Annotated in this window: 53 protein-coding genes (1 of these 53 cut by a window edge); 37 read left to right on the top strand and 16 right to left on the bottom strand. The window is 72.5% G+C overall.

Translation table 11 applies throughout. From position 1 onward, the window contains the following. The 4 genes in view from BLR90_RS01615 to BLR90_RS01630 are tightly spaced (at most 60 nt apart) and all read left to right on the top strand, a layout consistent with a single transcriptional unit that may run on beyond the window. On the top strand, positions 1–1,327 hold the 3' portion of the coding sequence (locus tag BLR90_RS01615) for an APC family permease (RefSeq protein WP_245715097.1). 131 nt of this gene lie to the left of the window's left edge; the window shows 1,327 of its 1,458 coding nt (coding positions 132–1,458); its start codon lies off the left edge, out of view; it ends in the stop codon at positions 1,325–1,327. A 60-nt stretch (positions 1,328–1,387) separates the two neighbouring features. Further along, positions 1,388–2,740, top strand: coding sequence for a class II 3-deoxy-7-phosphoheptulonate synthase (locus tag BLR90_RS01620; protein ID WP_091021952.1), 1,353 nt, complete (start codon positions 1,388–1,390; stop codon positions 2,738–2,740). Between the two features lie 40 nt (positions 2,741–2,780). Further along, positions 2,781–3,359, top strand: coding sequence for a plastocyanin/azurin family copper-binding protein (locus BLR90_RS01625; RefSeq protein WP_091021954.1), 579 nt, complete (start codon positions 2,781–2,783; stop codon positions 3,357–3,359). Continuing rightward, positions 3,356–4,351, top strand: a complete 996-nt coding sequence (locus BLR90_RS01630) for a threonine aldolase family protein (RefSeq protein WP_091021956.1) — start codon at positions 3,356–3,358, stop codon at positions 4,349–4,351. The genes BLR90_RS01625 and BLR90_RS01630 overlap by 4 nt, the downstream gene beginning before the upstream one ends. Before the next feature lie 67 nt (positions 4,352–4,418). Here the strand turns inward: BLR90_RS01630 and BLR90_RS01635 are convergent, their stop codons facing one another. The 4 genes from BLR90_RS01635 to BLR90_RS01650 all read right to left on the bottom strand — a co-directional run bounded on the left by BLR90_RS01635 (position 4,419) and on the right by BLR90_RS01650 (position 8,497). Further along, positions 4,419–5,369: an NADase-type glycan-binding domain-containing protein gene (locus tag BLR90_RS01635; protein ID WP_143016072.1), complete on the bottom strand. Its 951-nt coding sequence runs from the start codon at positions 5,367–5,369 to the stop codon at positions 4,419–4,421. Between the two features lie 100 nt (positions 5,370–5,469). Then, on the bottom strand, positions 5,470–6,519 hold the full coding sequence (gene aroF, locus BLR90_RS01640; RefSeq protein ID WP_091021960.1) for a 3-deoxy-7-phosphoheptulonate synthase: 1,050 nt from the start codon (positions 6,517–6,519) through the stop codon (positions 5,470–5,472). A 188-nt stretch (positions 6,520–6,707) separates the two neighbouring features. Further along, a complete protein-coding gene (locus tag BLR90_RS01645) occupies positions 6,708–7,613 on the bottom strand; it encodes a DMT family transporter (protein WP_245715098.1) in 906 nt (301 codons plus the stop codon). After that, positions 7,610–8,497, bottom strand: coding sequence for a deoxyribonuclease IV (locus BLR90_RS01650; protein ID WP_091021962.1), 888 nt, complete (start codon positions 8,495–8,497; stop codon positions 7,610–7,612). Before BLR90_RS01650 ends, BLR90_RS01645 begins: the two co-directional genes overlap by 4 nt. Positions 8,498–8,556: 59 nt before the next feature. Between BLR90_RS01650 and BLR90_RS01655 the strand changes: the two genes are divergently transcribed. Then, on the top strand, positions 8,557–9,702 hold the full coding sequence (locus tag BLR90_RS01655; RefSeq protein WP_091021963.1) for an SGNH/GDSL hydrolase family protein: 1,146 nt from the start codon (positions 8,557–8,559) through the stop codon (positions 9,700–9,702). Positions 9,703–9,744: 42 nt separating this feature from the next. Here BLR90_RS01655 and BLR90_RS01660 read toward each other — a convergent pair whose 3' ends face one another. From BLR90_RS01660 to pknB, 3 genes are all read right to left on the bottom strand, one after another. Further along, a complete protein-coding gene (locus tag BLR90_RS01660; protein ID WP_091021965.1) occupies positions 9,745–10,395 on the bottom strand; it encodes a hypothetical protein in 651 nt (216 codons plus the stop codon). After that, entirely contained in the window at positions 10,392–10,889 is a 498-nt protein-coding gene (locus tag BLR90_RS01665) for a SigE family RNA polymerase sigma factor (RefSeq protein WP_091021967.1), read from the bottom strand. Before BLR90_RS01665 ends, BLR90_RS01660 begins: the two co-directional genes overlap by 4 nt. Before the next feature lie 83 nt (positions 10,890–10,972). Then, a complete protein-coding gene (gene pknB / locus BLR90_RS01670) occupies positions 10,973–13,012 on the bottom strand; it encodes a Stk1 family PASTA domain-containing Ser/Thr kinase (protein ID WP_245715099.1) in 2,040 nt (679 codons plus the stop codon). A 126-nt stretch (positions 13,013–13,138) separates the two neighbouring features. Between pknB and BLR90_RS01675 the strand changes: the two genes are divergently transcribed. The 3 genes from BLR90_RS01675 to BLR90_RS01685 are packed head-to-tail and all read left to right on the top strand — an operon-like array spanning position 13,139 to position 14,407. Next, entirely contained in the window at positions 13,139–13,513 is a 375-nt protein-coding gene (locus tag BLR90_RS01675; RefSeq protein WP_091021969.1) for an Rv2175c family DNA-binding protein, read from the top strand. A gap of 16 nt (positions 13,514–13,529) precedes the next feature. Next, on the top strand, positions 13,530–13,973 hold the full coding sequence (locus BLR90_RS01680) for a guanyl-specific ribonuclease (RefSeq protein ID WP_245715100.1): 444 nt from the start codon (positions 13,530–13,532) through the stop codon (positions 13,971–13,973). Then, entirely contained in the window at positions 13,970–14,407 is a 438-nt protein-coding gene (locus BLR90_RS01685) for a barstar family protein (protein WP_091021971.1), read from the top strand. Before BLR90_RS01680 ends, BLR90_RS01685 begins: the two co-directional genes overlap by 4 nt. Positions 14,408–14,418: 11 nt before the next feature. Here BLR90_RS01685 and BLR90_RS01690 read toward each other — a convergent pair whose 3' ends face one another. After that, a complete protein-coding gene (locus tag BLR90_RS01690) occupies positions 14,419–15,507 on the bottom strand; it encodes a polyprenyl synthetase family protein (protein WP_245715101.1) in 1,089 nt (362 codons plus the stop codon). A gap of 70 nt (positions 15,508–15,577) precedes the next feature. Between BLR90_RS01690 and metF the strand changes: the two genes are divergently transcribed. Next, positions 15,578–16,468 carry a methylenetetrahydrofolate reductase [NAD(P)H] gene (metF, locus tag BLR90_RS01695; RefSeq protein WP_091021975.1) on the top strand — a complete coding sequence of 297 codons (891 nt, stop codon included), beginning with the start codon at positions 15,578–15,580 and terminating at the stop codon, positions 16,466–16,468. Positions 16,469–16,493: 25 nt separating this feature from the next. Next, the gene (locus BLR90_RS01700) at positions 16,494–17,093 is read left to right on the top strand and encodes an SIMPL domain-containing protein (protein WP_091021977.1); all 600 of its coding nucleotides are present in this window, start codon (positions 16,494–16,496) and stop codon (positions 17,091–17,093) included. Between the two features lies 1 nt (position 17,094). Here the strand turns inward: BLR90_RS01700 and BLR90_RS01705 are convergent, their stop codons facing one another. The 5 genes from BLR90_RS01705 to BLR90_RS01725 all read right to left on the bottom strand — a co-directional run bounded on the left by BLR90_RS01705 (position 17,095) and on the right by BLR90_RS01725 (position 21,473). Continuing rightward, complete coding sequence (locus BLR90_RS01705) at positions 17,095–18,474, bottom strand: phytoene desaturase family protein (protein ID WP_143016073.1); 1,380 nt, start codon at positions 18,472–18,474, stop codon at positions 17,095–17,097. Further along, on the bottom strand, positions 18,407–19,822 hold the full coding sequence (locus BLR90_RS01710; protein ID WP_091021979.1) for a hypothetical protein: 1,416 nt from the start codon (positions 19,820–19,822) through the stop codon (positions 18,407–18,409). The genes BLR90_RS01705 and BLR90_RS01710 overlap by 68 nt, the downstream gene beginning before the upstream one ends. 172 nt (positions 19,823–19,994) lie before the next feature. Beyond that, positions 19,995–20,603, bottom strand: coding sequence for a DUF4126 domain-containing protein (locus BLR90_RS01715; RefSeq protein ID WP_091021981.1), 609 nt, complete (start codon positions 20,601–20,603; stop codon positions 19,995–19,997). Positions 20,604–20,635: 32 nt separating this feature from the next. Continuing rightward, positions 20,636–20,995, bottom strand: coding sequence for an ArsC/Spx/MgsR family protein (locus tag BLR90_RS01720; RefSeq protein WP_245715102.1), 360 nt, complete (start codon positions 20,993–20,995; stop codon positions 20,636–20,638). 1 nt (position 20,996) lies between these two features. Then, positions 20,997–21,473, bottom strand: coding sequence for a YbaK/EbsC family protein (locus BLR90_RS01725; RefSeq protein WP_091021983.1), 477 nt, complete (start codon positions 21,471–21,473; stop codon positions 20,997–20,999). A 55-nt stretch (positions 21,474–21,528) separates the two neighbouring features. Between BLR90_RS01725 and BLR90_RS01730 the strand changes: the two genes are divergently transcribed. The 8 genes from BLR90_RS01730 to BLR90_RS01765 all read left to right on the top strand — a co-directional run bounded on the left by BLR90_RS01730 (position 21,529) and on the right by BLR90_RS01765 (position 30,613). Then, positions 21,529–21,969: a hypothetical protein gene (locus BLR90_RS01730; protein WP_091021985.1), complete on the top strand. Its 441-nt coding sequence runs from the start codon at positions 21,529–21,531 to the stop codon at positions 21,967–21,969. A 165-nt stretch (positions 21,970–22,134) separates the two neighbouring features. Continuing rightward, positions 22,135–22,455, top strand: coding sequence for a DUF6504 family protein (locus tag BLR90_RS01735; RefSeq protein WP_091021987.1), 321 nt, complete (start codon positions 22,135–22,137; stop codon positions 22,453–22,455). A gap of 1 nt (position 22,456) precedes the next feature. Beyond that, positions 22,457–22,927, top strand: coding sequence for an SAV_6107 family HEPN domain-containing protein (locus tag BLR90_RS01740; protein ID WP_170254217.1), 471 nt, complete (start codon positions 22,457–22,459; stop codon positions 22,925–22,927). An 8-nt stretch (positions 22,928–22,935) separates the two neighbouring features. After that, positions 22,936–24,132, top strand: a complete 1,197-nt coding sequence (locus BLR90_RS01745) for an endonuclease (RefSeq protein ID WP_245715103.1) — start codon at positions 22,936–22,938, stop codon at positions 24,130–24,132. 94 nt (positions 24,133–24,226) lie between these two features. Beyond that, positions 24,227–27,982, top strand: coding sequence for a DNA polymerase III subunit alpha (locus BLR90_RS01750; RefSeq protein ID WP_091021990.1), 3,756 nt, complete (start codon positions 24,227–24,229; stop codon positions 27,980–27,982). Between the two features lie 28 nt (positions 27,983–28,010). Further along, positions 28,011–28,721 carry a methyltransferase domain-containing protein gene (locus BLR90_RS01755; RefSeq protein WP_091021992.1) on the top strand — a complete coding sequence of 237 codons (711 nt, stop codon included), beginning with the start codon at positions 28,011–28,013 and terminating at the stop codon, positions 28,719–28,721. A 141-nt stretch (positions 28,722–28,862) separates the two neighbouring features. Beyond that, on the top strand, positions 28,863–30,056 hold the full coding sequence (dinB, locus tag BLR90_RS01760) for a DNA polymerase IV (protein WP_245715104.1): 1,194 nt from the start codon (positions 28,863–28,865) through the stop codon (positions 30,054–30,056). A 116-nt stretch (positions 30,057–30,172) separates the two neighbouring features. Further along, on the top strand, positions 30,173–30,613 hold the full coding sequence (locus tag BLR90_RS01765; RefSeq protein WP_091021994.1) for a DUF3040 domain-containing protein: 441 nt from the start codon (positions 30,173–30,175) through the stop codon (positions 30,611–30,613). 121 nt (positions 30,614–30,734) lie between these two features. On the opposite strand, the gene BLR90_RS01770 is transcribed toward BLR90_RS01765, so the two are convergent. The 3 genes from BLR90_RS01770 to BLR90_RS01780 are packed head-to-tail and all read right to left on the bottom strand — an operon-like array spanning position 30,735 to position 35,432. Next, complete coding sequence (locus tag BLR90_RS01770; RefSeq protein WP_143016074.1) at positions 30,735–33,119, bottom strand: transglutaminase TgpA family protein; 2,385 nt, start codon at positions 33,117–33,119, stop codon at positions 30,735–30,737. Next, positions 33,116–34,402, bottom strand: a complete 1,287-nt coding sequence (locus BLR90_RS01775; protein ID WP_091021997.1) for a DUF58 domain-containing protein — start codon at positions 34,400–34,402, stop codon at positions 33,116–33,118. Before BLR90_RS01775 ends, BLR90_RS01770 begins: the two co-directional genes overlap by 4 nt. Then, a complete protein-coding gene (locus BLR90_RS01780; protein ID WP_091021998.1) occupies positions 34,395–35,432 on the bottom strand; it encodes an AAA family ATPase in 1,038 nt (345 codons plus the stop codon). Before BLR90_RS01780 ends, BLR90_RS01775 begins: the two co-directional genes overlap by 8 nt. A gap of 381 nt (positions 35,433–35,813) precedes the next feature. Between BLR90_RS01780 and mraZ the strand changes: the two genes are divergently transcribed. The 19 genes from mraZ (at position 35,814) to BLR90_RS01870 (ending at position 54,693) form a co-directional block, all read left to right on the top strand. After that, positions 35,814–36,239, top strand: a complete 426-nt coding sequence (mraZ, locus tag BLR90_RS01785) for a division/cell wall cluster transcriptional repressor MraZ (protein ID WP_091022000.1) — start codon at positions 35,814–35,816, stop codon at positions 36,237–36,239. Positions 36,240–36,444: 205 nt separating this feature from the next. Continuing rightward, positions 36,445–36,591, top strand: coding sequence for a hypothetical protein (locus BLR90_RS20835; protein ID WP_170254216.1), 147 nt, complete (start codon positions 36,445–36,447; stop codon positions 36,589–36,591). Next, positions 36,591–37,568, top strand: a complete 978-nt coding sequence (gene rsmH, locus BLR90_RS01790; protein WP_091022002.1) for a 16S rRNA (cytosine(1402)-N(4))-methyltransferase RsmH — start codon at positions 36,591–36,593, stop codon at positions 37,566–37,568. Before BLR90_RS20835 ends, rsmH begins: the two co-directional genes overlap by 1 nt. After that, the gene (gene ftsL, locus BLR90_RS01795) at positions 37,569–38,198 is read left to right on the top strand and encodes a cell division protein FtsL (RefSeq protein WP_091022004.1); all 630 of its coding nucleotides are present in this window, start codon (positions 37,569–37,571) and stop codon (positions 38,196–38,198) included. 26 nt (positions 38,199–38,224) lie between these two features. Continuing rightward, positions 38,225–40,093, top strand: a complete 1,869-nt coding sequence (locus BLR90_RS01800; protein ID WP_245715105.1) for a peptidoglycan D,D-transpeptidase FtsI family protein — start codon at positions 38,225–38,227, stop codon at positions 40,091–40,093. 17 nt (positions 40,094–40,110) lie between these two features. Next, complete coding sequence (locus BLR90_RS01805) at positions 40,111–41,622, top strand: UDP-N-acetylmuramoyl-L-alanyl-D-glutamate--2,6-diaminopimelate ligase (protein ID WP_245715106.1); 1,512 nt, start codon at positions 40,111–40,113, stop codon at positions 41,620–41,622. After that, the gene (locus tag BLR90_RS01810; RefSeq protein ID WP_091022010.1) at positions 41,619–42,998 is read left to right on the top strand and encodes a UDP-N-acetylmuramoyl-tripeptide--D-alanyl-D-alanine ligase; all 1,380 of its coding nucleotides are present in this window, start codon (positions 41,619–41,621) and stop codon (positions 42,996–42,998) included. The genes BLR90_RS01805 and BLR90_RS01810 overlap by 4 nt, the downstream gene beginning before the upstream one ends. After that, positions 42,995–44,065 (top strand): phospho-N-acetylmuramoyl-pentapeptide-transferase, encoded by a 1,071-nt coding sequence (mraY, locus tag BLR90_RS01815; protein WP_091022011.1) that lies wholly within the window; start codon positions 42,995–42,997, stop codon positions 44,063–44,065. The genes BLR90_RS01810 and mraY overlap by 4 nt, the downstream gene beginning before the upstream one ends. Beyond that, complete coding sequence (murD, locus tag BLR90_RS01820) at positions 44,047–45,543, top strand: UDP-N-acetylmuramoyl-L-alanine--D-glutamate ligase (protein WP_091022013.1); 1,497 nt, start codon at positions 44,047–44,049, stop codon at positions 45,541–45,543. Before mraY ends, murD begins: the two co-directional genes overlap by 19 nt. An 18-nt stretch (positions 45,544–45,561) precedes the next feature. Next, entirely contained in the window at positions 45,562–46,803 is a 1,242-nt protein-coding gene (gene ftsW, locus BLR90_RS01825) for a putative lipid II flippase FtsW (protein ID WP_091022014.1), read from the top strand. 13 nt (positions 46,804–46,816) lie between these two features. Then, a complete protein-coding gene (gene murG / locus BLR90_RS01830) occupies positions 46,817–47,896 on the top strand; it encodes an undecaprenyldiphospho-muramoylpentapeptide beta-N-acetylglucosaminyltransferase (protein ID WP_091022016.1) in 1,080 nt (359 codons plus the stop codon). After that, positions 47,893–49,308 (top strand): UDP-N-acetylmuramate--L-alanine ligase, encoded by a 1,416-nt coding sequence (gene murC / locus BLR90_RS01835; RefSeq protein WP_091022018.1) that lies wholly within the window; start codon positions 47,893–47,895, stop codon positions 49,306–49,308. The genes murG and murC overlap by 4 nt, the downstream gene beginning before the upstream one ends. Continuing rightward, the gene (locus BLR90_RS01840; RefSeq protein ID WP_091022020.1) at positions 49,301–50,053 is read left to right on the top strand and encodes a cell division protein FtsQ/DivIB; all 753 of its coding nucleotides are present in this window, start codon (positions 49,301–49,303) and stop codon (positions 50,051–50,053) included. The genes murC and BLR90_RS01840 overlap by 8 nt, the downstream gene beginning before the upstream one ends. Positions 50,054–50,394: 341 nt before the next feature. Continuing rightward, complete coding sequence (gene ftsZ / locus BLR90_RS01845; protein WP_091022022.1) at positions 50,395–51,606, top strand: cell division protein FtsZ; 1,212 nt, start codon at positions 50,395–50,397, stop codon at positions 51,604–51,606. 3 nt (positions 51,607–51,609) lie between these two features. After that, positions 51,610–52,296, top strand: a complete 687-nt coding sequence (locus tag BLR90_RS01850) for a purine nucleoside phosphorylase YfiH/LACC1 family protein (protein ID WP_091022023.1) — start codon at positions 51,610–51,612, stop codon at positions 52,294–52,296. After that, complete coding sequence (locus BLR90_RS01855; RefSeq protein WP_091022025.1) at positions 52,293–52,991, top strand: YggS family pyridoxal phosphate-dependent enzyme; 699 nt, start codon at positions 52,293–52,295, stop codon at positions 52,989–52,991. The genes BLR90_RS01850 and BLR90_RS01855 overlap by 4 nt, the downstream gene beginning before the upstream one ends. Before the next feature lie 60 nt (positions 52,992–53,051). Beyond that, positions 53,052–53,552: a cell division protein SepF gene (locus tag BLR90_RS01860; protein ID WP_091022027.1), complete on the top strand. Its 501-nt coding sequence runs from the start codon at positions 53,052–53,054 to the stop codon at positions 53,550–53,552. 6 nt (positions 53,553–53,558) lie between these two features. Continuing rightward, a complete protein-coding gene (locus BLR90_RS01865) occupies positions 53,559–53,852 on the top strand; it encodes a YggT family protein (protein WP_091022029.1) in 294 nt (97 codons plus the stop codon). 103 nt (positions 53,853–53,955) lie between these two features. Continuing rightward, positions 53,956–54,693 carry a DivIVA domain-containing protein gene (locus BLR90_RS01870; RefSeq protein ID WP_245715108.1) on the top strand — a complete coding sequence of 246 codons (738 nt, stop codon included), beginning with the start codon at positions 53,956–53,958 and terminating at the stop codon, positions 54,691–54,693. Positions 54,694–54,979: the final 286 nt, after the last annotated feature.

Consider the following 54,979-nt stretch of genomic DNA (forward strand, 5'->3'; position numbering starts at 1 on the left):
CGGGGAGATGGCGTTGGAGGTCGGCGGCATCGTCTGGGTGCCGTTCCTGGTCGCGTTCTTCGTGGCCACGCTCACGGCGCTGTCCTACCTCGAGCTGGTCACGAAGTACCCCCAGGCGGCCGGCGCCGCGCTCTACACGCACAAGGCGTTCGGCATCCACTTCATCACGTTCATCGTGGCGTTCGCCGTCGTCTGCTCGGGCATCACCAGCGCCTCGACCTCGGCGAACCTGCTCGCGACCAACCTGCTGGCCGGGATCAACGGTGTGGGCGGCGACGTCGCCGACGGCAACACCGCGGTGACGGTCGTCGCCATGGCGTTCATGCTCCTGCTCGCGGCGATCAACCTGCGCGGGGTCGGCGAGAGCGTGAAGTTCAACGTGATCCTCACCCTCGTCGAGATGCTCGCCCTCGCGATCGTCATCGTGATCGGCGTCGTCGTCATCGCGCGGGGCGACGGCGACATCGGGCGGATCGCGACCTTCGAGTCCGGCGGTGACCGTGGGCTGTTCCTGGCCGTGACCGTGGCGACGGCGATCGCGTTCTTCGCGATGGTCGGCTTCGAGGACTCCGTCAACATGGTCGAGGAGACCCAGGACCCGCAGCGGATCTTCCCGCGGGTGATGCTCACCGGGCTCGGCATCGCCGTGATCGTCTACATCCTGGTGGCCATCTCGGTCATCGCGGTCATCCCGCAGACGGACATCGAGTCGGTGGTCGCCGAGGAGGGCAAGGTCCTGCTCAACGTGGTCTCCACCGGGGCCCCGGACATCCCGATCGACAAGATCTTCCCGTTCCTCACCGTCTTTGCGGTCGCCAACACCGCACTGATCAACATGCTGATGGCCAGCCGGCTGCTCTACGGGCTCGCCCACCAGGACGTGCTTCCGCGCACGCTGGGCAAGGTCCTGCCCGAACGCCGTACGCCGTACGCCGGCATCGCCTTCTCCACGCTGCTGGCGATCGGGCTGATCTTCGTGGTGACCTTCCTGGCCGACACCTCGGTGATCAAGGCCCTGTCCGGCACCACCGCCCTGCTGCTGCTCTGCGTGTTCGCGGTCGTCAACATCGCCTGCGTCGTCCTGCGCCGCGAGCCGTCGCCGGACGACGGCTTCCAGGCGCCGTCGTGGTCGCCCTATGTCGCCGGGGCGGCGTGCCTGTTCCTCGTCGGGCCCTGGGCGCGCGACCGCGACGACTGGGTGCAGTACTCCGTGGCCGCCGGCATGCTCGGTCTGGGCATCGTGCTGTGGGCGCTGACCTGGATGACCAACCGCGGCGTCCGCGCGAAGAAGACCGGCTTCCGCGACATCGAGCACCTCGAGGACTGAGGCGGTCCGCCGCCGCCCGACGAATCGGTGGCGGTGGCGCTGCCCGCGTAGGCTTGGCCGGTGAGCACCGTTCCCGACCTCGCCGCCCTGCACGCCCTCGGGCCGGCCCAGCAGCCGACGTACGGCGACCCCGCCGCGGTCGACGCCGCCGTCGCCCGGCTCCGCACCATGCCGCCGCTGGTCTTCGCCGGCGAGTGCGACGAGCTCAAGGCCAAGATCGCCGCGGTCGCCCGCGGTGAGGCGTTCCTGCTCCAGGGCGGCGACTGCGCCGAGACCCTGGCCGGGGTCACGGCCGACAACGTGCGCAACAAGCTCCGGGTCCTGCTGCAGATGGCCGTGGTGCTGACCTACGCCGCCTCCGTGCCCGTCGTGAAGCTCGGCCGTCTGGCCGGCCAGTACGCCAAGCCCCGCAGCTCCGATCTCGAGACCCGCGACGGAGTGACCCTCCCGGCCTACCGCGGCGACGCCGTCAACGGCTACGACTTCACGCCCGAGTCGCGGGTCCACGACCCGCAGCGCCTGGTCGATGTCTACAACGCGTCGGCCGCGACGCTCAACCTGGTCCGAGCCTTCGTCACCGGCGGCTACGCCGACCTGCGCCAGGTCCACACCTGGAACACCGACTTCGTGCGCGACTCGGTCGCCGGCCAGCGCTACGAGAAGCTGGCCCACGAGATCGACCGGGCGATGGCGTTCATGGAGGCGATTGGCGCCGACCCCGACGAGTTCCACCGGGTCGACTTCCACTCCTCCCACGAGGCGCTGGTGCTCGAGTACGAACACTCGATGACCCGCATCGACTCCCGCACCGAGCTGCCCTACGACGTCTCGGCCCACTTCGTGTGGATCGGCGAGCGCACCCGCCAGCTCGACAACGCCCACGTCGAGCTGCTGCGCCACATCCGCAACCCGATCGGCGTCAAGCTCGGCCCGACGACCACGCCCGACGACGCGCTGGCGCTCGCCGAGCGGCTCAACCCCGACAACGAGGCCGGCCGGCTCACGTTCATCACGCGCTTCGGTGCGGGCAAGATCCGCGACGGGCTGCCCGAGCTGGTCGAGAAGGTCACGGCGTCCGGGATCAACGTGGCCTGGGTCTGCGACCCCATGCACGGCAACACCTTCGAGGCGAGCTCGGGCTACAAGACCCGCCGCTTCGGCGACGTGATCGACGAGGTGCAGGGCTTCTTCGACGTGCACCACGCGCTCGGCACCTGGCCCGGTGGCGTCCACGTCGAGCTGACCGGTGACGACGTCACCGAGTGCGTCGGCGGCGGCGAGGAGCTGCTCGAGGCCGACCTCGGCGGCCGCTACGAGTCGGTGTGCGACCCGCGGCTCAACCGGGTCCAGTCGCTCGAGCTCGCGTTCCTGGTGGCGGAGATGCTGCGCCGCGAGAAGCCCGCCCAGCCCTAAGACGTTCCCGCTCTCCCGTCGAGGGTCTAGCGTGCGGAGGATGACCATCCGCATCGCTGCTCGGGCCGTCGTCGGACTGCTGATCGCCAGCGGTCTCGTGGCCTTGCCCGCCACCCCGGCGGTCGCCGCCGGGCCCACCGTGTCCGTCGCGGACATGCGGTTCACCCCCGCCACCCTGAAGACCGGGCTCGGCAGCACCGTCACCTGGACCTTCCCCGACCCGATGGCCCACACCACGACCTCTGACCAGGGCTTCTGGGACAGCGGGACGAAGTCCGGTGGCGAGACCTTTGCCCACACGTTCGGCTCGGCGGGCACCTTCGGCTACCGGTGCACGCTCCACCCGTCGATGACCGGCAAGGTGCGAGTGCCAGTGCGCCGCACCGGGTCCGCCACGTCGGGCTGGACGCTGCGGTGGGCGACCGCCGCCGGCGCCGGAGGCACGACGTACGACGTGCAGGTGCGGCAGGGCAGCGGGCCGTGGCGGGCGCTGCGCACCGACACGACCACGCCGAGCACGGCGTTCAAGAGGCAGGGCTCCTGGTCGGTGCGCGCGCGCACGTCCGGGGGATCCGGCACCTCGGGCTGGTCTCCCCCCGTGGTAGTCAAGACCCTGTGATCGACCTCCGCAGCGACACCGTCACCCGTCCCACCGAGGCGATGCGGGCCGCGATGGCCCGCGCCGAGGTCGGCGACGACGTCTATGGCGAGGACCCCACGGTCGCCGCGCTCCAGGACCGCGTCGCCGAGCTGTTCGGGCATGAGGCCGCGCTGTTCATGCCGACCGGCTCCATGGCCAACGTGCTGGCGGTGCGCTCGGTCGTGGCGCCCGGCCAGGAGGTGCTCTGCGAGGCGAGCGCCCACATCGCCCGCGCCGAGCTCGGTGCGCACGGCGCCTACAGCGGCGTCACGATGCGCACCTGGATCCACCCGCGCGGCCAGGTCGACCTCGCCATGATCCAGGGCATCTTCGCCCCCGAGATGGGCCCGTTCTTCGTGCGCACCGCGGCGATCTCGGTCGAGAACACCCACAACTTCGCCGGGGGAGCGGTGCTGCCGCTCGCCGACCTGCGCGACCTGCGCGACTACGCCACCGGCGTCGGCGCGGCGATCCACCTCGACGGCGCCCGCATCTGGAACGCGCACGTCGCGACCGGCACCCCGTTGGCGGAGTACGGCGCGGTCGCCGACGTCATGGCCGTGTGCCTGTCGAAGGGGCTGGGCGCCCCGGTCGGCTCGCTGCTGGTCGGCAGCCGCGACACCGTCGACGAGGCGCGCGTCTGGCGCAAGCGGATGGGCGGCGGCATGCGCCAGGTCGGCATCCTCGCCGCGGCCGGTCTGCACGCCCTCGACCACCACGTCGAGCGGCTCGCCGACGACCACGCCCACGCCCGCCTGCTGGCCGAGGCGTGCGGCGTCGACCCCGCGGGCGTCGACACCAACATCGTCGTCGTGCCCCGGGGCGACGCGGCCGAGTTCGTGGCGCGTGCGGCCGACGAGGGCGTGCGGGTCGCCACGGTCGGCCCGACCGTCGTACGGCTGGTCACGCATCTCGACATCACCCGCGACGACGCAGAGCGTGCTGCCAAGGTCCTCGCGGGGCTGGTCTGAGCGCGTCGAGTGCCGCGTGCGGCCGCAATTTCGGCCCCGAGGACCGGCCTGCCGCGTCACTCGACGATCAAGCAGGCGTGCCCACCAGGGACAGGTCGCTGATCGCCGTGTAGTCGCGTGCCGAGCGTCCGGTGCCTGGCGCGGAGACGCTGACCAGCCGGAGCGTGACGGTCGACGTGGTGACCTCACCGACGTCCACGACCTGGAGGGCGCGGACCTCCTCCAGCGACTGGGTGACCACCGTGCCGTCGTCGAAGGTCCACTCGACGGCGAGGACTCGGCGGTTGCCGCGGTACCAGTTGAGGACGGTCCCGTCGTCGTCGGAGGTCTTCGCGTAGCCGTTGACGATGCCGACCTCGGTCAGCGTCGTCGGCTCGGCGAGCGTGACCGTGATCGTCGACCCGGAGCCGTCACCCGGCATCCGCCAGCAGGTGGTGGACACCCCGTCGAGCATGTTGCGTGCCTCGTAGCGCACCAGGTTGCCGTCGACGTCGGTGTTGGGCGGTGCCGTGCGAGGGACCGTCGCGGTCGCGGTGGTCGCGACGTCGGTGGGCTCCCCGGGAGTCTCGGTCGGGGTGGGCGTCGGGGTCTCGCTCGGGGGAGGGCTGGTGCTCGGGCTGGCGGGCTCGGTCGGCTCGGAGGCCGACTCGGTCGCCGAGGGCGTGTCCGAGCCGGAAGGCTCGTCGGCCTCGGGCTCGTCGTCGCTTCCGTTGACCAGCAGCACGGTGCCGACCACCGCCACCAGCACCAGCACCAGCGCCACCGCGCCGGCGAGCCAGGGCAGCCAGGCCGGGCGGGCGTCGCCACGGTGGTTGCCGGTCGGGGGCGGGGGCGGCGGCGCGTAGCCGGGTGAGTACGCCGGTGGGTAGGCCGGCGGGGCGCCGGCGCCCACCTCGTCGGCGTACAGCGGGAAGCGGGGCTCGGGCGGAGGCGGCGGCGGTGGGAGCGGCGTGACGGGGGCGGACACGGTGGGTCCGGCCGGGTCCAGGACGGCCGGCCGCTCGGCCGTGTCGCCCATCGGCGGGCCCTCGGACACGAGGTGGCCGCAGTTGACGCAGAAACGTCCGACACCGAGCGCGTGCCCACACTTCACGCAGGTCCTCACGAGCCCACCCTAATCAGGCAGTCCGGATGCGCTCCCCGGCGTCCACCCGGCCCACGACCGGAGGGAGACGTCGTACGGCGGTCGCGAGCTCGCGCAGGTCGTTGCCCAGCAGCGCCTGGGGACCGTCGCAGAGCGCCGTCTCGGGGGTGGGGTGGACGTCGACGATGATCCCGTCAGCTCCCACCGCGATGGCCGCCCGTGAGAGCGGCACCACCAGGTCCTTGCGGCCGGCCGCGTGCGACGGGTCCACGATGATCGGCAGGTGGCTGGTCGCCTGGACGACCGGCACCGCCGAGATGTCGAGGGTGTTGCGGGTCGACGGCTCGAAGGTGCGGATGCCGCGCTCGCACAGCACGACGTCGAGGTTGCCGCGCTGTGCGATGTACTCCGCCGCCATCAGCCACTCCTCGATGGTCGCGGTCATCCCGCGCTTGAGCAGCACCGGCTTGCCGGCGTCGCCGACGGCCTGGAGCAGCCCGAAGTTGGCCATGTTGCGGGTGCCGACCTGGAGCATGTCGGCGTGCTCGGCCACCACCGGGACGTCGCGGGCGTCGACCACCTCGGTCACGATCGGCAGCCCGGTTGCCGCACGCACGTCGGCGAGGATCCGGAGGCCGGCCAGGCCCAGGCCCTGGAAGGCGTACGGCGAGGTGCGCGGCTTGAAGGCACCGCCACGCAGGATCGTGGCGCCGGCGGAGCGGGCCATGTGCGCGGCGGCGAGGGTCTGCTCGGGGGTCTCGACGGCGCAGGGGCCGGCCATGAAGGTGAACGTGTCGGGGCCGATCGGCACCTGCGCACCCTGCGGCCCGACCCAGACGGTCGACCGCTCCGCGTGGTGCTGGCGGCTGACCAGCTTGTAGGGGTCGCTGATCCGGTGCACGTCGGCGACGCCCGGCAACGTGCGCAGGTTGAGGTGGTGGAAGGACTCGATGTCACCGACCAGGCCGATGATGGTGCGGACGACGCCCTTGGACACGAAGGCCTCGCCTCCGACGGCCTCGACCTTCTCGACGACGTGCGCGACGTCCTCGTCGGTGGCGTCCGGGGACATGACGACGACCATGGGGTTCCTCTTCTCTGTTGCGGCCCGCTCCCGGAACGCGAAAACGCCCCGGTCGTCGGCCGGGGCGTTGGTGGGTGTGCGGCGCGTCTAGACGCCCCGCACGGGCAAGCCCGGCAGGTGTCCAAAGAAGTACGAGTGCGTCACGCGGGAGACTCTAGCCAGCGCGCCGGAGCCGTCCGGGCGGGTGCTCACACCGCGAGATGCTGCACCTCGCCCTCGACCTTGCGGCGGGGCCCGATCTCGACGACCAGCATCGCGGCCAGCACCATCAGCCCGCCCGTGACCATGCGCAGCGCCAGCGACTCACCGCCCAGCAGCACCGCGAAGAACACGGCGAAGACCGGCTCCATGCTCATGATGATCGCGCAGCGGGTCGGCGCGAGATGGGCCTGCGCCCAGGTCTGCCCGACCAGCGCCAGCGCCCCGGCGAAGACCGCCATGTAGACGACCGAGAGCCAGTCGCCGGTGGTCGCGGGCAGCACGATCCCGTCGGGGGCGGTGGCGAGCAGGCAGATCACCGCGATCACGATCAGCTGCACGATCGACATGCCGAGCGCTTCGTCGGGCTTCGACCACGCACCCAGGCCCACGATGTGCAGCGCGTAGAGCAGCGCGGCCACGAGCGTGATGCCCTCACCGAAGCCGATCGCGAACCCGTCGAGTGTCAGCACGCCCAGGCCGGCCGTGGCCAGCAGGACGGCGGCCCAGGTCGCGGCGGTGATCCGGGTGCGGAGCAGCACGGCCGCGAAGAGCGGTGTGGCGACGACGTACATGCCGGTGATGAAGCCCGACACGCTGGCCGCGGTGTGCGCCAGGCCCGCGGTCTGCAGGATCTGCGCCACGCCGTACAGCCCACCGAGCACCACCGCGTGCCGCCGCGACTCGCGGCTCAGGCGGGCCACCGCCCGCGGGGCGACCGCGATGATGGCGACGCTCGCGATCGCGAAGCGGACGGCGAGGAAGTCGAGAGTCGGCACCCGGTCGAGCAGGTCCTTGATCAGGAAGAACGTCGAGCCCCAGCACGCGGTCATCGCCAGCAGGGCGGCCGTGGCGAGGAGCGTCGTACGGCGGGAACCGGCTACCTGAGCAGTCACCCGCGCACCAGGGCGCGGGAGCGGAGCTCCTTGAGCAGCGGGATGTCGCGGTTGTCGGCCGTGCGGGAGTCGGGCGTCTCGAGGACGAACGGCACGCCGGCGGTGGCCGGGTGGGCGAAGAGCTCCTCGAACGCCCCGGTGCCGATGTGGCCCTCGCCGATGCGCTGGTGCCGGTCCTTGAACGCGCCGCGCACGTCCATCGAGTCGTTGGCGTGGACCAGCCGGAGCCGGCCCTCCCCGCCGATCTCGACGATCCGGTCGACGGTGGCGGTGGTGCCGCCCGGCTCGTCGAGGGGCGCGCCCGCCGCGAACACGTGGCAGGTGTCGAGGCAGATTCCAGCCTTCGGGTGGTGGTCGAGTGCTGCGAGGTAGGCGGTGAGGTCCTCGACGCCCGCGCACAGCGAGCGCCCCTGCCCGGCCGTCGGCTCGAGCAGCAGCCACGGCGCGGCCTCGTCGGCCACCGCGTCGAGGATCGGCAGCAGCGCCTCGCGGACCTGGCGCAGCGCGGCCGCGTGCCGGGTGCCGTCCGGGTCGCCGGTGGGATCGACGTACGAACCGGTGTGGACGACCACGCCCTCCGCCCCGATCTCGGCGGCCCGCTTGAGGTTGTGCGCGACCAGGGCGACCGAGCGGGCGTAGGTCGCCGGGGTGGGGGAGCCGAGGTTGACGAGGTACGGCGTGTGGATGAAGGTGCGCATCCCGCGGCGGGCGGTCTCGGCGCGGAAGCGGGCGTCCTCGGCCGGGTCGCCGGGCGAGAGCGCCCAGCCGCGCGGGTTGCCCACGAAGACCTGGATCGTCTCGCAGCCCAGCTCGTCCGCGGACGCGAGCGCCCCGCTGGACAGGCCCTTGCCGACCAGCACGTGGGTGCCGATCGGGTTGCGCATGCGGCAACGCTATCCGGCCTCGATTTGGCCCCGGGACCCCGCCCGCAGGAACCTGACACGTGCCCTTCCCCTTTGCCGAGATCCTGCGTGGAGCCGTCGAGCTCGAGCAGACCGCGCGCGGCTTCCTCCCGCACCGGCTGCCCGCCCGCGCCCGCGCGCTGCTGGCCGACCCGCAGCTGTCCGTGACCGAGAGCCAGCCGTCGGGGGTACGGCTCGCCTTCCGCACCGGCGCCACCGAGATCGAGCTGGACGTCGCACCGACGAAGCGGGCCTACGTCGGCGCCCCGCCCCGCCCCGACGGGGTCTACGACCTGGTCGTGGACGGCGACGTCGTGGCACAGGCCACCGCCCCCGGCGGCGACGTGAGAACCGTCGACATGGCCACCGGCTCGGTCGAGCACGTCTCTGGCGGTGTGGTGACCGTGCGCTTCGACGGGCTCGCTGACCGGCTCAAGGACGTCGAGATCTGGCTGCCCTGGAACGAGACGACCGAGCTCGTCGACCTCCGCGCCGACGCGCCCGTCGAGCCCCTGGCCGCCTCGGGTCGACCGGTGTGGGTGCACCATGGCAGCTCGATCAGCCACGGCTCCGACGCCGCCAGCCCCACCGCGACCTGGCCCGCCCTCGCCGCCCGGCTCGGCGGCCGCGAGCTGGTCAACCTCGGCTTCGCCGGCAGCGCCCTGCTCGACCAGCTCACTGCGCGCACCATCCGCGACACCTCCGCCGACCTGATCAGCGTCAAGATCGGCATCAACATCGTCAACACCGACGCCATGCGGCTGCGCGCCTTCACGTCGGCGGTGCACGGCTTCCTCGACACCATCCGCGACGGCCACCCCACCACGCCGCTCCTCGTCGTCAGCCCGGTCCTGTGCCCTCTCCACGAGGAGACGCCCGGCCCGCTCGAGATGGACCTCAGTGCTCTCGCCTCCGGCCGGCCCCGCTTCCGCGCCACCGGCGACCCCGCCGAGGTGGGCGCGGGCAAGCTCACGCTGTCGGTCATCCGGGAGGCCCTGACTCGGATCGTCGCCCAGCGCGCCGACCCGAACCTCTCGCTCCTCGACGGCCGCGAGCTCTACGGCGAGGACGACTTCGTGGTGCTGCCGCTCCCCGACGGCCTCCACCCCGATGCCGCCACCCACCAGCTGATGGGTGAGCGGTTCGCTTCCGTTGCGTTCGGTCCGGGCGGTCCGCTCGCCGGGTGAGCCCGGGTGACGGCGTGTGGTGTCGAGGGGTCCCGTCCCCGCTCAACGCGTCGCGTCGCGCCAGCTGTCCGCGGTCTCTTCGTCGTAGTACCGGGTGAACCCGCAGGTCCATGCGATCGCGTCGTCGAAGGTCGTGCCACCCCAGCGGTGCTCGCCGCTGACGAGCAGCCGGTCTCCCAGCACATAGCCAGGGGCGGACTCGGAGCTTTCGTCGCGAGTGCTGTCGCCGGGTGGGGTCATGTCGATGGTGACGGTCGTGCCGGACCCTCCGGCGAACCATTCGTGTACGTCAAAGGTCACGCCGACGTAGCCGCCTCCACTCCCCGGACGGTCACTGCGTGCGGGACCGACGGAGACTGCGGTGCCGTCGAACGCGATCGCACGATCGGCCAGAGTCTTCGGTGAGTACTCGAAGGCACAGGAGGTGAGACCGGAGTCTCCCACTGGCCCGGTCGGTCCCGACGAGGGAGGGCGGGTCTGCGGGACCCGGTCGGGTAGGTCTTCGGAGCCGCCGAGCACGGCGACCCCGGCCACCGACGCCGCCACCAGCAGCCCGGCGCCCCAGGCGACTCGGACCTGGCGTTGGCGGCGTACCCGTCGTTGAGCATGCTCGGCCAGGGCCACTGCGACCGGAGCCGCCGCGGCGTCCTCGTCGAAGAGTCGCCTCAGTTCCAGCTCCAGCTGTTCGGTCATGATGTCTCCTTCAAGGTTTCCAGTACGCCGCCGCTTCTGAGGGCGGCCAAGGCTCGGGAGATGGTGGCGCGCACCCCGCTCGCGCTGACCTCCATGAGGTCGGCGACGGCGTTGTCGTCCAGGTCCGCGTAGTAGCGCAGGACCAGGGCCGTGCGTGCGCGGGGCGTGAGGGTCGCCAGGGCCACGCGCAGCTCGTCCCTGGACACCACGTCATCGGCGGGGTCGGCGTCAGGCGTGCGTGGCTCCCACGTGGCAAGGTCGGTGGGACGCTCGGTCGAGGAGCGACGGCGGTGCCAGTCGAGGTGAGCGTTCACCAGCATGCGCCGGACGTAGGCGTCCGGGTTGTGGGCCGCCTGCACCTTGCGCCAGTGGCGGTAGGCGTCGGCCAGGACCGTCTGGGTCAGGTCCTCGGCCCGGTGCGGGTCACGGGTCAGCACAAAGGCAAGGCGGAGCAGGGGCTGGCCCTGCTCGCTGGCGTACTCCTCGAACCTCATGGGTGACCTTTCGACGGCGCCTCACCTACTCAGACGTATCGAGGACCCGGATCCGCTGCATCCAGAACGAACTCGCGAACGCGTCAGACGAGGAACAACGTGATCGTGCTGCCCAGGGGGATCATCTCGCCGGCGGCGGGGTCCGTGGACAGGACGTAGCCGAGGCCGATGTAGCTGCCGCTCTCCTCGGTCTTGACCTCGAAGCCCAGGGCCTCGAGCTCGGCGGTCGCGGCGCCGACGCCGGAGGCGGTCACGCTCGGGACCTCGACCAGCTCGGGTCCGAGGGACACCACGAAGCTGACGGTCTCGCCGCGGAAGAGCGTGCCGCGGCGCGGCTCCTGGCTGATCACGTCGCCCTCGGGGACGGTGTCGTCGTACTCCTCGGAGGTGACGGTGGCGACCAGGCCGCGCTCCTCGAGCGCTTCGCGGGCGTCGTCGTAGTCGTCGCCGACCCAGTCGCCGACCTTGATCGGCTGGCGGCCCAGGCTGACGACGAGGTCGACGGAGGCGCCGGGGCGCAGCGTCGTGCCCGACTCGGGGATGCTGCGGATCACGGTGCCGGCGGGGACGGTCTCGGAGTACTTCTCGATCGTCTCGTCGAAGCTGAGCTTGACCTCGAGCAGCGCGTCCTGGGCCTGGTCCTCGGTGAGGCCCTTGACCTTGGGTACGTCGTAGCGCTCCTTGCCGAGCGACAAGGTGAGGGTGACGGTGCCTTCCTGGAGGATCCGGGAGCCGGCCTCGGGGTCGGTCTCGATGACCCGACCGGCGGGCACTGTCTCGGAGTACGCCGCGTCGGCGTAGTCGATGCTCAGGCCGGCGTCGTCGAGCTTGGACTCGGCCGCGCTCTGGGTCATGCCGACGACGCCGGGAGTGGAGGTGTAGCGGGCCCAGCCGAACCAGTAGGCGGCGCCCCCACCAGCGGTGGCGAGCAGCAGTGCGAGCACGAGCAGGATCGGCCCGCGCCGCGAACGACGTGGCCGGCGCTGCCGGGGTGCCTTCGGCGGCTTGGGGGCGCGGGGCTCACGCGGGCGAGCGGCGGGACGAGGAGCGCCAGGCGGAGGCTGCATCGGCGGCGGCAGCGCGGCCGGGTAGGTGGCGGTGTCCTCACGGACCGGGGACGGCGCCATGAGGGCGGCCATCTCGTCGGCGTCCCACATATCCGAGGCGGTGTCGCTGCGCTCACCGAGATCTCTGGAGAGCAGCATCGGGGCGAGGTCTGCGGTCAGGTCCGGGTCTTCTCGTACGCCGTTCGCGAGCGCGTGGCTGACGCGGTGCACCTGGTGCAGCAGCACCGCTGCGTCCGCGGGGCGCAGGCCCGGCTCACGGGCGGTGGCGCGGGCCACCAGCGCGTCGACGTACGGGGGGATGTGGGGGACCAGCTCGGACGGCGGCGGCACGTCGTGGTGCACGTGCTTGTAGGCGACCTGGATCGGGGACTCGCCCTCGTGCGGCTTCTTGCCCGTGAGCAGCTCGTAGAGCAGCACACCGGCGGCGTAGACGTCGGCGCGGGCATCGGCCTTGCCGTCGACGACCAGCTCGGGGGCGAGGTAGGAGACGGTGCCGATCAGCACGCCCTTGGTGGCGGTGTGCTGGGTGTCGGCGCTGACCGCCTTGGCGAGGCCGAAGTCGGCGACCTTGATCCGTCCGTCGTCGGCGATCAGGACGTTCTCGGGCTTGACGTCGCGGTGGATCAGTCCGGCGCGGTGGGCGGAGGCGAGGGCGGAGAGCACCGGCTCCAGCAGCGCGAGCGCCCGCAGCGGCGACATCGGGCTCTCCTTGGTGATGGTGTCGCGCAGCGTGTGGCCGGAGACCAGCTCCATGGCCAGGAAGACGGTGCCGTGCTCGTCGCCCTGGTCGTAGACCGCGACCACGTTGGGGTGCGACAGCCGGGCGGCCGCACGTGCCTCGCGCACGAAGCGGGCCGCGAACTCGTCGTCGTCGCCGAGACCGGCGTGCATGATCTTGACCGCGACCGTGCGCTCGAGCCGGGTGTCGGTGGCCTCGTAGACACTGGCCATGCCGCCGCGCGCGATCCGCGGCCCCATCAGGTAGCGGCCGTCGAGCAGCCGACCGATCATGGGGTCGGGCACGGCAGCGCCCGGCACACGCCGATCTGAGCTCACAGCGACCCTCCTGCGCACCGGACGGGGAAGGATCCGGAGACCCAATCGTACGGTCGGAGGCCCCGCCGGGGGTGTTCAGGCCGCTCCGGCGTGGCGTGGCGACACCCCGGGTGGAACCATGACCCCATGAGTGAGACGCGACTTGCCGACCATGACCTGGCCGTGCTGGTGACCGACTGGATCGACTGGGCCGAGACCGCCAAGCGGCTCGAGGTCACGGTGGCCAAGGTCAAGACCATGATCCGCCACCACGAGCTGGCCGCCGCCGTCCCCACGCCCGGCGAGGGGCAGAAGGTGCCCGCCGACCTGGTCCAGGACGGCTTCCCGGTCAAGGGACTGCCCGGACTGCTCACGCTGATGCACGACAACAAGTACGACGACCGCGAGATCATCGCCTGGCTCTACCTCGAGCAGGACGACCTGCCCGGCCGCCCGATCGACGCGCTGCGCGAGAACCGCGGCACCGAGGTCAAGCGCCGGGCCCAGGCCATGGCCTTCTGAAGCCCCACCTCGTGACGTGACCTGGAACCGCACCACGATCACCACCTTGGTGATCGTCGCCGTCTCGGTGGTGTTCGCCGCGGTGCTGTTCCGGGTGACCGACGACGGCTCGGTGGGTTCCCCCTCGTCGGGCGGCCCACCTGCCTCGTCGCCCCAGGCCGGCGACGTCGACCCCGAGAGCCGGCTGCCCTGGGTCGAGCTCACCGAGCTGCCGGTCGAGGCCCAGGGCACGGTCGCGCTGATCGACCAGGGCGGACCGTTCCCGTGCGCGAAGGACGGGTCGACGTTCGGCAACTTCGAAGGCCTGATGCCCGAGCACGAACGCGGCTACTACGCGGAGTACACCGTGATCTTCGACTGCTCGGGCAACCGCGGCGCACGCCGGATCGTGGCGGGCGACCGGGGCGAGCTGTTCTACACCGACGACCACTACGAGTCGTTCGAGCGGATCCTGCGATGAGCGGCCTCTCCGGCGTCTTCGCCGGCCGCCGGCCGCCGGGCATCTACCGCTGGCACGCGGCGTACGACGTCAGCGACGTGCGGCACACCGTCGAGCACGCCGGCTGGCGGTTCGGCTACGTCGACGGCTGGCTGGCCGAGACGAAGGCGGAGTTCCTCGACGCGGTGGGGGTGGCGCTGGACTTCCCGGACTACTACGGCCGCAACTTCGACGCCCTCAACGACTGCCTGCGCGACCTCGCCGACCGGGGCGACGACACGGTGCTGCTCTGGGACGGCTGGGGACCCTTCGCCCGCGCCGACGAGCAGGCGTTCGCGGTTGCCCTGCGCATCCTCACCGAGCGGGCCGAGGCGGCCGACCACGAGCGCGGCGGCAGGTTCCTCGTGCTCCTGCGCGGCGCAGGCCCGGACCTCGACGTCCCCAGCCTCGACTGAGCGACTGAGGCTCAGACGACGCGCTGCGTCGCCGCCGAGGCGAGCTGGCGCAGCACCTGGCCGGCCCGCTCGTCGACACCGGCCTGGTCGAGGCCGACGACCGCGAGCCGGGCCAGCTCGCCGATGACCTCCTCGACCTGGGCGTGGGCGCCGCTGCCGTCGATCACCTGGCGCAGCCGGTCGACCTGCTGCTCGTCGAGCGGGCGACCGAGGGAGCGGTCGAGCAGCTCTGCGTCCTCGCGCTCGGCGCCGTCGAGGGCCAGCGCCACGAGCACCGTGCGCTTGCCCTCCACCAGGTCGTCGCCGGCGGGCTTGCCGGTGGCGGCGGGGTCGCCGTACACACCGAGCAGGTCGTCACGCAGCTGGAAGGCCTCGCCGAGCGGCAGCCCGAACGCCGACAGCCGCTGGAGCATCTCCGCGTCGGCGCCGCCGAGCGCGGCGCCGATGTGGAGCGGACGCTCGATGGAGTACTTCGCGGATTTGTAGCGCAGCACGGTCATCGCGGTCTCGACGTCGGCACGGCCGCGTGCCTGCACCGACACGTCGAGGAACTGGCCGGCGATCACCTCGGTCCGGCAGGCGTCGAAGAGCTCGAGCGCCGGAGCGACCCGCTCGGCCGGAAGCCCGCAGCGGCGCAGCAGCTCCTCCGACCAGCTGAGCAGCAGGTCGCCGAGCAGGATCGCCGCCGCGGCGCCGTACTGCGCCGGGTCGCCGCGCCACCCGTCGGCGCGGTGCTCGGCCTCGAAGGCGCGGTGCGTCGCGGGCCGGCCGCGGCGGGTGTCGGAGGCGTCCATGTAGTCGTCGTGCACGAGCGCGCTGGCGTGCAGCATCTCGAGCGAGGCGCAGGCGCGGGCGAGCGCCGCCTCGTCCTCGACGTCGGGCCGGACCGCCCGGTAGCCCCAGTAGCAGAACGCGGCGCGGAAGCGCTTGCCCCCGGACACGGCCCGGCGGGCCTCGGCGACCAGCCGGGCGGCATCGGGGCCGAGCGGCGTCAGCGTGGCGGACTGCTCGTCGAGGAAGGTGTCGAGTGCTTCCTGGACCGTCGCCCGGAAGGCCTCGCTGTCCCACTGGTCCGGCTCAGTCGTCCCGTCGCTCGCCACGCGCCCGAGACTAGTGGCCATAGTGCGGTCAGGATTCGTTGGGCATCGCCCGGCTACCTACACTTCCGGCATGTCGACGCACCGCGGACGAGGCATGGCCGAGCTGATCCACGAGGGTCGGCGGTCGTTCTCGTTCGAGTTCTTCCCGCCCCGCGACGAGGCCGGCGAAGCCCAGCTCTGGCAGGCGATTCAGGACCTCGAGCCCTACGAGCCGACGTTCGTCTCGGTGACGTACGGCGCCGGCGGGTCCAGCCGCGACACCACGATCCGGGTCACCAGCAGGATCGCCCGCGAGACGTCGATGACGCCGATGGCGCACCTGACCTGCGTGGGCCACACCCGCGAGGAGCTGGAGCACATCCTCGACTCCTACATCGAGGCCGGCGTCCACCACGTGATGGCGCTGCGCGGCGACCCGTCCGAGGGCCCGCGTGCCGCGTGGACGCCCACCGAGGGCGGGCTCAACTACGCCACCGAGCTGGTCGAGATGGCCCACTCCCGCGGTGACTTCCGCATCGGCGTGGCCGCCTTCCCCGAGGGCCACCCGTCCGCCGAGTCGCTCGACCAGGACGCCGAGGTGCTCGTCGCCAAGGCCCGGGCCGGCGCGGAGTTCGCGGTGACCCAGATGTTCTTCCGCTCCGAGGACTACTTCGGGCTGGTCGAGCGGGTGCGCGCCCACGGCGTCGACATGCCGATCCTGCCCGGCATCATGCCGATCCTGAACCTCGCCGCGATCCGCCGCCAGGGCGAGCTGATCGGGACCGACGTACCCGACGACATCGTGGCGCGGATCGCGGCCAAGGACGGCGACCCGGTCGCCATGCGCGCCGAGGGCATCGCGATCGCGGGCGAGCTCTGCGAGGAGCTGCTCGCGGGCGGCGCCCCGGGCCTGCACTTCTACACGCTCAACCGGTCCAAGGCGACGCGCGAGATCTTCGAGCACCTCAAGATCACGGTCTGAGCCTCGGACGACTAGCGTCGCGAGCATGCGCACCATCACCGTCACCGGTCACGGCACCGCCACGGTCGTCCCCGACACCGCGGTCGTCCGCGTCAGCGCCGTCCACCGGGCGCCCACGCTGGCCGAGGCCCTGGCCGGCGCCTCGTCCGCCGGCGCCGCCGTGACGACCGTGGCCCGCGCCCACGTCGACGCAGCCCGGCTGTCGTCGCGCGAGCTGTCGGTCTGGCCCGCCCACGACCACGAGGGACGCCAGTCCGGCTTCGAGGCACGGCACGCCTACACCGTCACCTGCGGCGACCTCGACGTCGCCGGCACGCTCGTCGCCGAGCTCGCGGCGCAGGTCGGCGACCGTCTCCAGGTGGAGGGGGTCTCGCTCGAGGTGTCCGACACCGCCGCCGCGGTGACCGCCGCACGCGAGGCGGCGTACGCCGATGCCCGCGCCCGCGCCGAGCACCTCGCCGGTCTCGCCCACGTGTCGCTCGGTGACGTGCAGTCGGTCGTCGAAGGGGGCGGCGTGGTCCCGATGGCGCGCGGCTTCGAGGCGATGGCCAAGGGCGACGTGGTCCTCGAGCCGGGCGAGAGCTCGCTCGGCCAGGCGCTCACCGTCACCTGGGCGATCCTGTAGCTCAGGCCGGCCCGATCGCCTGCGCCACGAGCGCGGCCGACAGCCCGACGTACGGCAGCCCGCCGCCGGGAGTGGCGTGGGCCCCGGCGGCGTAGACGCCGGGGATGGGGGTCGTCGGCCCGAGCCGCTGCCGCACGGTCGCGCGTCCTTGCCAGAGCACGCCCATCGGTGAGCCGCCCCAGTCGTCGACCAGGTCGCGGGGCGAGCGGTCGACGCGGACGACGACCTGCTCGCGCACGTCGATCTTGTGCCGGGCCAGTGCCCGCAGGAGGTCCTCGGCGAGCTTGCCGCGCCCGTGGACCGTCCACGCGGCGCCGCCCTCGGGCGCCGTGCCTCCGGTGCGTACGACGAGCAGCGGGTCGCCGTGCAGGACCAGCTCGCGGGGGAGGTCGGGCAGCTCGCCCTCGAGACCGAGGTAGCTGACCACGGGCGGGATCGCCGGCATCGTGCGCTCGACGTACGACGCGAGCGCCGGCAGGCGGCGCGGGTCGATGGCCACCACGACGACATCGGCGGCGATCTCGCCCAGGTCGGTGGCCACGGCGGCGACCCGGCCCTCGCGCACGACGAGGTCGCGGACCGGGGTGTCGGTGAGCACGGTGACGCCGCGGGTCGCGAGCCGGGCCTCGAGGGCGGTCGCGAGGGCACCCATGCCGCCGGTGATCGTCCAGGCGTCGAAGCGCTGCTCGAGGTAGGCGCGCAGCCCCGCCCACGCCGGCACGTTGCGCAGGTCGTGTCCCTCGGCGACGAACGGGTACCCGGCGACGAGGGCGAGCCGCTCGTCGCGGAAGCTCTTGCGCAGGCGCTTGTGGAGGGTCTCGCGGCTGTTGAGCCGGGCCGCCACCTCCTTGGGCAGGGCGGCCGGGTCCCAGGGGACCTCGAAGTAGCCGCGGCGCAGCACCTCCCAGTCCTCGTTGAACGACTCCACGTAGTCGACCCAGACCTGCCCGAGGCCGCGGCCGAGCTCGTCGAACGCCGCCAGCTGGGCGCCGCGCGTCCCGCCGGGGAGCCGGACGCTGGTGCGGTCCTCGAAGCGGTGCTCACGCACGACGTCGAGCGCGACCAGTTCGAGCTCCTTCTCGACCGGGCGGCCGGACTTGCGGAAGAGGTCGCGCACCACCGCGGGCAGCAGCGTCGACGTGGCCGCGCCGTCCCAGGTGTAGCCGCTCTCGCTGACCGTGCCGAGGGCCCCGCCCAGCGTGCGTGCGCGTTCGAGGAGCGTGACCTCGTGGCCGAGCTTGGCCAGCCGGGCCGCCGACGCGAGGCCGCCGAAGCCACCCCCGACCACCACCACCCGCGCCATGGCGGCGACCCTACTGGCGAATCGGTCGGCGCACGTCGGGGGCGGCCTCCAGCGCCCCGAAGCCGGTGCCGAACTCACGGTCGACGAACCGGAACAGCCCCGCGTTGACGGTCGCGAGCCGCTGGCCGCGCACGAGTGCGGCGCAGGGGTCGAGCTTGGCGAACAGCCCGGTGGCGGTGTCGGCCGCGACCAGCGTGTTGCCGGTCTCGCGGTCGGCGCGCGCGAAGTCGCGCCCGTCCCAGGCGACCGGGAAGGCGACGTCGCCGCCCACCTTGGCGTCGCCCTCCGACATCGCGACCGCCTTGGCGGCGCGCCGGGAGTCCATCAGCGGCACCAGCCGCTCGAGGTCGGCGACGGTCAGCCCGGTGTCGACGCCCGCGACCAGGTTGGCCTGGAGCAGGGTGAAGAACCACCGGTCGACCTCGGAGACCACCGTCGCGCCGGCGGACATCCTCGAGTTGAGCTCGGTGGGCAGGAAGCCGTCGGCGGTCAGCACCCCGTCGATCCCGAACGCGCCCCGGTAGCCGTGGGCCGACGCGAGGTGCGCGCCCACCCGTCGTACGGCGTCACGCATGGCGTCGCGGTCGGCGTCGGGCGGGTCCCACGTCGTGCCGATGCCGCCGTAGACGAAGCGCCGCTCGCCCACGTCGCGCAGCGTCGCGATCTCGACCGGCCGGAACGCCGCCGTGCCGTCGGGCAGCACGACGCCGTGGATCGAGCACGGCACGCCCTCGAGGAACGGCATCACCCGGACCCGGTCGCAGCGCGGTGCGAAGAACCGGAGGGCGCCGGCCCGGTCCCGCTCGTCGAGCACCCAGCGCACGTAGTTGCCGCCGCCGTTGAACCCGTCGCGCGCATCGCCCGACCACACCGCGCCGAGCGGACCGGCCAGCTCGTCGGTCGCGGCCCCGAGGGCGTCGGGCTCGGTGGCCACGATGCGGTACGGCGCGCCTGGCACGCCCGCCGCCTCCCACACGGCGTCGGCGACCATCTTGTCCTCGAGCGCGAGGAACGCGGCCGGCCGGCCGAAGGTGACCGGGCGCCCGTCGATCGGCTCGTCGGTCGTGACGAACGGGTTGGTGAACCACACGCCCTCACGGGCGGGGTCGAACCGCTCCACCGCGGCGGCGGCCCCCGGCGGCAGCTCGCGCGCCATCCGGTCCATCAGCCGCAGCTCGTCGGTGACCGAGTCGACGTCCGGCGGCACGATCTCCACGACCTCCGCGTCGTCCGGCTCGGGAATCGGCCCGGCCCCGCGACCGGTCGACACGACCAGCACCGGGCAGCCGAGGCCGCGCAGCCAGGACACGGCCTGGGTGGCCCCGGCCAGGATGCTCGGGCCCACGACGACCGGCCGCCCGGCGTAGAGCGCGGCCAGCCGAGCGGTCACGGCGGCGCGGACGGCGTCGTCGCTCAGGTCCTCCATGTGGAGACGCTAGTGCCGCGTGTCGAAGTAGTTGGGTGTTTGGCGTACTCAGGGTGTCGGCCTCGCAAGGCGGCGGCGCGAAGGCATACCTGGTCGTCTGTTGAGCGTCGCCAACGCAGCGAGGTGCGTGCCATGGGCGCGCGAAGCGCGCAAGAACTTCGGACACGGGGCACTAGGTGACCGAGGTGGGGCCGGCCACTGGTTTGCGGTCGCGTCGCTGGCGCACCCGCCGCCAGCCGCGGCGCACGAGCTTGGCCACCAGGTAGAGCACGACCAGGCCGACGGCGAGCAGCACGCCCGCGATCGCGGCGGCGGCCGCGGGGTGCTCGACCGCGAACCACACCAGGGCGAGCACGGTGACGTCCTCGGCGACGCTGGCACCGATGTTGGTGACCGGCTCGGGCGAGGAGTTGATCGCGAGCCGGCTGCCGGCCTTGACGAGGTGCGAGAGCAGCGCGGTGCCGCCGCCGACCACGCCGTTGACGGCCTGCGCCAGGGAGTCGGCGTCGCCGGCGAGGAGCACGCCGATGACCGCGCCCGCCGTGGGCCGCACCAGCGTGGAGACGACGTCCCAGGCGGAGTCGACGTAGGGGATCTTGTCGGCCACGAACTCCATCGCGTAGAGGAACCCGGCCACCGTCAGCACCTCCCAGCGGCCGAGGGCGTCGGGGATCTCGGCAACGTTGCCGACGCGGTCGTAGATGCCGAGCACCAGCACGACCAGGTAGGCGTTGACGCCGCTGGCCCAGCCGCTCGAGAACGCCAGGGGGAGGGACTCCACGCAGGTGATCGTAGGCGCCGGGCCCGTCGGCGCTAGGGCGCGGAGATGATCCGGGCGAGCGAGTCGGCGTCCCGTCCGACGACCGTGGTGCCGTCGGCGGCGGTCAGGATCGGGCGTTGGAGGGCGCGCGGGTGGGCGGCCAGGGCGGCGATCCACGCGTCGCGGTGCGCCGGCTCGCGGGGCAGGTCGATGCCCTCCTCGGCGGCCTCCTTGGCGCGAGCGATGTCCCAGGGCTCCAGCCCGAGCCGGTCGAGCACCCCCGCGATCTCCTCGGCGTTCGGCGGGTCCTCGAGGTAGCGGCGTACGACGTAGTCGGCACCGGCCGCGTCGAGCTCCGACACCGCGGTGCGGCACTTGGAGCACGCGGGGTTGAGCCAGATCTCGATACTCATGTCACTCGACGTCGATCTCGGTGGCGCCGGTGAGGGCGACCAGCTCGTCGTACGACGTGGAGAAGACCGCGGCCGGGTGGCCGGCGGCGGCCCAGACGACGTCGTACCTGCGCAGCCAGGGGTCGAGGTACGTCGGCACCGGTGCCGGGTGGGCGATGGGGGAGACCCCGCCGATCACCTGGCCGGTGTGCTCGCGCACGAACTCGGGCTTGGCCCGCCGCAGCGCACCGACCCCGAGGGTGGCCGAGACCTTGGCCTGGTCGACCCGGTGGGCGCCGGAGGTGAGGATCAGGACCGGGGCGCCGTCGGCCTCGAAGACCAGGCTGTTGGCGATCGCCCCGACCTCGCAGCCCAGCGCCTCCGCGGCCAGTGCGGCGGTGTGGACGCTGTCGGGCAGAATGACGATCTCGCCCACCCCACCGAGACGAGCATGCTCGCCCCGGAAGCGCGCGATACCGGGGTGCTCCGTCGTCGTCATGGTGCGACTCTAGTGTCGCCGCCCGGCGCAGTGCCCCAGAGAGAACAGGTGTTCCATGATCCAGCAGCCGCCCTCGGTGACCCTCGCGGTCCGACTCATGGTCGGACTTGTGGTCCTCGGCGCTGCGGTCACGGTGCTCACGGTCGTCCAGCGTGACGAGCTGATCGAGGCGTGGTCGGTCGGACACCCGGCCGACAGCTCGATCCAGCCCCCGGCGTTCGTGCCGGTGGCGATCGTGCTCTACGTCGTGCTGGCCGGGCTGATCCTGGTGCTCATCCCGTTCCTGCGCACCGCCCACAACTGGGCCCGGTGGAGCCTGGTGGCGATGGTCCTGATGGTCGCGCTGTCGACCCTGGCCTGCCTGCGCACCGACCCGCCGGTGCTGTTCGTGGTCTTCTCGATCGCCTCGCTGCCGCTCGACGCGGCCATCCTCTACGCCCTCCTCCACCGCGACACGTCCGCCTTCCTGCGCGACGAAGTCCCGGTCCGAGCCTGACGAGCCGGGAGTACGAGCGAAGCGAGTACTCCTAAGGAAGGACGAAGTCCTTCCCACTGTCGGTGGTGCGGTGTACCTTGACGGTGTTCGAACAAGTGTTCGAACACCGTCGGCGGGGACGACCTCGACCCCCGTCCCCGCCGGCACCGGTGCGAGGAGGACAGCATGAGGCGCTACGACGACCCGGTGGAGGTGCGCAAGGGCGGTGACGGCCCCGAGCAGTTCCTGTGGCGCGGCCGGTTGTGGAAGGTCCGGGCAGTGCTCGCCCACTGGGTCGAGACCGGCCCGTGGTGGCAGGGCACTACTTCTGAAGGGGTGTCCGGCGCGCCATCCGCTCTGGGCGCCGACCTGCTCGCCGAGCGCGAGCTCTGGCGGGTCGAGGCGGGCCGCGGGCTCGCCGACGCCGGCGCCGACGGTGGCGGGGTCTTCGACCTCTCCTTCGACTGGTCCGACGGCTGCTGGCAGCTCGTCGGCTGCGAGGACTGAGATGAGCGAGATGCCCAACCCCTACGCCCTCCCGGCCACCACCCACTCCTACCTCGCCCGCAGCGCCGAGTCGCTCACCGAGGCGGTCGTCGCCACCGACGTCCCCACCCGCTACGCCCTGGCCCACGTCAGTGCGCTGCGGGCCGCGGCCGCGCTGCTCGCCGCCCGGGCCCGCCCGGCCCCGGCCCGGCGGCGCCCGCAGAAGAACGCCTGGGTGCTGCTGGCCGAGGTCGCCCCCGAGCTGGGGGAGTGGGCCACGTTCTTCGCCGCCGGTGCCGCCAAGCGGGCCGCGGCCGAGGCCGGCTCGACCCGCGCCGTGTCCGAGCGCGAGGCCGACGACCTGGTCCGTGACGCTGACCGGTTCCTCGGCGTGGTGGAGGCCTCGCTCGGCCTGGTGCCGCACGCGCCGCTCGCGGTCGTCCCGCGGGCAAGGGTTATCCCGTCTCGACGCGAGGTCTCCCGCTCCGCTTAGGTCGTGGGGTGAGCCTCCTCCTCGGGTCGCGCCGGCCTCCGCGCCGCGTCGCGCAGCTGTTGTCAGTCCTCCTCCTCGCGGCCACGCCGGCGCTGGCGCCCGCGATCTCGGTGGTCCCGGTGTCGGTGGTCGACTCCGCCCAGGCCGCGACCCCGATCACGGTCGCCGCCGCCCGGGCCACGCAGAACGGGTCGAGCGCCACGGTCCGCGGCTACGTCGTGGGCCAGCCGACCTCCTCGACCACGGTCGTCACTAGCGGCTTCCCCAGCGACTACGCCCTGGCGCTGGCCGACACCGCCGGCACGACCGACACCTCGCAGATGGTCTACGTGCAGGTCCCGAGCGCCTTCCGCTCGGCCTGGGGGCTCAAGACCAACCCCTCGCTGATGGGCGACCGGATCGACGTGACCGGCACGCTGTCGGCGTACTTCTCCCATCCGGGCGTCACGGCGGCCACCGCCTTCGCGGCCGCCGGCACCACCCCCGACCCGCCGACCGGCGGCACCGACGACTACGACACCACCTACTGGGCGCCGGCGATGGGCAAGAGCGGGGCCGCGCTGGAGTCCTCGCTGCACTCGATCATCTCCAGCGGGGTCACCCGGCTCAGCTACGACCAGGTCTGGAACGCGCTGAAGAAGACCGACCAGGACCCCGCCAACGCCAACAACGTGATCGAGCTCTACACCGGCGACAGCTTGGCCAAGACCAACAACGGCGGCGGGGTCGACCAGTGGAACCGCGAGCACGTCTGGGCCAAGTCGCACGGCGACTTCGGCACCGCCACCGGCCCCGGCACCGACATCCACCACCTCCGCCCCGAGGACGTCACCGTCAACTCCGACCGCGGCAACCTCGACTTCGACGAGGGCGGCACCGAGAACGACGAGGCTCCGGGCAACTACGCCGACAGCAACTCCTGGGAGCCGCGCGACGCGGTCAAGGGCGATGTTGCCCGGATGATCTTCTACATGTCGGTGCGCTACGAAGGCGGCGACGGCTTCCCCGACCTCGAGGTCAACGACATCGTCACCAACGGCTCCGCGCCCGGGCACGGCCGGCTCTCGGCGCTGCTCCGGTGGAACGCCGAGGATCCGCCGAGTGCCTTCGAGATGCGCCGCAACGACGTCATCTACGTCGACTTCCAGCACAACCGCAACCCGTTCATCGACCACCCCGAGTGGGCTGCTGCCATCTGGAACTGACGGGTTGACGCCCTGGCGGAGGCCTGACCTACACTGACCGAGTCGAACATCTGTTCGAACAAGTCAGGGGTCGAGCATCTGACCAGGAGTGCCCGTGCCCGACCCCTTCGTCCATCTGCAGGTGGCCTCCGGCTACTCCCTGCAGTACGGCGCTTCCCACCCGCACGTGCTCGTCGAGCGCGCCGCGGAGCAGGAGATGGACACCCTCGCGCTCACCGACCGCGACGGCACCTACGGCGCGGTGAAGTTCGCCAAGGCCTGCCTCCAGGCCGGCATCCGGCCGGTGCTGGGGGTGAGCCTGGCCTACCGCTTCAGCGACCCGGGCTCGACCCGGGCGAAGACGCCCGCCCGCGGCGGCGCGTTCCGTGACCTGCCGGCCGAGCGCGGCGGGCTGCCCCGGGCGACGTTCCTCGCGAGCGCCGACACCCACGGCGGCCGGGCCGGGTGGGCGGCGGTGTGTCGGCTGGTCTCGGCGACCCACCTCGCGGGCGAGCGGGGCGACCCGGTGCTCGACCTCGACCAGCTGCCCGACCAGGTGCTCGAGGCCCTGGGCGGCGGCGACCTGACGGTGCTGCTCGGCCCGGCCTCCGCGGTCGGGGTCGCGGCCGCCCGCCGGCGCGACGACCTGGCGCTGGCCGCCCTCGAGCCGTGGCGCGAGCTGGTGCCGCGCTCCCACCTCGTCGTCGAGCTGGTCTCCCACCGGCTCCCCGGCGGGGGGTCGGGCGCGGGATGGGGCCCCGGCACCACGCCCCACGCCGCCCGGATGGCCGGGGTCGCCCGGCGGGCCGGGCTGACCGCGGTGCTCAGCAACGCCGTGCGCTACGCCGACCGCCGCGACGCGGTGACCGTCGACGTGCTCGACGCCGCGCGCCGCCTGGTCGCCCTCGACCTGCGCCACCTCGACCGCCGCAACGCCGAGGGCTTCCTCAAGTCCGGCAAGCAGATGCACGAGATCGCCGAGGAGATCTGCCGGGCCGGCGGCCTCGGCGAGCGCGACGCCACCCGGCTGCTGGCCGACACCCGCAAGGTCGCCGACCGGTGCGCCCTCGACCCCCGCGCCGACCTCGGCCTCGGCGAGGTCCACTTCCCCGAGTTCGAGGTGACCCGTCGCAAACTTTGCGACGGGTCGGCGGACGACGAGCTCCGGAGGCGCTGCGAGGGCGCGATCGGCGACCGCTACGGCTCGGCCCCGCGCCAGGTCATCTGGAAGCGCCTCGACGACGAGCTGGAGACGATCCGCGGCCTCGGCTACGCGTCGTACTTCCTCACCGTCGGCGACGTCACCGACCTGATCCGCGAGATGCGGGTGCGCTGCGCGGCGCGCGGGTCGGGCGCGGGCAGCCTGGTCAACTACCTGCTCGGCGTCTCCGGGGTCGACCCGATCCGCCACAAGCTGCTGATGGAGCGCTTCCTCTCCCCGCTGCGGGGAGCGCTGCCCGACATCGACGTCGACGTGGAGTCGGCGCGCCGGCTCGAGGTCTACGAGGCGATCCTCGACAAGTACGGCGGCGAGCGCTGTGTCTGCGTCTCGATGATGGACACCTACCGGGTCCGCCACGCCGTGCGCGACGTCGGCGCCGCGCTCGGGCTGCCGCCGGGCGAGATCGACGCGATCGCCAAGGCGTTCCCGCACATCCGGGCCCGCGACGCCCGGGTCGCGCTGCGCGAGCTGCCGGAGCTGCGGGCCAGCGGGCTGACCGACGACAGCCTCGACCTGATGTTCCAGCTCGTCGAGCGGCTCGACGGGCTGCCCCGCCACATCGCCATGCACCCCTGCGGGGTGCTGCTCTCCGACGCCACCCTGCTCGACCGCACCCCGGTGGAGGCGAGCTACGCCGGGTTCCCGATGAGCCAGTTCGACAAGGACGACGTCGAGGACCTCGGCCTGCTCAAGCTCGACGTCCTCGGCATCCGGATGCAGTCCTCGATGGCCCATGCGGTCGCCGAGATCGAGCGCGTCGACGGGGTGCGCGTCGACCTCGACGACCAGGCGCAGGTGCCCTTCGACGACCCGACGACCTACCGGATGATCAGCAGCGCCAAGACCCTCGGCGTCTTCCAGATCGAGTCGCCCGGCCAGCGTGAGCTGGTCGGCAAGTCCGGCATCGAGAGCTTCGGCGACATCATCACCGACATCTCGCTGTTCCGCCCCGGGCCGGTCAAGAGCGACATGATCACGCCCTACCTCGAGGCCAAGCACGGCTGGAAGGAGCCGGTCTACCTCCACCCCGACCTGCGCCCGATCCTGGAGGACACCCAGGGCGTGGTGGTCTTCCACGAGCAGGTGATCGAGATGATCGCGCAGCTCGCCGGCATCAGTTACGCCGAGGCCGACGAGAAGCGGCGCGCCCTCGGTGACGTCGAGGGGATGGCCGAGACCAAGGTGTGGTTCTTCCCGCGCGCGCTGGGCCGGGGCTACCCGCTCTCGCTGGTCGAGCAGCTGTGGAAGGTGATCGAGGCGTTCGCGTCGTTCGGCTTCTGCAAGGCCCACGCCGCGGCGTTCGCGCTGCCCACCTTCCAGTCGGCGTGGCTCAAGGCCCACTGGCCGGCCCACTTCCTCTCCGGCGTGCTCACCCACGACCCCGGCATGTACCCCAAGCGGCTGATCCTCGAGGAGGTCCGCCAGCTCGGCATCGAGGTGCTCGGCCTCGACGTCAACGCCTCCGAGAAGGACTACGTCGTCGAGCGGGTGGCCGACGGCTACGGCATCCGCCTGTCGCTGTCCGAGGTCAAGGGCATCAACGCCGCCGAGGTCGAGCGCGTCGCCACCTCGCGGCCCTACCAGTCGCTCACCGACTTCTGGCACCGCGCGCGGGTCTCGCGCCCGATCGTGGAGCGGCTGGTGCTCGCCGGCGGCTTCGACGCCGTCTACGGCATCGGCTCCGGCCGCGACGGGGTCCGGCCGCGCGGCCGGGTCACCCGCCGTGACCTGTTGCTCCAGGTGGCCCAGCTCGACCGGCACGGCCGGGCGGTCGAGAAGGCGTCACGCGGTCGCGGGCTGTCCGCGAGGCGACCCACGTCGGTCTCGACGGCGCGCGCCGACGACGCGGCGGTGCGCAACAGCAGCGACCCGCTGGCCCGCGCCCAGGTCGCGCCGCTCGAGCGGCACCCGCTGCCGCAGGGGGTCTGGGCCCGGGCCGCGGCCCAGAGCCGGGCCACCGCGGCGCCCCCGCCGGTGACGTCCGTGCAGCTCACCCTCGACCTCGGTGACGGCCCCCGCGAGGGCGAGGTGTCCGGGCTGCCCGAGATGACCGCCGCGGAGTCGATGGCCGCCGAGCTCGAGATCCTCGGCCTCGACGTGAGCCGCCACGTCGTCGACGACTACGCCCGCTTCCTCGACGCGCTCGGGGTCACCCGCAGCAAGGACCTGCTCGCCCGCCGCAGCCGCTCCGAGCTGCTGGTCGCCGGGGTCAAGGTCGCCACCCAGACCCCGCCGATCCGCTCGGGCCGCCGGGTCATCTTCCTGACCCTCGACGACTCCACCGGCCCGGTCGACGCCACGTTCTTCGAGGACGCCCAGGGTCCCTACGCCGCCACGGTCTTCCACTCCTGGCTGCTGGTCGTGCGCGGCGAGCTGCGCCGTACCGGCCACCGCGGCGTCTCCCTGCGCGCCACCGGCGCCTGGGAGCTGCCCCTGCTCCACGCGCTCTGGCAGCGCGAGGGCCTCGACGCCGTACGCCGCCACCTCGCCGCGGTGCCCGAAGGTTTCGCCGCGCCCGAGCAGCGCCGGGTGCTGGTGCACAGCAGCGGCTTCCAGATGTCTCCCTACTCCGACATCAAGCCGGCCGGCGAGGACGGCAAGTCCGTCGCCCGCAAGCTCTGGCACCGCTCCCCGGGGAGCGCGGGATGACGGCGGCGCAGCCACTAGGGTTGGTGGCATGTCAGCCAGCGAGCGCAGGGGCGCCACCCGGACCGCTGTGGTGTGGGACGTCCTGCGCCCGATCCTGGGGGCCGGGTCGCGCGACGTGCTCGACATCGGCGGCGGCACCGGCGGGTTCGCGGTCAAGGTCGCCGAGCTCGGCCACCGGGTCACCGTCGTCGACCCCAGCCCCGACGCCCTCGCCGCGCTCGCCCGGCGGGCCCGCGAGATCGGGGTCGAGGTCGCCGGCCAGCAGGGCGACCTCTCCAGCCTGGTCGAGGTGGTCGGCGCCGGCAGCGCCGACGTCGTCCTGTGCCACGGCGTGCTCGAGGTCGTCGACGACCCCGCCGCCGCCCTGGCCACGATCCGCGAGGTGCTCCGGCCCGGCGGCACCCTCAGCCTGCTCGTGGCCCAGCGCCACGCCGCCGTCCTCGCCCGGGCCATGGCCGGCCACTTCCAGCAGGCGCTGGCCCTCCTCGACCCGGCCAACCCGCCCCCCGGCCGCTCCGGCCACCGGTTCACCGCCGACGAGACCGCCGGTCTCCTCACCGGCGCCGGCTTCGAGATCGCCTCGGTCCACGGCATCCGCGTCTTCGCCGACCTGGTCCCCGGCTCGCTGCTCGACCTCGAGCCCGGTGCCACCGCGGCCCTCGTCGAGCTCGAGCGCGCCGTCGCCGACCGGCCCGAGTACCTCCCGCTCGCCACGCAGCTCCACCTCATCGCGACCTGAGCCCGCAGGGCTCTGGTCGCGAAGGAGCCGAGTCGGCGGAAACTGTCGGAGGAGCGGAGCGGGGGAGACTGTTTGCGCCGTCTCGGCGAGGTGCCCACGGCCCGCCAGTCGACGGCGGACCCCGACCACCGGGGGTTTGTCTTGAACACGACCACTCCGATCCTCCACGTCGACATGGACGCGTTCTACGCCTCGGTCGCCACCCGGGAACGCCCCGACCTGCGCGACGTACCCGTCATCGTCGGCGGCGCCTACCGCGGGGTGGTGCTGTCGGCCAACTACCTCGCCCGCCAGTACGGCGTGCGCTCGGCGATGACCGCCACCCGGGCCCGCCGGCTGTGCCCCCATGCCGTGGTGATCGCGCCCGACTACGACACGTTCGGCACGGTGTCGACGGCGGTCATGGAGACCTTCCGCCGGGTGACCCCGCTGGTGGAGGCGCTGTCGCTCGACGAGGCGTTCCTCGACGTGCGCGGCTCGATGCGCCGGCTCGGCTCGCCGCTGCAGATCGCCGAGCACCTGCGCGCCACCATCCACGACGAGCAGGGGATCACCTGCTCGGTCGGGGTGGCCGCGTCGGTGTCGGTCGCCAAGCTGGCCAGCAAGCGGGCCAAGCCCGACGGCGTGGTCGTCGTACCCCCCGACGAGGTCACCTCCTTCCTCCACCCGCTCGACGTCGGCGAGCTCTACGGCGTGGGGGAGAAGACCCAGGCGATGCTCCACCGGCTCGGGCTGGTCCGGGTCGGCGACGTCGCCCACACGCCGCTGCGCACCCTCCAGCGCGCGGTCGGCGACGCCCTCGGGCGCCAGCTGCACGACCTGTCCTGGGGCACCGACCGGCGCGAGATCGTGGCCCGCACCGCCACGGCCTTCGGGCTGGGTGGCGGCGACCCCGACAAGTCCATGGGTGCCCAGGAGACCTTCGGTCGTGACACCGACGACCGGGCCGTGATCCTGCGCGAGCTGCTCCGGCTGACCGCCAAGGTGACCGGGCGGATGCGCACCGCCGGCGTCGCCGGGCGCACCGTCGCGATCACCGTGCGCTTCGCCGACTTCACCACGATCACCCGCTCGCGCACCCTGCCGGAGGCGACCGACGTGACCCAGGAGGTCTACCGCGCCGCGACCGCCCTCTACGACGGCCTCGGGCTCCAGCGGGCCAGGATCCGGCTGGTCGGCGTCCGGGTCGAGGGCCTGCTGCCGCGCGCCCGGGTCCACCGACAGCTGGTGCTGGGGGAGCGCGAGCACGGATGGGCCGAGGCCGACCGGGCCGTCGACCGGGCCACTCGCAGGTTCGGCTCGGCGGCGGTCCGGCCGGCCAGCCTGATCGACTAGCCTGCTCGACAGCAGGACCGGTCTCGGTTCGGTACGAATTTTCTGATCGCGCCTACCGCGATGAGGAACGCCTGCCTAGACTTGACCTCACACGATCGAGGGACGGAGGGATTTCGGTGCCACTCTCGGAAGAGGAGCTTCGACTGCTCGAGCAGATGGAGCGCGCCCTCGTCGAGGAGGACCCCAAGTTCGCCTCCACCTTGAGGGGTACGTCGCTGCGCCGTTCCGCCCGTCGCCGGGCCGCACTCGCAGGCGCCGTCTTCGTCGTCGGCATCGTCGTCCTGATGACCGGTGTCATCAGTCAGTACTACCTCGTCGGCATCGTCGGCTTCGTCATCATGCTGGTCTCCGCCACCGTCTCCCTGACCGCCATCCGCGGCCAGGCCGCGGTCGCCGCCGACCCCCGCGCCACCTCGCACCCCTCCGGTTTCTCCGTGATCGACGGCGGCCGCAGCGGCCGCGTCCGTCGCCAGCGTGTCCACCACAACGGCACGTTCATGGAGCGCCTCGAGGAGCGGTGGCGCCGCCGCCGCGACCAGAACGGCGGCGGCTACTAACCGTTCGGACCTTCGTTGGTCGAGCCGGGCGAGCGTCAGCGAGCCCGTGTCGAGACCCGGTGAGGTGACTGTTCCGTCGGGTGCTGTGGCCCGGGCCTCAGTCCCAGAGGAGACAGTCGACCTAGCCGCCGACGTGCTCGACCACGCCGCCACCGATCGGCTCCGCCCGGGTGGCCGCCGCAGTCCGCCGGCGTGAGTCGCGGTGCAGCACGGAGCGCGGCCACCATCGCGCCGTCCGGCGCACGCGGGGGGACGCGCCGAGCTCCATGGCCTCGAGGACGCGCACCATCTCCTCGGCAGGTACGTCGTCCCCGCCGGCGTGACGCGCGTAGCGCATCCGCTCGAGCCGGAGCACGAGGCGATCCAGTGCCTCGACCGCCTCGGGAGCCTGTTCGGGGCCACGGACCGGCCGCTCCAGGCCGTCGTCGTGGCCGCCCAGCTGCTGCACCAGCCAGTCGCGGGTCTGTCGCGGCGACCGGGAGCGGGGCCAGGCCAGCCGCAGGTCGACCGCGGTCGCGCGCAGCTCGGCCCAGGCCCCCTCGGCCCCGCCGGCCAGCCGGTGCTCGCGCAGCCGCCGGCGCCAGGCGCCCGGCGTCAGTGCCACCGCGGCCAGCACCAGCAGGCCAGCGAGCACGCCGAGCACCCGCAGCCACGGGAACGTCGGGCCGTTGCCACCGGCGGTGGCGGCGAGCTCGTCGTCCTCGGCCGGAGCCGACGCGCTGGGCTCCTCCGACGTACGGTCGGGCAGGTCGTCGCTGGCGGTGGCGGAGGGGTCGATGGTCGGGTCGACGACGTCGGGCACGTCCTCGGTGGTGTAGCCGGGGGCCACGGCGCCTTCCCGGTCGGCGGGCGTGGGCTCGAAGAGCACCCAGCCGAAGCCGGAGAAGTAGAGCTCGGTCCAGGCGTGCAGGTCGTGGGCGCTGTACTCCCACGTGTCGGCGCCGACCCGGTCGGGCTCGAGGAAGCCGACGGCGACCCGGGCCGGGATGTCGATCACCCGCGCCATCACCGCCATCGCCGCGGCGAACTGCTCGCAGTAGCCGACCCTGCCCTGGTTGGGGTCGAGGAACTGCTCCAGCTCGTCGACGCCGTTGCCGTTGGGCGCCTCCTCGAGGTCGTACTCGAAGCCGCCCACCTCCCGGAACCACAGCTGCAGCGCCTGCGCCTTCTCGAACGGGGTCGCGGCGTCCTCGGTGACGCTCTCGGCGAGGTTGCGCACGATGGGCGGCAGGTCCTCGGGCAGCGAGAGGTAGTCGAGCGTCTCGTCGGTCACGGCGGAGGGGGCCTGCGCCAGCTGCGCGGCGTCGAGGTCGAGCTCGACGGAGGTCATGGCGTAGTCGAGGCCGGCGGTCGTCAGGTCGTCCTCGCTGGAGATGAAGTCCATGGTGCGGGGGTCGAAGCGCCAGTCGCCGTCGGCGACGATCTGGGAGATCGGGGCCTGGGTGGGCAGCCAGGTCGACTCGAAGTTCTCGTTGATGCTGACGGTGTAGTCGTGGGTCTGGCGGGTCAGGCTCGGCGCCACGCCGTCGAGGGCAGGCATCGCGCCGTTGGGCAGGTTGGCGGTCGGTACGTCGCGGTCGCCGGAGCTCCACTCGTTGTCGGAGAAGCGGGTGAGCACCGAGATCCGCAGGTGGTCCGGGTCGGGGTCGTCGGTCTGGACCCGGATCAGCGGCACGTCCGGGCCGCGGCGCAGGTCGCGGCGCAGGTCGGCCATCGGGTTCTCGATCTTGATCTCCCCGTCACCGCCAGGTCCGTTGCCGAGGTCGAACACGCTGAGGTCGAGCGTCGGGATCGCCAGGGGTACGACGATCGCGAGGGCGGTGGCCACTCCGCCGATGGTCCCCGCGCTGGTCTTGATCGCGCCCGTGCGCACGCCGAAGGAGTCGTCGCCGTCGACCACCTGGCCGAGCGGACGGCCCCAGCGACCGATCTGCTCGTTCTCGTGCAGGAACAGCATCGCCAGGAACCCACCGGCGGTGAGGGCGAACACCCACCACGAGATGCTCCCGTCGAGGACGCTCACCGGCACGCTGTAGACCGTGAGCAGGGGGAGCCCGGCCAGTGGCACCCGGCGCAGGGTGCAGGCGAGCAGGTCGACGAGGAGCAGGCAGCCCAGGCCACCGGCCACCAGCAGCGGGTGGATGCCGGCCGCGGTGTCGGGCACCGGCGCCTGGTACTGCTGCGCACTGTCGACCGCGTCGGAGAAGGCGGCCTGCATCTCCACCCAGGCGGGGCCGATCGGTAGCGGCGAACCGGTGAGCATCGCGCAGGCGAGCATCCCCGAGACGAGCACCTGGAGCAGGAGCACGACGACCCCGGGCAGCCGCCACCAGCGGGCCAGGGCGCCCGTGACGGCGACGGTGCCGCCGAGCACGAGCAGGGAGCCGAGGTAGATCGACGAGGTCTCGCCGAAGCCCCGCCACGAGAACGTCGCGGCCCACGTCGTGCCGGCCGCCACGAGGGCGATCAGCAGGGCACCGGCCAGGCTGCCGCGGGAGCGCTTCATCGGGTCACCGCGATCCCCGGTGGTGCGGTGCCGGCGTTGGCCCGCGAGGCCTGGCTCGAGCTGCGCCCGAGGTCCTGCCACACCGCGTCCAGCCGGTCGCGTGGGCCGAGCGGGACGGACCGCCAGCCCTGCTGCGCCAGCACCGGGGTGGCGCCGCCGTTGCCGCCACCCGAGGTGGACCAGGCGTCGACGTCGAGGGCGATCGCCATCGCCGAGCTGGTGTGGTGCTGCATGCGCCGTAGGACCGGGACGTCCATGGCCTCGATGCTGCCGAGCACCGCCACCGTCAGCCCGCCGTGCGACTGCTCGCCCAGCCAGCTGGTGTCGATCCGGGCGGTCCCCAGGGCCTGGACGACGGCCAGTGCCTCGAGCAGTGGTGCGGTGTTGAGGTCGGACTCGCGCTGGTGCCAGGCGTTGGCGGGGTCTTCGCCGGACGCCGTGACCAGGCGTACGGCGAACCCGCGCTGGCTGAGGTGGACCGCGACCGACGCGGCCACCGAGACGGCCGCCTCCAGCGACGAGGCGATGCCCTGGCCGCGGTGGGCGCGCTGGCGGTTGTCGAGGAAGAGGGTGGCGCGCGACTGCCACGGCTGCTCCTCGCGGCGGACCATCAGCTCACCCAGCCGGGCCGAGCTGCGCCAGTGGACGCGCCGCAGGTCGTCGCCGCGGCGGTACTCGCGCACGGTGACGTCCTCGGCCGATCCGGAGGCGAACGCCCGCGGCCGGTTGTCGCCCGAGCCGGTCCAGCCACCGCCGAGGGGGATCGAGGGCAGCGGCACGGTGCGCGGGGTGACGGTGAGCGGGACCGTCGCGCGGAAGGAGCGGCCGAGCTCGACCAGGCCGAACGGGTCGCTCACCCGCACGGACATGGGGCCGATGTCGAAGTGGCCGCGTACGTCGGAGCGGACCTGGTAGGTGACGTGGCGCCGCCACCCGTGGCCGATGCCCTCGAGCACGAAGCGGGGGCGGGTCCCGAGGACGTAGGGGACCTGGTCCTCGAGCAGCAGCACCCCGCTGGGGGTGCGGCCCTCGTTGGTCAGGCCCAGGCTCACCCGCGCCGGCTGGCCGGCCGCGACCAGCTGCGGGGTGACCGTGCGCACGAGTGCGAGCCGGTAGCGGCTGCGGCCGATGAACGCGGCGGTGACGAGGGGGAGCGCCAGGACCAGCACCCCGACCCGGGTGAGCGCCGGCTGTCCGAGCAGCACCGCGCACACGATCGCGGTGACTCCGGCCGCGATGAAGGACCGTCCGCGGACGGTCAGACCGGAGAGTGCCTCACGCACGGTGCAGCGGGTCGGCCTGCGGGCCGGCCTGCGGGTCGGGGACGGGCACGGCGGCCACGATCGCGTCGAGGATGGCGGTGGTCGAGCGACCGCTCATGGCGGCCTCGACGCTCGGCAGCAGCCGGTGCGCGAGCACCGGTCGGGCGAGGTTGCGTACGTCGTCGGGCAGCACGTAGTCGCGCCCGTGGATCGCGGCGAAGGCCTTGGCCGCGCGCACGAGGTGGAGCGTCGCGCGCGGGGAGGCACCCAGCGTGAGCTCGTCGGTGCGGCGGGTGGCCCCGGTGAGCGCGACGGCGTAGCGCTGCACCGCGGTGGAGACGTAGACCTGGCCGACGATCGCGCAGAGCTTGCGGATCTCGGCGGCGTCGGTGACCGCCTCGAGGTCGTCGAGAGGGTTGGACTCGGCGCGCGAGTCGAGCATCGCGATCTCGGCGGCCTCGACGGGGTAGCCGATCGACACCCGGGCCATGAAGCGGTCGCGCTGGGCCTCGGGGAGGGCGTAGGTGCCCTCCATCTCGATGGGGTTCTGGGTCGCGATCACCATGAACGGCGTCTCGAGGTAGTAGGTCGCGTTGTCGACGGTGACCTGCCGCTCCTCCATGCACTCCAGCAGCGCCGACTGTGTCTTGGGGGAGGCCCGGTTGATCTCGTCGCCCACCACGATGTTGGCGAAGATGCCGCCCGGGCGGAACTCGAACTCCCGCGTGCTCTGGTTGAAGATCGAGACGCCGGTGACGTCGGAGGGCAGCAGGTCCGGGGTGAACTGGATGCGCCGCACGGAGCAGTCGATGCTGCGAGCCAGCGCCTTGCTCAGCATCGTCTTGCCGACGCCGGGCACGTCCTCGATCAGGAGGTGACCCTCCGCGAGCAGCACCACGAGCGCCGACGACACGACGTCGGGCTTGCCCTCGATCACGCGCTCGATGTTGTGCCGGACCCGGGTGACCACGCGGGCGAGGGTCTCCAGGTCGGCACCTGCTCCGGTCGTCGGCGCGGTGCCGGTGTCCGGCGCGGTCGTCGATGCCTCCACGTGCGGTCCTTCCCGATCGTCGGAGCCTCCAGGCTGCGGACTTCACCCTAGATCGCCGCAGCAACTTACGCGCCTGGGTACTCGTCCCTCTGACTCGCGTGGTCACGGTTTGGTTGCGCTTCGAGCCACACCAGCCTGCTGCGCGCGCCTGCTCGAGCCGTCGCACGACGGGCCGCAGCTCGCCGCACAGCACTCGCGCCGCCGGCGACGACGTACTTCGCGGGGATTCCGACACCCGCACCCCCGGGGCGCCACGCCCCGGCGACCGCCCGGGAAACACGGCGAATGTGGTTGACGGTGGAGGAAAGTGGGGTAATGTGGAGCGAAGTGGAGGAAGCGACCAGTGTGGTGGGTCTCGGTGGCTGACGAAGGAGGTGCTCCATGCGGTTCATGGGCACCTTCACGCCGAAGCTCGACGAGAAAGGTCGGCTCTTCCTCCCCGCGAAGTTCCGGGACCGGCTGGCTGAGGGGGTTGTCGTGACGCAAGGTCAGGAGAACTGCCTGGTCGTCTGGCCCCCGGAGGTCTTCGACCGTGAGGCCGACCGCGCCGCGGAGCGACCTATGACCAGCAAGGCAGCACGTGGCTACAACCGCATGTTCTTCTCCGGCGGCGACGAGGTCACACCCGACAAGCAGGGCCGCATCGGCATCCCCGCGCCCCTGCGCGAGTACGCCGCCCTCGAGCGCGACGTCGTCGTGATCGGTGTGCGGGACCGGCTCGAGATCTGGAACCCCACCAAGTGGCGGGAGTACCAGGAGGCCGAGGTCGTCAAGTTCGCCGACCTCGACGAGAGCGACGACGAGTAGCACCCAACTTCACACGGATCCGCAGGACGAGGTCTCTGGCCCGCTTCCTGTACTCGCCGAGTTCTGGGCACCTTCCCCGGCACCAGAAACCGGCACTTCCCTCGGGAAGCGGGCAGGGACCTGGTCCTGCGGATCACCAGCACCGAGCACCAGCACCACACCGAGCACTTAACCGAGCAAGCGCTTCTCGAGCGGGGTCGAACCGATGATCGTCACACCACTGGCACCGGATGCACCGGTCAGGCGGGTCCGCCACCAGGCACGTGACGCCGTCGCGCTGATGACGTTCTCCGCGGTCACCTCAGTCGGCTTCGCGACGGCCTTCCTGCTGCTCGCCCACCTGGGCCGCTGATGTCCTCGCCCTCACACCTCCCGGTGCTGCTCGACCGGGTGGTGGCTCTCCTCGCCCCCGCACTCGACCACGAAGGTGCCGTCCTGGTGGACGCCACGCTCGGTCTGGGCGGGCACAGCGAGGCGGTCCTGCAGCGCTGCGAGCTGGCCCGCGTCGTCGGCATCGACCGCGACCCGGCGGCGCTCGAGCTCGCGGGCCGCCGGCTGGCGGCGTACGGCGACCGCTTCACCGCCGTGCACGCGGTGTACGACGAGATCCCCGACGTGCTGGCCGGCCTCGGCCTGACGGCGGTCGACGGGGTCTTCTTCGACCTCGGCGTCTCCTCCATGCAGCTCGACGTGCGCGAGCGCGGCTTCGCCTACTCCGTCGACGCACCCCTCGACATGCGGATGGACGACACCACCGGCCCGACCGCGGCCGACGTGCTCAACACCTACTCCGCCGCCGAGCTGACCCGGGTGCTGCGCGACTACGGCGAGGAGAAGTTCGCACGCAAGATCGCCGGAGCCGTCGTCCGTCAGCGCGAGACCGAGCCGTTCACCACCTCGGCCCGGCTGGTCGAGCTGCTCTACGCCGAGATCCCGGCGCCGGCCCGCCGGACCGGGGGACACCCCGCCAAGCGCACCTTCCAGGCGCTGCGGATGGAGGTCAACGACGAGCTGGCGGTGCTGCGCCGCGCGATCCCCGCCGCGATCGACTCGGTCGCCGTCGGCGGCCGGGTCGTCGTCGAGTCCTACCAGTCGCTGGAGGACCGCCTGGTCAAGCAGGCGTTCACCGCGGTGACCCGGTCCCTGGTCCCCGAGGACCTGCCGTTCGTGCCCGAGGGCCACGAGCCGGCCCTGCGCCTGGTGACCCGCGGTGCCGAGAAGGCCGACGCCGACGAGATCGCCACCAACCCCCGCGCCGCCTCCGTCCGGCTCCGCGCCGTCGAACGACTTCGCCCCACCCGCAGCACCTCCGGCAAAGGAGCCGCATAGATGAGCAGCAGCGCACCCGCCTCGGTCCGCACCCGACTGTCCCTCCAGGGGCGTGGCCTCGCCGAGGCCGCCGTCGAGCGGGCGCGGCTGACCGTCGTACCCCGTCGGCGCACGCGCGCCCCCAAGGTCCCGTTCGTGACGCTGGTCAGCCTGCTGCTGCTGGCCGGCGTGGTCGGGCTCCTGCTCTTCAACACCTCGATGCAGCAGGCGTCGTTCACGACGACCGCGCTCGAGGAGCAGGCCACCAACCTGGCCGCCCGCGAGCAGGCGCTGGAGAACGAGCTCGACGAGCTGCGCGACCCCCAGCGGCTCGCGGAGGTGGCGCAGAAGAAGTTCAACATGGTGCCCGCCGCGGCCCCCGTCTTCCTCCACCTCGGCACCGGCAAGACGGAAGGTGAGGGCGGCGCGCCCGGCGCTCCGCTCGACCTGGCTCCGGACCGGCCCGAGCGTCCCGGCGTCCTGGACCCTGCACCGATCATCACCACGGTGGAGTCGACCACCACCACCACGAACGGCGCCGGCAACGGGCGTGGCAACGGGCGTGGCAACGGGCGTGGCGACGGCGAAGGCGCCGGCGCGACGGGTAGAACTGACCAGCAGCAGTCCCAGCGGCAGCAGCGCCAGCGCTGATGGCGCGACCGACCAGGAGTAGCCCGGTGAGCCGACCCCGACCCCCGCGCCTGCGCCGACGTTCGCGCCTGCGTGGCTCCTCGGAGTTCCGGATGCGCTCCGGGTTCGTCCTGATCGCGATCGTGCTCTCCTTCTTCGCCGCCCGACTCGTCCAGCTCCAGGGGCTCGACCCCGAGCAGTACGCCGAGATGGCGGCCGCCGAGGGCTCCGTCACCGTCCTGCTCCCGGCCGAGCGCGGCGACATCCTCGACCGCAACGGCGAGCCGCTGGCCGACTCCGCCGACGGCCTGATGGTCGTGGCCGACCCGACGATGACCGCGGCCAAGGCGCCCGAGGTCGCGAAGTTCCTCGCCGGCCGGCTCGGTGTCGACTACTTCCGCACCCTCGAACGCCTCCGCGTGGAGGACAGCCGCTTCCAGTACATCGCCCGCCAGGTGCCGGCCCGGATCGCCAACGAGGTGCTGTCCGACGCCCGTGAGCTCGCGGCCGACGCCACCGAGGACGCCGAGCAGGCCAAGCAGGACGGCGACGAGGAGGCCCGCGACGAGTTCGAAGCCGTCGCCGACGCCTACGGCGGCCTGGCCACTCGGCGCGACCCGGTGCGCTTCTACCCGGCCCGAGACGTGGCCGCCAACCTGGTCGGCTTCCTCGGCACGCCCAACCCCGACGGCAGCGCCAAGCCCTCGGCCGGCTTCGAGGCGACCTTCAACACCCACCTCGCCGGCACCGACGGCGAGGCCCGCTACCAGGTCGGCGCCGGCAACAAGCTCCCGCTCGGCGACAACACCGTCGTCGGGGCGGTCGACGGCCAGGACCTGACCACCACCATCGACCGAGACCTCCAGTGGTTCACCCAGCGGGTGCTCCGCCAGACCGTGCGGCAGGCCGGCGGCGACTCCGGCGTCGCCGTGGTCATGGACTCGCGCACCGGCGACGTGCTCGCCCTCGCCGACGACCCGACGTACGACGCGTCGCGTCCGCTGGACTACGACAAGGACGACTACAAGTCCCGGGCGATGACCGACGTCTACGAGCCCGGCTCGGTGCAGAAGGTGCTGACCCTCAGCGCGCTGATCGACGCCGGCAAGGTGACCGCGCGCACCAAGCTCCGGGTGCCCGGCTCGCTCGACCGCCAGGACCGGTCGATCGGCGACTGGTTCGACCACGGGCTGATCAGGCTCACCCTCGCCGGCGTGCTCGCCAAGTCCTCCAACATCGGCACCGTGCTCGCAGCCGACAAGTTCGAGGACGGCCAGCTGCGCGACTACCTCACCCGCTTCGGTCTCGGCCAGCGCACCAACATCGGCGTCGGCGGCGAGACCGCCGGCCTGCTGCCGGACCCGAGCATGTGGACCAGCCAGACCCAGGACCGGATCGCCTTCGGCCAGTCGGTGTCGGTCAACGCGGTGCAGATGGCGGCTGCGGTCAACACCATCGCCAACGGCGGCGTCCGGGTCGACCCCAGCCTGATCCTGGGCTCGGCGGTCACCGAGGACGGTGACGAGGTCGGGACCGACGTCGCCACCACCCGCCGCGTGGTCAGCGCTGAGGCCGCGCGCCAGACCGCGCTGATGATGGAGCGGGTGATCGACCCCGAGATCGCCATCGCCCCGGGGGCCGCTGTCCCCGGCTACCGTGTGGCCGGCAAGACCGGCACCGCCCAGCGCGCCGGCCTGGGGGGCTACGACGGGACGTTCACGGTCTCCTTCGCGGGCTTCGCGCCCGCTGACGACCCGCGCTTCACGATCTACGTCGTGGTCCAGAACCCCCGCAACGGCGGCGGCGGTGGCTCGGTCGCCGGGCCGGCGTTCTCGAAGCTGATGGGCTACGCGCTGCGCCGCTACGCGGTGCCCCCCACGGGCACCCCGGCGTCGCGGCTGCCCGTCGAGTGGTGATGGGACATGATCGTCCGGTGTCCACCCGACCCGAGCACCCACTGGTCGTGCCCCTTGCCGACGTCGTCGACTGGCTGAGCACGACCTTCGGCTCGGTCGACGTCGTGGGCGACCCCGACGGGGTGGCGGTCACGGGCGTCTCCCTGAGCTCGCAGCGGATCCTCCCGGGTGACCTGTACGCCGCCCTGCCCGGCGCGCGCACCCACGGCATCGCCTTCGCGGCGGCCTCGGTCGAGGCCGGGGCGGTCGCCGTGCTGACGGACCCCGCCGGCGCCGAGGCGGCCGCGACCGACGTACCGCTCCTCGTGGTGGAGCGACCCCGCGAGGTCCTGGGGCGGTTGGCCGCCCATGTCTACGGAGAGCCCGCCGGCGCGCTGCGGATGATCGGCGTGACCGGCACCCAGGGCAAGACCACGACCACCCGCCTCGCGGAGGACGGCCTCGAGCGAGCGGGCGTCAAGGCGGCGGTGATCGGCACGGTCGGCACCCGGGTCGACGGGGAGGACATCAAGACCTCCCTGACCACGCCCGAGGCGCCCGACCTGCACGGCCTGTTCGCGATGATGCGCGAGCGCGGCGTCACCGCCTGCGCCATGGAGGTGTCGAGCCACGCCCTGGTGCTCGGGCGGGTCGACGGGGTGGTCTTCGACGTCGCCGTGTTCCTCAACCTCGGGCGCGACCACCTCGACTTCCACGGCACCGTCGACGACTACTACGCCGCCAAGGCCTCGCTGTTCACCCCGGAGCGCTGCCGGCTCGCGCTGGTCAACGTCGACGACGAGCACGGGCGCCGGCTCGCCCGGGAGGCCACGGTCCCGGTGCGCACGATGTCGGCCGCCGGTGCCGACGCCGACTGGCGCGCCGTCCACGTGGTGCTGCGTGCCGACGGCTCGTCCTTCACGGTGCGCGGCCCCGACGGGCTGAGCGTCCCGGCCGGCTGCCCGGTCCCCGGCGACTTCAACGTGGCCAACACCCTGGCCGCGATCGCGGCCTGCGGCGAGGCCGGGCTCGACCCCGCCGCGGTGGCCACCGGCATCGCCCGCGGGACCGGCGTCCCGGGCCGCTTCGAGCAGGTCGACGCCGGCCAGGACTTCGTGGTCGTCGTCGACTACGCCCACAAGCCCGACGCCGTCGAGGCCGCGCTGCGCACGCTGCGCCCGCTGACCTCCGGCCAGGTGATCGTGGTGCTCGGCGCCGGCGGCGACCGCGACCCCGGCAAGCGGCCGATCATGGCCGGCATCGCCGCCCGCCTGGCCGACGTGCTGATCGTCACCGACGACAACCCGCGCACCGAGAACCCCGCCGCGATCCGGGCCGCCATGCTGGCCGGCGTCGAGCCCGGCGGTGCCGAGGTCGTCGAGCAGGGCGACCGGCGCGCGGCGATCCACGAGGCGGTGCGGCGAGCGCGTCCGGGTGACATCGTCTTGGTCGCCGGCAAGGGACACGAGACCGGCCAGGAGATCCACGACGTGGTGCACCCCTTCGACGACCGCGTGGTCGTCCGCCAGGCCCTGGCGGCTGGCCGATGATCGCGATGACGCTCGCCGAGGTGGCGACGGTCGTCGGTGGCGTGGTCCACGGCGACCCCGCGCTCACCGTGACCGGACCGGCGTACGTCGACAACCGGGTGCCGGTGCCCGACGGTCTGTTCGTGGCGGTGGTGGGGGAGCGGGTCGACGGGCACGACTTCGCCGGCGGCGCCCACGCGGTGCTGGGGAGCCGTCCTACCGAGGCGCCCACAGTGGTCGTCGCCGACCCCGTGGCCGCTCTGGCCCGCCTGGCCCGCCACGTCGTCGACACCCTCGGCATCCCGGTCCTCGCCCTGACCGGGTCGCAGGGCAAGACCGGCACCAAGGACTACCTCGCGCACGTCCTTGCCGCCGCCGGCCCCACCGTCGCCACGACGGCCAACAACAACAACGAGATCGGGGTGCCGCTGACGGTCCTCCGCGCCGACGCCGGCACCCACTACCTGGTGGTCGAGATGGGCGCCCGGGGGATCGGCCACATCGCCTACCTGTGCGACATCGCGCCACCCACCGTGGCCGCCGTGATCAACGTCGGCACCGCCCACATCGGCGAGTTCGGCAGCCGCGAGGCGATCGCGGCCGCCAAGGGCGAGATCGTCGAAGCGCTGCCCGAGACCGGCGTGGCCGTGCTCAACGCCGACGACGACCTCACCGCAGCCATGGCCGGGCGCACCCGCGCGCGGACCCTCACGTTCGGCGGCTCCGGCGGGTCTGGGGAGGTGAGCTGGCGGGGCGTCACGCTCGACGAGCTCGGTCGCCCCGGCTTCGAGCTGGGGTACGCCGGCGAGTGGCTGCCGGTCACGCTGACCCAGACCGGCGCCCACCAGGTCGCCAACGCTGCCGCCGCGGCCGCGATGGCCCTCGCGGTCGGCCGGCCGCTGGCGGAGGTGACCGCCTCGCTCGGCTCCGCGCAGGCGACCTCACGGTCGCGGATGGAGCTCCACACCCGCGCCGACGGGCTGCTGGTGGTCAACGACGCCTACAACGCCAACCCGGCGTCCATGCGCGCGGCTCTCGACGCCCTGCGCGCCCTCGGTACGCACCGCACCGGGCGCACGATCGCCGTCCTCGGAGAGATGAAGGAGCTCGGCGACGGAGCCGTCGCTGCGCACCGGGAGGTGGGTGAGGCGGCCGCCGCCGCGGGCGTCGACGTGGTGGTCGTGGTCGGGCCCGCCGCCTCAGGCATCGCAGACGGCGTGCGTTCAGGCGGCGCCGGGCACTGCGAGCTGGTCGTCTCGGCGGGGCGGGACGCCGCCCTGCGGTGGGTGCGCGACAATGCCGTGGCCGATGACGTCGTACTCGTCAAGGCATCCAACGGAGCCGCCCTCGAGTGGCTCGCCCAGCAGCTCCTGGAAGGAGGGTCCACGACACCATGAGAGCGATCCTCCTCGGCGGCGGCCTGGCCCTGCTCATGTCCCTGCTCGGCACCCGCGTCGCCATCACCTACTTCACCCGCTGGGGCTACGGCCAGGAGATCCGCGACGACGGCCCCACCAGCCACCACACCAAGCGGGGCACGCCCACGATGGGCGGGGTGGTGATCATCCTGTCCAGCGTCATCGCCTATTTCGCGGCCAAGCTGATCACGATGAGCCCGCCCTCGGCCTCGGCCCTGCTGCTGCTCTTCCTGTTCGTCGGCATGGCCCTGGTCGGGTTCCTCGACGACTACATCAAGATTTCGCGCCAGCGCAGTCTCGGGCTGCGCAGCAAGGCCAAGATGGCCGGGCAGACCGTGATCGCGGTGGTCTTCGGCGTGCTGTCGCTCTCGCCGTGGCTGGAGGACGGCAACGGGCGGACCCCCGCCTCGGAGAAGGTCTCGTTCCTGCGGGAGATCGAGTGGCTGGCGCTGCCGATGGTGCTGGCCATCGTGCTGATCTGGCTGATCGTGATCGGCACCAGCAACGGGGTCAACCTCACCGACGGCCTCGACGGTCTGGCCACCGGCGCGAGCGTGATGACGTTCGGCGCCTACATGCTGGTCAACATCTGGCAGAGCAACCAGTCCTGCGAGTTCGACCCGAGCGGCCAGTGCTACAACGTCCGAGACCCGCTCGACCTCGCCGTCATCGCGGCGGCGATCACCGGCGCCTGCTTCGGCTTTCTGTGGTGGAACGCCGCGCCCGCGGCCATCTTCATGGGCGACACCGGCTCGCTCGCGCTCGGCAGCGCCCTGGCCGGCTTCGCGATCCTGACCCGCACCGAACTGCTGCTCGTGATCATCGGCGGCATGTTCGTGCTCGAGACCGCGTCGGTGATGCTGCAGGTCGGCTTCTTCAAGCTCAGCAAGGGTCGGCGGATCTTCCGGATGGCCCCGCTCCACCACCACTTCGAGATGCTGGGCTGGGAGCAGGTGACGGTGGTGATCCGGTTCTGGATCATCACCGGCCTGTTCGTCGCCACCGGTCTCGGTGTGTTCTACGCAGAATGGGTAGCCCGACTTTGACCGACCCGACTTCGCTCGGACGGCACGACTCCTGGCAGGGCGTCCGCGCGGTCGTCGCCGGCTTCGGTGTCTCCGGCTTCGCCGCCGCCGACAACCTGACTCACCTCGGCGCGAGCGTCACGGCGCTGGCCGAGGGGGCACGCAACGCCGACGAGCTCGAGAAGGCCGAGCTGCTCGAGATCCTCGGAGCCCGGGTGCTGCTCCACGAGGGCGCCACCGCCACCCTGCCCGACGACGTCGACCTGCTCGTCGTCTCACCCGGCTTCCGTCCCGACTCGCCGCTGGTCGTGCAGGCCCACGACCGCGGCGTGCCCGTGTGGGGCGAGGTGGAGCTGGCCTGGCGGCTGCGCGACCCGGCCCACGACACCCCGTGGCTGTGCGTCACGGGCACCAACGGCAAGACCACGACCGTGCAGATGCTCGACTCGATCCTGCGTGCCGCCGGGCTGCGCAGCCGCGCGGTCGGCAACGTCGGGACCCCGATCGTCGAGGCGGTCATGGACCCCGAGCCCTACGACGTGTTCGCGGTCGAGCTGTCCAGCTTCCAGCTGCACTACACCGACTCCATGAGCCCGCAGGCCTCCGCGGTGCTCAACATCGCCGAGGATCACCTCGACTGGTACGACGGTCCGTCGGCGATGGCCGACTACACCGCCGACAAGGGCCGCATCTACGAGCGCACCCAGCTGGCGTGCGTCTACAACGTCGCCGACCCCGCGACCGAGGAGCTCGTGCGCGAGGCCGACGTCGTCGAAGGCGCGCGCGCCATCGGCTTCACGCTCGGCACGCCCTCGGTGGGGATGGTGGGTCTGGTCGAGGACGTCCTGGCCGACCGGGCGTTCCTCGAGCAGCGCGACAGCAGCGCCGCCGAGCTGTGCACGCTCGACGACCTGGCCTCGAAGGCGCCGCACTTCGTGGCCAACGCCCTGGCCGCGGCGGCCCTCGCCCGCGCCCACGGCGTCAGCCAGGCCGCGGTCCGCGACGGGCTGCGCGCCTTCCGCCCCGACGGCCACCGGATCGCGTTCGTCGCCGAGCACGACGATGTCGCCTGGGTCGACGACTCCAAGGCCACCAACCCGCACGCCGCCCGGTCCTCGCTCCAGGCCTACGAGTCGGTGGTCTGGGTCGCCGGCGGGCTGGCCAAGGGCGCCCACTTCGACGAGCTCGTCCAGGCCGTGCGCGACCGGCTCCGCGGCGTCGTGCTCATCGGCCGGGACCGGCAGGTGATCGCCGAGGCGCTTTCGCGACACGCACCAGATGTGCGGGTGATCGCTGTCGACGGCGGCGAGACTGACACGCAGGACGGTGGACAGGCCCTGATGAGGCGTGTCGTGGACGCGGCGGCCGGTCTGGCCGGAGCCGGGGACACGGTGCTCCTGGCACCGGGATGCGCCTCGATGGACCAGTTCACCAGCTATGCGGCACGAGGCGACGCCTTCGCCGCGGCAGTCCGGGACCGGCTCGACGACCTGCGGTAGCCACGAAGGGGGCGCGACATGACCACCGCGAACCCCGAAGGCACCCGCTCGAGACTGCGTGTCCCACGCGCTGCCCGTCTGGGCGGCTGGAGCGCCGCCGTGCGCGACGCGCTCGCGCGACCGCTGACGTCGTACTACCTGCTCGTGGGCGCGGCCGGGCTGCTGCTCACGATCGGGCTGATCATGGTGCTCAGCTCGTCGAGCGTCTTCTCGTTCCGTGCGACCGGCGACTCGTTCACGATCGTGCGCCGCCAGCTGATGTGGGTGGTCTTGGGCGTCCCCTGCGCCTACGTCGCCAGCCGGCTGCCGCACCGCTGGATCCGCCGGCTGGCCTACCCCGGCTTCTCGATCTCGCTGGTCCTGCTGCTGATGACCGCGTTCATGGGCGTCGAGCGCAACGGCAACACCAACTGGCTGGCGCTCGGCCCGCTGGTCATCCAGCCCTCCGAGATCGCCAAGCTCTCCCTCGTCATCTGGGCCGCCCACATCTACGCCAACAAGGAGCGCCGTCTCGGCAGCTTCCACCAGATCGTCGTACCCGTCGTGCCGGGCATGCTGCTGGCCACCGGCCTGGTCATCTTCGGCCGCGACCTCGGCACCGCGCTGATCCTGTTCGCGATCCTGCTCGGGATGCTCTGGGTGGTCGGCGCCCCGGCCCGTTTCTTCGTGATGTCGACCATGATCGTCGGGGTCGCCGTCTTCGCGATGGCCACCACCAACCGCGAGCGTTTCGAGCGGATCACCACCTTCATCGACCCGTTCCAGGACTTCCACGGCACCGGCTGGCAGCCCGCCCACGGCCTCTACGCGCTCTCCAGCGGAGGCACGTTCGGGCAGGGCATCGGCGCCAGCCAGCAGAAGTGGGGCGACCTGCCCGAGGCCCACACCGACTTCATCTTCGCCGTCCTCGGCGAGGAGCTCGGCCTGGTCGGCACGCTGCTCGTCGTCGCGCTCTTCCTGACCATGGCCTACGCCGCCCTGCGCGTCGCCCGCGAGACCGCCGACCCGTTCGTGCGCTACTGCTCCTTCGGCATCGTGGTGTGGCTGATCGGCCAGATGATCGTCAACGTCGGCATGGTGCTGGCCCTGCTGCCGGTCATCGGCATCCCGCTGCCGCTCGTGTCCTACGGCGGCTCGAGCCTGCTGCCGACGCTGGTCGCGGTCGGTCTGCTGGTCGGTTTCGCGCGCCGCGAGCCCGAGGCGGCGCGAGCGCTGGCGCAGCGGAAGAAGGTCCGGTCGGCCGGGCTCGCGGCACGATGAGATCATCTCTCTGATGCGCGTCCTGCTTGCCGGTGGTGGAACCGCCGGCCACACCTCACCCCTGCTCGCGACCGCCGACGCCCTGCGCCGGCTCGACCCCGGCGTGGAGATCACGTGCCTCGGCACCGCCCGCGGCCTGGAGACCAAGGTGGTCCCGGCCGCCGGCTACCCCCTGGAGCTGATCGACCCGGTGCCCCTGCCGCGGCGCCTCAACGGCGACCTGCTCAAGGTCCCGGCCCGGCTGCGTGGTGCGGTGCGGCAGGCGGCGGCGGTCATCGACCGGGTCCGACCGGACGTCGTGGTCGGCTACGGCGGCTACGTCTCGATGCCGGCCTACCTCGCTGCCCGGCGCCGCAAGGTGCCGGTCGTCGTCCACGAGCAGAACGCCGTGCCCGGTCTGGCCAACAAGGCCGGCGCCCGGGTCGCGCGCCGGGTGGCGGTGAGCTTCCCCGACACCCCGTTGCCCCACGCCGAGTACGTCGGCCTGCCGATCCGCCGGATGATCTCCCAGCTCGACCGGGCGGCCGTGCGCGCCGAGGCCCGCGCCTTCTTCGGCCTCGACCCTGACCTGCCCACCCTGGTGGTCACCGGCGGCTCGCAGGGGGCGCGCCGGCTCAACCAGGCCGTCTCCGGTGCCTCCGGCGCGCTCGGCAGCGGCGGCATCCAGGTGCTCCACGTCATCGGACCCAAGGGTGAGGCGACGCCGACGGCGACCGGCACCCCCTACGTCGTCGTCGACTTCGTCGACCGGATGGACCTCGCCCTGGCCGCGGCCGACCTGATGATCTGCCGCGGCGGCGCGTCCAGCGTCACCGAGGCAGCCGCCACCGGCGTGCCCGCGATCTTCGTGCCGCTGCCGATCGGCAACGGGGAGCAGGTGCGCAACGCGCAGCCGATCGTCGACGCCGGGGGAGCACTGCTCGTCTCCGACGCGGAGCTGACCCCCGACTGGGTCGCCGACCACGTCCCGCCGCTGGTCACCGACCCGGCGCGGCTGGCGGCGATGAGCGCCGCCGCGTCCGGCCTGATCCCGCGCGACGCCGACGACCGGCTGGCCGCGATCGTGGCCGAGGTCGCGGGAGCACACCGGTGAGGGTGGCGGTCCCCGACCTCATCACACCGGCCGACGGGCTCGGCCGGGTGCACTTCGTCGGCATCGGGGGAGCGGGGCTCTCCGCCATCGCCCGGATCATGCTGGCGCGCGGCATCACGGTCAGCGGCAGCGACGCCGTCGACAGCCCCACGCTCGAGGCGCTGCGCAACGCCGGCGCCCGGGTCTCGCTCGGCCACGAGGCCGCCAACGTCGAGTCCGTCGACACCGTCGTCGTCTCCACCGCGGTCCACGACGACAACCCCGAGTACGTCGAGGCCGTGCGGCGCGGGCTCGTGGTCCTGCCCCGCTCGGCCGCGCTGGCCTCGGTCATGGCGGGCCGCCGCGTCGTTGCCGTGGCCGGCACCCACGGGAAGACAACCACGACCTCGCTGCTCACGGTCGCCCTGCAGGCCGCCGGTGCCGACCCGACGTACGCCATCGGTGGGGATCTCGCCGAGACCGGCACCAACGCCGACGAGGGCGCCGGTGACCTCTTCGTCGCCGAGGCCGACGAGAGCGACGGCGCGTTCCTGGTCTACGAGCCCTACGCCGCCGTGGTCACCAACGTCGAGGCCGACCACCTCGACCAGTGGGGCACCGAGGAGGCCTACCGGGCCGCCTTCGACGAGTTCGCCGGCCGGGTCGACCCCGACGGATTTCTGGTCTGCATCGTCGACGACCCGGGCGCGCGTCGACTCGCCGACGTCGCCCGCGCGACCGGTCTTCGGGTCGTGCGCGTGGGGGAGGGCGACGCTGACCTGCGGGTCTCCGACCTCGCCTTCGAGGGCACCACGTCGTCCTTCACCGTCGTCGACGACGGCACCGAGCTCGGCCGGGTGACGCTGCGTATCCCAGGCCGCCACTACGTCCTCGACGCCGCCGCCGCGCTCGCGACCGGGCTCCGCCTCGGCTTCTCCTTCGACGACCTGCGCCGCGGCCTCGAGGGCTTCGGCGGCACCCGGCGCCGGATGGAGCTCAAGGGCGAGGCCGCGCAGGTGTGCGTCTACGACAGCTACGCCCACCACCCCGCCGAGATCGCCGGCGACCTCGCCGCGGCCCGGGCCGTCGCCGGCACCGGTCGCGTGGTCGTGGCCTACCAGCCGCACCTCGTCTCCCGCACCCGCCTGTTCGGGGTTGCCATGGGGGAGGCGCTCGGCGCCGCCGACGAGGTCGTGGTGCTCGACGTCTACCTCGCCCGCGAGGAGGCCGACCCTGCGGTCACCGGCGCCCTCGTGGCCGACGCCGTGCCTCTGCCCGCGGAGCGGGTCGCGTTCGTCCCCGACTTCGACGCCGTGCCCGCCGAGGTCGTGCGCCGCGCCCGACCGGGCGACCTGGTGGTCACCCTCGGCGCCGGCACCGTCACCCAGCTGGGCCCGCGGATCCTGGCACTGCTGGCGGACCGTGATGGCTAGGACTGCCCACACTCCTGAGGAGCGCGCCGCGCTCCAGACCCGGCGGCGTTTCGCCCGCCGGCAGTGGGCCCGCCGCTGGCTCGCGTGGAAGTACGTCGTGGCCGCGCTGCTGCTCGTCGTCCTGGTCGGGGGCGGCACCTACGCGGTGTTCTTCTCCGACGCCCTGGCCGCCGACGGCGTGGAGGTCACCGGCGAGCGCACCCTCACCGACGACCAGGTCCGCGAGGTCGCGCGGGTGCCGCTCGGTGACCCGCTGGCCCGGGTCGACCTCGACGCGATCCAGCGCCGGGTCGAGTCGCTGCCGGTGGTGAAGTCGGCCGAGGTGTCGCGGCAGTGGCCGCACGACGTACTCATCGAGGTCGAGGAGCGCACCGCCGTGGCCGTCGTGGAGATCGCCGGCTCGCTGCGCGGCCTCGACGCCGAGGGCATCGTGTTCGGCACCTACCGCGAGGCCCCCGACGGGCTGCCCCGAGTGCGCACCACCGCCACCACGAGCGGCGACGCGCTACGCGAGGCCGCCCTGGTGGTGGCCGCGCTGCCGAGCGACCTGGCTGCCCGCGTCAACCACGTCGAGGTGCTGACCGTCGACCAGATCGCCCTCGAGCTCAAGGACGGCCGTCGGGTCCGGTGGGGGAGCTCGGCCCAGTCCGAGGAGAAGGCCGAGGTCCTCGAGGCCCTGCTCCTCCAGGACGCCCAGGTCTACGACGTCAGCGTGCCGGGCAACCCGACGACGTCCTCCCGCTGATCCCCGAGCGACGCCGAGTCTGCGCTTGTGACTCTTGAAAAGTCGCCGAGTCGGCGCACGTGCACGACACAAGCGCCGACTCGGCGTCGTACGGCAGTGCACAAGCGCCGACTCGGGGGGTGGGGGACGTTCAGCGGCGCGGCCAGGATCGATCAAGTCCCGGCAAGGTACGGCGTGTCGCCGACTGGATGCCGACCTCCGTGCCTACTGTCATCACCACGACGAGGTTGACATAACTATAACCCTCAGCCTGAGGGTCAGGGTTCCTCACTCGTCGACTTCCCCGCAGCCGGACCCGTCCAGACCAACACTCCACAAACTTTGCGAGAGGTGAAGCCGCCGTGGCAGCTGCACAGAACTACCTGGCCATCATCAAGGTCGTGGGCATCGGCGGCGGTGGCGTCAACGCCGTCAACCGGATGATCGAGGTCGGCCTCAAGGGCGTCGAGTTCATCGCGATCAACACCGACGCCCAGGCGCTGCTCATGAGCGACGCCGACGTCAAGCTCGACATCGGCCGCGAGCTCACCCGCGGCCTCGGTGCCGGCGCCAACCCCGACGTGGGGGCGCGCGCCGCCGAGGACCACGCCGACGAGATCGAAGAGGTCATGAAGGGCGCCGACATGGTGTTCGTGACCGCGGGCGAGGGAGGTGGCACCGGCACCGGTGGCGCCCCGGTCGTCGCGCGGATCGCGCGCTCGCTCGGTGCGCTGACCATCGGTGTCGTGACCCGGCCGTTCGCCTTCGAGGGCCGCCGCCGCGCCGGTTCGGCCGACGAGGGCATCGCGCAGCTGCGCGAAGAGGTCGACACCCTCATCGTCATCCCCAACGACCGGCTGCTCTCGATCAGCGACCGCAACGTCTCGGTCCTCGACGCGTTCAAGCAGGCCGACCAGGTGCTGCTCCAGGGCGTCTCGGGCATCACCGACCTGATCACCACCCCCGGCCTGATCAACCTCGACTTCGCCGACGTCAAGTCGGTCATGGCCGATGCCGGCTCCGCCCTCATGGGCATCGGCTCGGCCCGCGGTGAGGACCGCGCGGTCGCCGCTGCGGAGATGGCCGTGTCCAGCCCGCTGCTCGAGGCGTCCATCGACGGCGCTCACGGCGTGCTGCTCTCGATCGCGGGTGGCTCTGACCTCGGCCTCTTCGAGATCAACGAGGCGGCGGCCCTGGTGGCCGACGCGGTCCACCCCGAGGCCAACATCATCTTCGGTGCCACCATCGACGACGCCCTGGGCGACGAGGTGCGGGTGACGGTGATCGCGGCCGGCTTCGACGGCGGAACGCCCAAGCGCAAGGAGGAGGGCAACGTCCTGCGTCGCGACCCCAAGCCGCAGCAGACCCAGGCCGAGACCCGCGCCGCGGCCGCCGCGGTGGCCACCCGTCGCAGCGAGGGGGAGTCCGACTCCGACCAGGCCAAGGACGCCGCCAAGGACAAGGAGCGGGAGACCGTGCTCGCCGGTGCTCGCAAGCAGTCCACGACGCCCACCCCGCGCCCGGCGGTGCAGTACGACGATGACGACCTCGACATCCCGGACTTCCTGAAGTAGGCAGTGTTCTTCTACCGGGACACGCGGGTTGGCGACGTCCACGTGGACGTCGCCTTCACCGACTCCACGGTCGACCTGCAGGAGCTGGGCCCGCGATTCGCGACCGACCTGCCCGTGGTCGAGCAGGCGTGCGGGGTGCGCTTCGCGCGGCTGGACCAGCTGCACGGGGCCGACGTCGTCGACGTCGACCAGCCCGGTCCGCCGGTGCCGGGTGACGTGCCCGACGGCGACGCGCTGGTGACCACGACCCGCGGGCTCGGACTGATGGTCCGCGTCGCCGACTGCGTCCCGGTCGTGCTCGCCGACCCCGCCGCCGGCGTCATCGGCGCCGTGCACGCCGGCCGGGCTGGGGTCTCGCTCGACATCGTCGCCCGCGCAGTGGGCCGGATGCGGGCCGCCGGGGCCGAGCGGCTGGTCGGCTGGATCGGTCCGCACGTCTGCGGTGGGTGCTACGAGGTGCCCGACGAGCTGCGCGCCGAGGTGGCCGCGGCGCAACCGTCGACCTTCGCCCACACCACGTGGGGCACGCCCTCGCTCAACCTGGGGGCCGGCGTCCGCACCCAGCTCGAGACCGCGGGCGTCGACGTCGTCGAGGTCGGCGGCTGCACCCTCGAGGAGACCGGGCTGCACTCCCACCGCCGCGACGGCGCCGAGGCGGGCCGCTTCGCGGGCCTGGTGTGGATGTCATGAGCCGCCGAGACGAGATCGCCGCCAACCTGGCCACCGTGCAGGGCCGGATCGCCGACGCCTGCGCCGGAGCCGGGCGCGACCCCGCCGAGGTCTCACTGGTCGTCGTGACCAAGTTCTTCGCGGCCTCCGACGTCCGGCTGCTCGCCGACCTCGGCGTCACCGACGTCGGCGAGAACCGCCACCAGGAGGCCGAGGCCAAGGCGGCCGAGTGCGCCGACCTCGGCCTGCGGTGGCACTTCATCGGCGGACTCCAGAGCAACAAGGCGGCGGCGGTCGCCCACTATGCCGACGTCGTCGAGTCGCTCGACCGCGTCAAGCTGGTCGGCCCCCTCGACCGGGGCGCGGACGCCCGCGACCACGAGGTCGAGGTGCTGCTCCAGGTGAGCCTCGATCCGCCCGGAGCCGAGCACCGGTCGGGCGCCGACCCTGCCGACCTGGCGGCGCTCGCCGACGCCGTGGTCGCCTCGGACCGGTTGCGACTGCGCGGCCTGATGGCCGTCGCGCCGCTCGGTGAGGACCCCGCCGCGGCGTTCGCCCGGTTGGTCGAGGTGCAGGGTCAGCTACGCACGCAGCACCCCGACGCGACCTGGCTCTCGGCGGGCATGAGTGGCGACCTGGAGCAGGCCGTCACAGCAGGCGCGACACACGTGCGCATAGGCTCCGCGGTCCTCGGAACGAGGCCCCGGTTCAAGTAGTGTCCACATCAGAGAAGGCGCGTCCCTACAGGGCGCCCGACGTTTCGAAAGGCTTCAGCCATGAGCGGTGCGATGCGCAGGATCGGTGAATACCTCGGCCTGCTCGAGGACACCGGTCGTTACGACGACTACGACGGCGACGACTACCACACCCAGGAGACGATGCCGGTGTCCACGGGGCGTGCCCCGCGGGTCAAGGAGTCGCGTCCGGCCGCCGTCGCCGACCTCTCCGAGCGTCGCCGTCACGCACCCGGCCCCGGCCCCTCCGGCGTGGTCGCCGAGCTGTCCCGGATCACGACCCTGCACCCGCGCACCTACAACGAGGCGCGCACCGTCGGTGAGAACTTCCGCGAGGGCGTGCCGGTGATCATGAACCTCTCCGAGATGGACGACGCCGACGCCAAGCGACTGGTCGACTTCGCTGCCGGCCTCGTGTTTGCGACGCGTGGCACGATCGAGCGCGTCACCAACAAGGTGTTCCTGCTCTCCCCGCCCAACGTCACGGTCGCCGCCGAGGACAAGCAGCGGATCGCCGAGGGTGGTTTCTTCAACCAGAGCTAGGAAATCGTGGAAATTGCTGGACGGATCATCGATGTCGTCCTCTGGGTCTTCATCGGGATGCTCTGGGTCAGGTTCATCGTCGACTGGGTGCAGGTCTTCGCGCGTTCCTGGAGTCCGCGTGGCGTTGTCCTGGTCGTGCTCGAGGCGGTCTACTCCGTCACGGACCCGCCGATCAAGGCGCTGCGTCGGGTGATCCCGCCGTTGCGTCTGGGCAACTTCGCCCTGGACCTGAGCTTCATCATCGTGATGATCTCCGCCTACGTGCTGCGATTCGTCAACGCGTCGCTGCTCCTGTCCTGACGCCGGGTGCCCCTGGGGTGACGCCACGTCACACCAGTCCCACGTCAGGCGCTATTGTTCGACGGACACGTACTGCTCGAACCGATCAAGAATGGGTGAGGTCATGCCGCTGACGCCTGAGGACGTGAGCAACAAGCGATTCACGCCTGTCCGGCTCCGTGAGGGCTACGACATGGGCGAGGTCGATCAGTTCCTCGACGAGGTCGAGGCCGAGCTCGCGCGGCTGACCAAGGAGAACGACGACCTTCGGTCGAAGCTCTCCTCGGCACAGAGTGGCGCTCCGTCGCCCGCCGAGACGGCGCCGCAGCCGGTCGTGACCGAGAAGGTTCCCGAGCGTGAGCCGGTGCAGGTCGCAGTGCCTGCCGCTGAGGTGGCTCCGCAGGAGACGATCCGAGTCGAGACCGTGCCCCAGGCGTCCAACGCCGCGGCCCGGTTGCTCGAGATCGCCACCCGCAACGCCGACGAGCTGGTCGAGGACGCCAAGAACCAGGCCGACAAGATCGTGGGCGAGGCCCGTACCAAGGCCGAGCGCCTCGAGGCCGAGTCCAAGAGCAAGGCCGACCGGCTCGAGTCTGACGCGCGCACCCGCTCGCAGATGCTCGACGCCGAGACCGCCGAGCGCCGTCAGCAGCTCTTCGGAGACCTCGAGAAGGAGCGCGACAAGCTCAGCCTCGACGTCGAGAACCTGCGGTCCTTCGAGCGCGAGTACCGCTCGCGGCTCAAGAGTTACTTCACCCAGCAGCTCGAGGCGCTCCAGGGTGCCTCCGAGTCTGCGCCCACGGGCGATGAGGCTCCGGCACCCAAGCGTCTCCGCTCGATCCTGGGGGAGGAGGAGGGCTGAGCCTCCTCTGAACAGCGCTACCGGACGGCCGGCCCCACTCGGGGCCGGCCGTCCTGCTTTCGGTGCGCCTGTTTGAGCCGCCCCCGCACACCGGCTACCCTCCGTGCAGCCGTGATGTCAGTCACGGATGTCACGGCCAGAGGGAGGCCCGTTCCATGGCTCGCAGCACTAGGAAGTCCCTGGCCGGTCAGGCCGCCTCCGCGGCCCGCAAGGTGATCTCGCGACGTACCGCCAAGTCGGCCGCACCCGCGAAGAAGGCGGCCCCCGCGAAGAAGGCGGCCCCCGC

The sequence above is a fragment of the Nocardioides szechwanensis genome, from assembly GCF_900103935.1.
GTDB lineage: Bacteria > Actinomycetota > Actinomycetes > Propionibacteriales > Nocardioidaceae > Nocardioides > Nocardioides szechwanensis.

Coding starts and splice junctions, on each gene's coding strand:
- BLR90_RS01625 (WP_091021954.1), top strand. CDS start 2,781: ATGACCATCCGCATCGCTGCTCGGGCCGTCGTCGGACTGCTGATCGCC.
- BLR90_RS01635 (WP_143016072.1), bottom strand. CDS start 5,369: ATGGGCGACACGGCCGAGCGGCCGGCCGTCCTGGACCCGGCCGGACCC.
- aroF (WP_091021960.1), bottom strand. CDS start 6,519: ATGGTCGTCGTCATGTCCCCGGACGCCACCGACGAGGACGTCGCGCAC.
- BLR90_RS01650 (WP_091021962.1), bottom strand. CDS start 8,497: ATGCGCAACCCGATCGGCACCCACGTGCTGGTCGGCAAGGGCCTGTCC.
- BLR90_RS01660 (WP_091021965.1), bottom strand. CDS start 10,395: ATGACCGAACAGCTGGAGCTGGAACTGAGGCGACTCTTCGACGAGGAC.
- BLR90_RS01665 (WP_091021967.1), bottom strand. CDS start 10,889: ATGAGGTTCGAGGAGTACGCCAGCGAGCAGGGCCAGCCCCTGCTCCGC.
- BLR90_RS01675 (WP_091021969.1), top strand. CDS start 13,139: ATGAGTGAGACGCGACTTGCCGACCATGACCTGGCCGTGCTGGTGACC.
- BLR90_RS01685 (WP_091021971.1), top strand. CDS start 13,970: ATGAGCGGCCTCTCCGGCGTCTTCGCCGGCCGCCGGCCGCCGGGCATC.
- metF (WP_091021975.1), top strand. CDS start 15,578: ATGTCGACGCACCGCGGACGAGGCATGGCCGAGCTGATCCACGAGGGT.
- BLR90_RS01700 (WP_091021977.1), top strand. CDS start 16,494: ATGCGCACCATCACCGTCACCGGTCACGGCACCGCCACGGTCGTCCCC.
- BLR90_RS01710 (WP_091021979.1), bottom strand. CDS start 19,822: ATGGAGGACCTGAGCGACGACGCCGTCCGCGCCGCCGTGACCGCTCGG.
- BLR90_RS01720 (WP_245715102.1), bottom strand. CDS start 20,995: ATGAGTATCGAGATCTGGCTCAACCCCGCGTGCTCCAAGTGCCGCACC.
- BLR90_RS01725 (WP_091021983.1), bottom strand. CDS start 21,473: ATGACGACGACGGAGCACCCCGGTATCGCGCGCTTCCGGGGCGAGCAT.
- BLR90_RS01730 (WP_091021985.1), top strand. CDS start 21,529: ATGATCCAGCAGCCGCCCTCGGTGACCCTCGCGGTCCGACTCATGGTC.
- BLR90_RS01735 (WP_091021987.1), top strand. CDS start 22,135: ATGAGGCGCTACGACGACCCGGTGGAGGTGCGCAAGGGCGGTGACGGC.
- BLR90_RS01740 (WP_170254217.1), top strand. CDS start 22,457: ATGAGCGAGATGCCCAACCCCTACGCCCTCCCGGCCACCACCCACTCC.
- BLR90_RS01755 (WP_091021992.1), top strand. CDS start 28,011: ATGTCAGCCAGCGAGCGCAGGGGCGCCACCCGGACCGCTGTGGTGTGG.
- BLR90_RS01770 (WP_143016074.1), bottom strand. CDS start 33,119: ATGAAGCGCTCCCGCGGCAGCCTGGCCGGTGCCCTGCTGATCGCCCTC.
- mraZ (WP_091022000.1), top strand. CDS start 35,814: ATGCGGTTCATGGGCACCTTCACGCCGAAGCTCGACGAGAAAGGTCGG.
- BLR90_RS20835 (WP_170254216.1), top strand. CDS start 36,445: ATGATCGTCACACCACTGGCACCGGATGCACCGGTCAGGCGGGTCCGC.
- rsmH (WP_091022002.1), top strand. CDS start 36,591: ATGTCCTCGCCCTCACACCTCCCGGTGCTGCTCGACCGGGTGGTGGCT.
- ftsL (WP_091022004.1), top strand. CDS start 37,569: ATGAGCAGCAGCGCACCCGCCTCGGTCCGCACCCGACTGTCCCTCCAG.
- BLR90_RS01810 (WP_091022010.1), top strand. CDS start 41,619: ATGATCGCGATGACGCTCGCCGAGGTGGCGACGGTCGTCGGTGGCGTG.
- mraY (WP_091022011.1), top strand. CDS start 42,995: ATGAGAGCGATCCTCCTCGGCGGCGGCCTGGCCCTGCTCATGTCCCTG.
- murD (WP_091022013.1), top strand. CDS start 44,047: ATGGGTAGCCCGACTTTGACCGACCCGACTTCGCTCGGACGGCACGAC.
- ftsW (WP_091022014.1), top strand. CDS start 45,562: ATGACCACCGCGAACCCCGAAGGCACCCGCTCGAGACTGCGTGTCCCA.
- murG (WP_091022016.1), top strand. CDS start 46,817: ATGCGCGTCCTGCTTGCCGGTGGTGGAACCGCCGGCCACACCTCACCC.
- BLR90_RS01840 (WP_091022020.1), top strand. CDS start 49,301: ATGGCTAGGACTGCCCACACTCCTGAGGAGCGCGCCGCGCTCCAGACC.
- BLR90_RS01855 (WP_091022025.1), top strand. CDS start 52,293: ATGAGCCGCCGAGACGAGATCGCCGCCAACCTGGCCACCGTGCAGGGC.
- BLR90_RS01860 (WP_091022027.1), top strand. CDS start 53,052: ATGAGCGGTGCGATGCGCAGGATCGGTGAATACCTCGGCCTGCTCGAG.
- BLR90_RS01870 (WP_245715108.1), top strand. CDS start 53,956: ATGCCGCTGACGCCTGAGGACGTGAGCAACAAGCGATTCACGCCTGTC.